The organism is Streptomyces sp. NPDC088812 (genome assembly GCF_044750285.1).
GTDB lineage: Bacteria > Actinomycetota > Actinomycetes > Streptomycetales > Streptomycetaceae > Streptomyces.
Genome location: NZ_JBIVJP010000032.1, coordinates 33257 through 90806, shown reverse-complemented (window position 1 = coordinate 90806; position 57550 = coordinate 33257). Strand labels below are relative to the sequence as shown.

The 57550-nt window shown below is 72.2% G+C and carries 49 protein-coding genes, 1 tRNA gene and 1 pseudogene (1 of these 51 only partly in view); 28 read left to right on the top strand and 23 right to left on the bottom strand.

The genetic code is table 11. The features are described from left to right. Positions 1-80, top strand: the 3' portion of a protein-coding gene (gene dnaK / locus ACIP67_RS39615; RefSeq protein WP_401698654.1) for a molecular chaperone DnaK. It extends 1813 nt beyond the left edge of the window; the window shows 80 of its 1893 coding nt (coding positions 1814-1893); its start codon lies beyond the left edge, outside the window; its stop codon occupies positions 78-80. On the opposite strand, the gene ACIP67_RS39610 is transcribed toward dnaK, so the two are convergent. From ACIP67_RS39610 to ACIP67_RS39580, 7 genes and pseudogenes are all read right to left on the bottom strand, one after another. Further along, positions 77-214 (bottom strand): respiratory nitrate reductase subunit gamma, encoded by a 138-nt coding sequence (locus tag ACIP67_RS39610; RefSeq protein ID WP_401698651.1) that lies wholly within the window; start codon positions 212-214, stop codon positions 77-79. The two genes, dnaK and ACIP67_RS39610, sit on opposite strands and share 4 nt — an antisense overlap. Beyond that, positions 211-705, bottom strand: a complete 495-nt coding sequence (narJ, locus tag ACIP67_RS39605) for a nitrate reductase molybdenum cofactor assembly chaperone (protein WP_401698648.1) — start codon at positions 703-705, stop codon at positions 211-213. Before narJ ends, ACIP67_RS39610 begins: the two co-directional genes overlap by 4 nt. After that, positions 705-899: a hypothetical protein gene (locus tag ACIP67_RS39600; protein WP_401698645.1), complete on the bottom strand. Its 195-nt coding sequence runs from the start codon at positions 897-899 to the stop codon at positions 705-707. The genes narJ and ACIP67_RS39600 overlap by 1 nt, the downstream gene beginning before the upstream one ends. Next, positions 845-1045 (bottom strand): annotated as a pseudogene (locus ACIP67_RS39595) (hypothetical protein); the annotation flags it as partial. The pseudogene ACIP67_RS39595 and the gene ACIP67_RS39600, both read right to left, overlap by 55 nt. Before the next feature lie 170 nt (positions 1046-1215). Further along, positions 1216-2034, bottom strand: a complete 819-nt coding sequence (locus ACIP67_RS39590; protein WP_401698642.1) for an SAM-dependent methyltransferase — start codon at positions 2032-2034, stop codon at positions 1216-1218. Between the two features lie 44 nt (positions 2035-2078). Further along, positions 2079-2942, bottom strand: coding sequence for a helix-turn-helix domain-containing protein (locus tag ACIP67_RS39585; protein ID WP_401698640.1), 864 nt, complete (start codon positions 2940-2942; stop codon positions 2079-2081). A gap of 111 nt (positions 2943-3053) precedes the next feature. Then, positions 3054-3917 carry a helix-turn-helix domain-containing protein gene (locus ACIP67_RS39580; RefSeq protein ID WP_401698638.1) on the bottom strand — a complete coding sequence of 288 codons (864 nt, stop codon included), beginning with the start codon at positions 3915-3917 and terminating at the stop codon, positions 3054-3056. A 177-nt stretch (positions 3918-4094) separates the two neighbouring features. On the opposite strand from ACIP67_RS39580, the gene ACIP67_RS39575 reads away from it, so the two are divergent. The 3 genes from ACIP67_RS39575 to ACIP67_RS39565 all read left to right on the top strand — a co-directional run bounded on the left by ACIP67_RS39575 (position 4095) and on the right by ACIP67_RS39565 (position 7261). Beyond that, on the top strand, positions 4095-4400 hold the full coding sequence (locus ACIP67_RS39575) for a 4a-hydroxytetrahydrobiopterin dehydratase (RefSeq protein ID WP_401698635.1): 306 nt from the start codon (positions 4095-4097) through the stop codon (positions 4398-4400). 42 nt (positions 4401-4442) lie between these two features. Further along, complete coding sequence (locus tag ACIP67_RS39570; RefSeq protein WP_401698633.1) at positions 4443-5204, top strand: methyltransferase domain-containing protein; 762 nt, start codon at positions 4443-4445, stop codon at positions 5202-5204. Between the two features lie 155 nt (positions 5205-5359). After that, positions 5360-7261 carry a rhamnogalacturonan lyase gene (locus ACIP67_RS39565; protein ID WP_401698630.1) on the top strand — a complete coding sequence of 634 codons (1902 nt, stop codon included), beginning with the start codon at positions 5360-5362 and terminating at the stop codon, positions 7259-7261. Positions 7262-7326: 65 nt separating this feature from the next. Here ACIP67_RS39565 and ACIP67_RS39560 read toward each other — a convergent pair whose 3' ends face one another. Continuing rightward, positions 7327-9996 carry a cellulose binding domain-containing protein gene (locus tag ACIP67_RS39560; protein WP_401698628.1) on the bottom strand — a complete coding sequence of 890 codons (2670 nt, stop codon included), beginning with the start codon at positions 9994-9996 and terminating at the stop codon, positions 7327-7329. 178 nt (positions 9997-10174) lie between these two features. Next, complete coding sequence (locus ACIP67_RS39555; protein ID WP_401698626.1) at positions 10175-13090, bottom strand: glycoside hydrolase family 48 protein; 2916 nt, start codon at positions 13088-13090, stop codon at positions 10175-10177. A gap of 264 nt (positions 13091-13354) precedes the next feature. Here ACIP67_RS39555 and ACIP67_RS39550 point away from each other — a divergent pair, with 264 nt between their 5' ends. From ACIP67_RS39550 to ACIP67_RS39540, 3 genes are all read left to right on the top strand, one after another. Then, entirely contained in the window at positions 13355-14875 is a 1521-nt protein-coding gene (locus tag ACIP67_RS39550; protein ID WP_401698623.1) for a cellulase family glycosylhydrolase, read from the top strand. 154 nt (positions 14876-15029) lie between these two features. Next, on the top strand, positions 15030-16754 hold the full coding sequence (locus ACIP67_RS39545; protein WP_401698621.1) for a glycoside hydrolase family 6 protein: 1725 nt from the start codon (positions 15030-15032) through the stop codon (positions 16752-16754). Between the two features lie 195 nt (positions 16755-16949). Next, positions 16950-17921, top strand: coding sequence for a class I SAM-dependent methyltransferase (locus ACIP67_RS39540; protein ID WP_401698619.1), 972 nt, complete (start codon positions 16950-16952; stop codon positions 17919-17921). 120 nt (positions 17922-18041) lie between these two features. Here the strand turns inward: ACIP67_RS39540 and ACIP67_RS39535 are convergent, their stop codons facing one another. The 3 genes from ACIP67_RS39535 to ACIP67_RS39525 all read right to left on the bottom strand — a co-directional run bounded on the left by ACIP67_RS39535 (position 18042) and on the right by ACIP67_RS39525 (position 22035). Next, positions 18042-18878: an aldo/keto reductase gene (locus ACIP67_RS39535; protein WP_401698616.1), complete on the bottom strand. Its 837-nt coding sequence runs from the start codon at positions 18876-18878 to the stop codon at positions 18042-18044. Between the two features lie 131 nt (positions 18879-19009). Next, positions 19010-20836, bottom strand: coding sequence for an AMP-dependent synthetase/ligase (locus tag ACIP67_RS39530; protein ID WP_401698613.1), 1827 nt, complete (start codon positions 20834-20836; stop codon positions 19010-19012). A 290-nt stretch (positions 20837-21126) separates the two neighbouring features. Then, positions 21127-22035, bottom strand: a complete 909-nt coding sequence (locus ACIP67_RS39525) for a LysR substrate-binding domain-containing protein (RefSeq protein WP_401698611.1) — start codon at positions 22033-22035, stop codon at positions 21127-21129. A gap of 144 nt (positions 22036-22179) precedes the next feature. On the opposite strand from ACIP67_RS39525, the gene ACIP67_RS39520 reads away from it, so the two are divergent. Both ACIP67_RS39520 and ACIP67_RS39515 read left to right on the top strand, forming a co-directional pair. Next, the gene (locus ACIP67_RS39520) at positions 22180-23235 is read left to right on the top strand and encodes a bile acid:sodium symporter family protein (protein ID WP_401698608.1); all 1056 of its coding nucleotides are present in this window, start codon (positions 22180-22182) and stop codon (positions 23233-23235) included. 226 nt (positions 23236-23461) lie between these two features. Then, on the top strand, positions 23462-23989 hold the full coding sequence (locus ACIP67_RS39515; protein WP_401698606.1) for an isochorismatase family protein: 528 nt from the start codon (positions 23462-23464) through the stop codon (positions 23987-23989). Between the two features lie 111 nt (positions 23990-24100). Here ACIP67_RS39515 and fdhD read toward each other — a convergent pair whose 3' ends face one another. From fdhD to ACIP67_RS39490, 5 genes are read right to left on the bottom strand one after another with little or no spacing between them, the layout of a single operon-like run. After that, the gene (gene fdhD / locus ACIP67_RS39510; RefSeq protein ID WP_401698603.1) at positions 24101-24949 is read right to left on the bottom strand and encodes a formate dehydrogenase accessory sulfurtransferase FdhD; all 849 of its coding nucleotides are present in this window, start codon (positions 24947-24949) and stop codon (positions 24101-24103) included. Between the two features lie 7 nt (positions 24950-24956). Beyond that, entirely contained in the window at positions 24957-25817 is an 861-nt protein-coding gene (locus ACIP67_RS39505) for a 2Fe-2S iron-sulfur cluster-binding protein (protein ID WP_401698600.1), read from the bottom strand. After that, positions 25814-27631, bottom strand: coding sequence for an NADH-ubiquinone oxidoreductase-F iron-sulfur binding region domain-containing protein (locus ACIP67_RS39500; protein ID WP_401698598.1), 1818 nt, complete (start codon positions 27629-27631; stop codon positions 25814-25816). Before ACIP67_RS39500 ends, ACIP67_RS39505 begins: the two co-directional genes overlap by 4 nt. 4 nt (positions 27632-27635) lie before the next feature. Then, a complete protein-coding gene (locus tag ACIP67_RS39495; RefSeq protein ID WP_401698596.1) occupies positions 27636-29561 on the bottom strand; it encodes a molybdopterin oxidoreductase family protein in 1926 nt (641 codons plus the stop codon). Then, entirely contained in the window at positions 29558-30529 is a 972-nt protein-coding gene (locus tag ACIP67_RS39490; protein WP_401698593.1) for a 2-dehydropantoate 2-reductase, read from the bottom strand. The genes ACIP67_RS39495 and ACIP67_RS39490 overlap by 4 nt, the downstream gene beginning before the upstream one ends. 226 nt (positions 30530-30755) lie before the next feature. On the opposite strand from ACIP67_RS39490, the gene ACIP67_RS39485 reads away from it, so the two are divergent. The 4 genes from ACIP67_RS39485 to ACIP67_RS39470 all read left to right on the top strand — a co-directional run bounded on the left by ACIP67_RS39485 (position 30756) and on the right by ACIP67_RS39470 (position 34223). After that, positions 30756-32102 carry an OFA family MFS transporter gene (locus ACIP67_RS39485; RefSeq protein ID WP_401698591.1) on the top strand — a complete coding sequence of 449 codons (1347 nt, stop codon included), beginning with the start codon at positions 30756-30758 and terminating at the stop codon, positions 32100-32102. Next, entirely contained in the window at positions 32062-32241 is a 180-nt protein-coding gene (locus tag ACIP67_RS39480; RefSeq protein WP_401698589.1) for a hypothetical protein, read from the top strand. Before ACIP67_RS39485 ends, ACIP67_RS39480 begins: the two co-directional genes overlap by 41 nt. A gap of 201 nt (positions 32242-32442) precedes the next feature. Further along, positions 32443-33390 (top strand): beta-ketoacyl-ACP synthase III, encoded by a 948-nt coding sequence (locus ACIP67_RS39475; RefSeq protein WP_401698587.1) that lies wholly within the window; start codon positions 32443-32445, stop codon positions 33388-33390. 155 nt (positions 33391-33545) lie between these two features. Beyond that, complete coding sequence (locus ACIP67_RS39470; RefSeq protein ID WP_401698585.1) at positions 33546-34223, top strand: GntR family transcriptional regulator; 678 nt, start codon at positions 33546-33548, stop codon at positions 34221-34223. A 179-nt stretch (positions 34224-34402) separates the two neighbouring features. Here ACIP67_RS39470 and ACIP67_RS39465 read toward each other — a convergent pair whose 3' ends face one another. The 4 genes from ACIP67_RS39465 to ACIP67_RS39450 all read right to left on the bottom strand — a co-directional run bounded on the left by ACIP67_RS39465 (position 34403) and on the right by ACIP67_RS39450 (position 40989). Then, positions 34403-35791, bottom strand: a complete 1389-nt coding sequence (locus ACIP67_RS39465; RefSeq protein WP_401698582.1) for an OFA family MFS transporter — start codon at positions 35789-35791, stop codon at positions 34403-34405. 124 nt (positions 35792-35915) lie between these two features. Further along, on the bottom strand, positions 35916-38060 hold the full coding sequence (locus tag ACIP67_RS39460) for an acetate--CoA ligase family protein (protein ID WP_401698580.1): 2145 nt from the start codon (positions 38058-38060) through the stop codon (positions 35916-35918). Between the two features lie 4 nt (positions 38061-38064). After that, positions 38065-39294 carry a formyl-CoA transferase gene (gene frc / locus ACIP67_RS39455; protein ID WP_401698577.1) on the bottom strand — a complete coding sequence of 410 codons (1230 nt, stop codon included), beginning with the start codon at positions 39292-39294 and terminating at the stop codon, positions 38065-38067. A gap of 12 nt (positions 39295-39306) precedes the next feature. After that, on the bottom strand, positions 39307-40989 hold the full coding sequence (locus tag ACIP67_RS39450) for a thiamine pyrophosphate-binding protein (protein WP_401698576.1): 1683 nt from the start codon (positions 40987-40989) through the stop codon (positions 39307-39309). Positions 40990-41136: 147 nt separating this feature from the next. Between ACIP67_RS39450 and ACIP67_RS39445 the strand changes: the two genes are divergently transcribed. From ACIP67_RS39445 to ACIP67_RS39390, 12 genes are all read left to right on the top strand, one after another. Then, positions 41137-41304 carry a hypothetical protein gene (locus ACIP67_RS39445; protein ID WP_401698573.1) on the top strand — a complete coding sequence of 56 codons (168 nt, stop codon included), beginning with the start codon at positions 41137-41139 and terminating at the stop codon, positions 41302-41304. Positions 41305-41343: 39 nt separating this feature from the next. After that, positions 41344-42474, top strand: coding sequence for an ADP-forming succinate--CoA ligase subunit beta (gene sucC, locus ACIP67_RS39440; RefSeq protein ID WP_401698571.1), 1131 nt, complete (start codon positions 41344-41346; stop codon positions 42472-42474). A 14-nt stretch (positions 42475-42488) separates the two neighbouring features. Further along, complete coding sequence (sucD, locus tag ACIP67_RS39435; RefSeq protein WP_401698568.1) at positions 42489-43385, top strand: succinate--CoA ligase subunit alpha; 897 nt, start codon at positions 42489-42491, stop codon at positions 43383-43385. Between the two features lie 105 nt (positions 43386-43490). Further along, positions 43491-45053 carry an aldehyde dehydrogenase family protein gene (locus ACIP67_RS39430; protein WP_401698566.1) on the top strand — a complete coding sequence of 521 codons (1563 nt, stop codon included), beginning with the start codon at positions 43491-43493 and terminating at the stop codon, positions 45051-45053. Positions 45054-45237: 184 nt separating this feature from the next. Further along, positions 45238-45322, top strand: a tRNA-Leu gene (locus ACIP67_RS39425). A gap of 439 nt (positions 45323-45761) precedes the next feature. Further along, positions 45762-46931, top strand: coding sequence for an ATP-binding protein (locus tag ACIP67_RS39420; RefSeq protein ID WP_401698563.1), 1170 nt, complete (start codon positions 45762-45764; stop codon positions 46929-46931). Beyond that, positions 46928-47329 (top strand): roadblock/LC7 domain-containing protein, encoded by a 402-nt coding sequence (locus tag ACIP67_RS39415; protein ID WP_401698560.1) that lies wholly within the window; start codon positions 46928-46930, stop codon positions 47327-47329. Before ACIP67_RS39420 ends, ACIP67_RS39415 begins: the two co-directional genes overlap by 4 nt. Further along, on the top strand, positions 47326-47703 hold the full coding sequence (locus ACIP67_RS39410; RefSeq protein WP_385069113.1) for a DUF742 domain-containing protein: 378 nt from the start codon (positions 47326-47328) through the stop codon (positions 47701-47703). Before ACIP67_RS39415 ends, ACIP67_RS39410 begins: the two co-directional genes overlap by 4 nt. Continuing rightward, the gene (locus tag ACIP67_RS39405) at positions 47678-48271 is read left to right on the top strand and encodes an ATP/GTP-binding protein (protein WP_389514546.1); all 594 of its coding nucleotides are present in this window, start codon (positions 47678-47680) and stop codon (positions 48269-48271) included. Before ACIP67_RS39410 ends, ACIP67_RS39405 begins: the two co-directional genes overlap by 26 nt. A gap of 9 nt (positions 48272-48280) precedes the next feature. Further along, entirely contained in the window at positions 48281-49627 is a 1347-nt protein-coding gene (locus ACIP67_RS39400; RefSeq protein WP_401698555.1) for a cytochrome P450, read from the top strand. Positions 49628-49730: 103 nt separating this feature from the next. Beyond that, complete coding sequence (locus tag ACIP67_RS39395) at positions 49731-49853, top strand: hypothetical protein (protein WP_401698552.1); 123 nt, start codon at positions 49731-49733, stop codon at positions 49851-49853. Further along, a complete protein-coding gene (locus ACIP67_RS39390) occupies positions 49850-51019 on the top strand; it encodes a tryptophan dimethylallyltransferase family protein (RefSeq protein ID WP_401698549.1) in 1170 nt (389 codons plus the stop codon). The genes ACIP67_RS39395 and ACIP67_RS39390 overlap by 4 nt, the downstream gene beginning before the upstream one ends. 456 nt (positions 51020-51475) lie before the next feature. Here the strand turns inward: ACIP67_RS39390 and ACIP67_RS39385 are convergent, their stop codons facing one another. Together ACIP67_RS39385 and ACIP67_RS39380 are read right to left on the bottom strand one after the other, a co-directional pair. Continuing rightward, positions 51476-52762 carry a flavin-containing monooxygenase gene (locus tag ACIP67_RS39385; RefSeq protein ID WP_401698546.1) on the bottom strand — a complete coding sequence of 429 codons (1287 nt, stop codon included), beginning with the start codon at positions 52760-52762 and terminating at the stop codon, positions 51476-51478. Between the two features lie 150 nt (positions 52763-52912). Continuing rightward, positions 52913-53905: a hypothetical protein gene (locus ACIP67_RS39380; RefSeq protein WP_401698543.1), complete on the bottom strand. Its 993-nt coding sequence runs from the start codon at positions 53903-53905 to the stop codon at positions 52913-52915. Positions 53906-53925: 20 nt separating this feature from the next. Between ACIP67_RS39380 and ACIP67_RS39375 the strand changes: the two genes are divergently transcribed. The 3 genes from ACIP67_RS39375 to fusA all read left to right on the top strand — a co-directional run bounded on the left by ACIP67_RS39375 (position 53926) and on the right by fusA (position 57455). Next, complete coding sequence (locus ACIP67_RS39375; RefSeq protein WP_401698541.1) at positions 53926-54147, top strand: hypothetical protein; 222 nt, start codon at positions 53926-53928, stop codon at positions 54145-54147. A 138-nt stretch (positions 54148-54285) separates the two neighbouring features. After that, entirely contained in the window at positions 54286-55026 is a 741-nt protein-coding gene (locus tag ACIP67_RS39370) for a DNA polymerase beta superfamily protein (protein WP_401698538.1), read from the top strand. Positions 55027-55370: 344 nt separating this feature from the next. Beyond that, entirely contained in the window at positions 55371-57455 is a 2085-nt protein-coding gene (fusA, locus tag ACIP67_RS39365) for an elongation factor G (protein ID WP_401698536.1), read from the top strand. The last annotated feature ends 95 nt before the right edge of the window (positions 57456-57550 follow it).

Sequence of the window (57550 nt, the reverse complement as noted above, 5' to 3'; positions counted from 1 at the left end):
ACGAGGACACCGTCGTGGACGCGGAGATCGTCGACGACGACAAGGACACCGGCCGGGACGCCCGCGGCCCGGCCGCCTAGCCGCGGCCGGAACAGGTACTGCACCGGCGCGCGCTCGTCCAGCCGAACCGGTCGTGGCGGTGCCGCCACACCAGCCCGGCGACCAGGAGCACGAACGCGACGCAGGGCAGGACGCCCCGGAGGAAGAAGGTCATCGGCGGGCTCCGGCGGGTGCGGGCGGCAGGGTGGCGCACACCGCGTCCAGCACGCACGCGTACGGCGTGCCGGCGGCGGTGAGCCGGGAGCGCAGCCCCTCCAGGGCGTCACGGTGTTCGACGAGCGGCCCGGTGTCGCCGGTGCGCGAGGTGAACTCCAGGACCGCGGGGAGGAAGTCGGGCAGTTCCTCACCGGTGAACTCCAGGCCGTGGGCACGGTAGAGGTCCTGGAACCGGACCAGTGACATCCCGCGCCGCCGGGTGCCGCCGGCGCTCCACCGGCTCAGGTACAGGCTGTGCCGGTTCTTGAAGTCGAAGACCTCCACGTAGTGCGCCTGGAGGTCCCGCTGCGGCGTCACGGCCGCGTGGTCGGTGAACCCCCGCAGCTGCGGGGCGGCCTCGCGCAGCAGCGGCAGCCGGGCCCGGAAGTCGTCGTCCGGGTAGGTCAGGCAGAGCGCCGCCGCCTGGTACAGCACCTCGAAACCGGGCATCAGACCTCCCTCTCGTCGTCCGCGGTCCGCCGTCTGCGCGGGATGCGGACGTTCTCCACCGGCACCAGCGGCAGCCTCCTGCGTCCGGAGTCCTGCCCGAACGGCCCGTCGCCGCCCATGCCGGGTCCGCCGTCGTGGTCGAACCGGTGCGGTTCACGCCGTGCGTGGAGTTCACGACCGTGGCGTGGCTCCACCGGTCCCGGTGGAACGCGTCCGCCTCCCGGCCGCCGGCCAGTCCGATGCCGTGCAGGTCGGGGGCGGTCGTGCCGGGCCGGAAGAACCGGCCGAGGCGCAGCGGGGCGGTTCCCGGCTCGGTGGGCGGTGTCCGTGTGTCGGTCACGTGCGCTCCCTTGCTCACCCCGTGTCTCGAACCTAGGGGCGGGCGCGGGAGCGCACCCGTTCACGGCGCCCGTACGGGGCACTCGGCAGGGGCGCGTCGAGGGTACGCGGTACCGGCGCCCGTACGGGTCACCCGGCACCGAAGTACCGGGGTCTCCCCGCACCGGCGGGTCAGGGCTTGCGGGCGACTCCCGCGTACACCGGCACGATGCCCTCGGCCTGGACGGCCACGTCCTCCGGCTCCGGCCGCCAGCCCGAGACCGGGATGACGCCCGGGCCCAGCAGCTCCAGGCCCTCGAAGAAGCGGGAGAACTCCGCCAGCGAGCGCGGGTGGAAGGGGGTGCCGCTCTGCCGGAAGCTGTCCGCCGCCTTCGCGATGGCCTCCGGGTTCAGATCGGGGGTGACCTGCGACAGGATCAGATGACTGCCCGGCGCGAGCGCCGCCACGTAGTTCCGGAGCAGCCCGTACACGTCGTCGCCGGCCGGGTCCTCGTCCAGGTAGTGGGTGAGGGCCACCAGCGACAGGGCGACCGGCCGGCCGAGGTCCAGGGTCTCGGCCGCCCGGCCCAGCAGGGTGTCCAGGTCGCGGACGTCGGCGTGCACGTACTGGGTGGACCCCTCGGGGGTACCGCGCAGCAGCGCCTCCGCGTGCCGCAGCACGATCGGGTCGTTGTCCGCGTACACCACCCTCGACTCCGGGGCCACGCCCTGCGCCACCTGGTGCAGGTTGGGCTCGGTGGGGATGCCGGTCCCGATGTCCAGGAACTGGCGCACCCCGGCCTCGGCGACGGTCCGCACGGCCCGGTGCATGAACCGGCGGTTGGCGCGCGCCCCGCGCACCACCGTGCCGTCCACGGCGAGGATCCGGCGGGCCAGCTCCTCGTCCACGGGGTAGTTGTCCTTGCCGCCCAGCCACCAGTCGTACACGCGCGCCGGATGCGGCCTGTTGGTGTCGACGCGGACGGGTGCTGCGGACTCGGATCCGGTCATGCGGGGTCTTCTCCTGGTGGTGGGGTCGGTGGTGACGGCCGTGCTCACACGCTCCCGCGGAGGTCCCGCAGGAGCGTGACGGTGCGCTGCGTCGACGAGGCGTGCGCCGTCATGTGGTCGAGGACCTCCAGGTGCAGGGAGACCTCCTTGCGCGAGTCGAGGTACAGGGCGCCGGACAGGTACTCGGTGACGACCATGTCCGGCAGCTCGGGCTCGGCGAAGCGGAAGAGCGAGAACGGCGCGGACGTCCCCGGGTGCGGGCCGTCGGCCAGCTCGGCGACCTGCAACGTGATCCGGTCGCGGTCGGCGAACTCCAGCAGCTTGTCGAACTGCTCGTACATCACGGAGGGGTCGACGCTCACCGGGCGGCGCAGCACGGTCTCGTCCATCACCACCCACAGGTGCGGTGGGTTCGGGCCGTCCAGCAGCCGCTGCCGGGCCATGCGCAGGGACACGTGCCGCTCGATCGCCTCCGGGCTCCGCCGCCCGACCGTGCCGGCCTCCAGCACGGCCCGCGCGTACGCCTCGGTCTGCAACAGGCCCGGCACGAAGTGCGGTTCGTACGAGCGGATCATCCGTGCCGCGCCCTCCAGGCTCACGTACAGGCTGAACCACTCCGGGAGCACGTCGTGGAAGCGCTGCCACCAGCCGGGCCGGTTCGCCTCCTCGGCGAGCGCGACGAACGTCGCGGTCTCCTCCTCGGACACCCCGTACGTCTCCAGCAGCACCTGCACGTACGGGATCTTCAACGCGACCTCGGCCGTCTCCATGCGCCGCACGGTCGCCTGAGCCACGCGCAGCGCGCGGGCCGCCTCGTCCCGGCCGATACCGGCCGCCTCGCGCAGCTCCTGAAGCCGTCTGCCGAGTACCACCTGGCCCACTGTGGGCGCGGGCCGTCGTTCACTCACGCCACGTTCTCCCCTACGTGTCGAGGCATGCGGGCCAGTGTGTCATGCCTCGGCGGCTTTTTGCGGTGCTCCGGCACCCGGTGCCGCGCACCCGGCGCGGCTGACGGCGGCTCAGCCGGACAGCGTGCGCAGGTACGCGACCGTCGCCGGGTCGGCCGGGAGGAACGTCTCGATGGCCAGTTCGGCGACGGTCACGTCCATGGGGGTGTTGAACGTGGAGATGGAGGAGACGAACGACAGCGTCCGCCCCCCGTGCTCGATCCGCAGCGGCAGCGCGACGCACGGCACCGGCTCGGCCGGTTCGCACGGGGCGACGGTCTCCGGCACCGGGTAGGCGGCGACCTCCTCGTACAGTTCCCGCAGCGGGGCGGAGCGGTGCAGGGCGATCTGGCGCTCCATCTGGGCCAGCAGGTGCCGCCGCCACTGAGGCAGGTTGCGGATGCGGGGCGCGAGGCCCCGCGGGTGGAGGGTCAGGCGCATCGCGTTCAGCGGCGGCGTGAGCAGGGACTCGGCGACGCCGTCCAGCAGCATGGTGATCCCGCGGTTGGCCGCCTGCACGGTGTACAGGGCGTCCACGACCAGCGCCGGGTACGGCTCGTAGCCCCGGAGCAGGCGCTCCAGGCCCGCGCGCAGTCCGTGCAGCGCCGGGTCGTCCAGCGGGGTCTCGCGGTAGCGCGGGGCGTAGCCCGCCGCCAGCAGCAGCGCGTTGCGCTCGCGCACCGGGACGTCGAGGTGCTCGGCGAGCCGCAGCACCATCTCCTCACTGGGCCGGGAGCGGCCGGTCTCGACGAAGCTGATGTGCCGGGCCGAGGAGTCCGCGCGCAGGGCCAGCTCCAGCTGGCTGAGCCGCCGCCGTTCCCGCCAGGCCCTCAGCAGCGGACCCGCGCCCCGGCCGGACGGGACGACGGGCGAGTCGGCGGAGGAGGCGGCGGGGGAGTCGGCGGGGGAGCCGGTGCCGGTCTCGACGGTCGTCATGCTGTCCGACCGTAGTCGAGGGGTGGTGTCCCGCACGAGGCCTACGGGCCGGGCCCGGCCGGGCGCCGACGGGCAGGCGTGGCCCGCCGGCCGTCCGGGAACGCTCTGACCAGGGCCGCCACGCCCCTCCTGTGGCAGGCTGGACAGGTACGCGACACCGATGAAGGGAGCCGGCGCATGGCCGTGGAACCGCTGTCGCAGAAGGAGATCGAGGACCGGCTGGCCGAGCTGCCCGGCTGGTCCTACGACGCCGGCCGCCTCACCCGCGCCTACCGGCTCGCCTCCCACTTCGCCGCCGCCGCCCTGGTCGTCCACGTGGCGCAGGTCCAGGACGAGCTCGACCACCACTCCGACCTCACCCTCGGCTACCGCACGGTGTCCGTCGCCGTGCACACGCACAGTGCGGGCGGCGCCGTCACCGAGCTCGACTTCGAGCTCGCCCGCCGGGTGGAGGACCTCGCCCCGGGCCACGGGGCCCACTGACCCGCGCGACGGACCGGACGGAGCGGAGACGGGGGAGCGGGCGTGCTGGACTACGAAGAGGAAGCCGGACGCTACGACGCCTCCCGCGGCGGCGAGCCCCGGGCGGCCGCCGCCGCGGAGGCCGTCCTCGGCCTGATCCCGGCCCCGGCCCGCAGTCTGCTCGACGTCGCCTGCGGCACGGGCATCGTCACCCGCAGGCTGGCGGCCGGACGCGACGGCCTGCGGGTGACCGGCGTCGACCTGGCGTCCGAGATGGTCCGCCAGGCCGCCGTACGCCTGCCCGGCGCCGTCGTCCGCTCCGACAGCCGTCGGCTGCCCTTCCGTACCGGCGCGTTCGACGCGGTCAGCAGCGTCTGGCTGCTGCATCTGCCGGAGGGCGACGCGGACGTGCGCCGGATCGTCGGCGAGTGCGCCCGGGTGCTGCGGCCCGGCGGTGTCTGGGTGACCACGGTCGACAAGGCCGCCGCGCACAACGTCGGCAGCGACATCGACGCCGTCCTCGCCTCCCGGCCGCCCCGGGCCGCCCGCGACGAGGCGTCCCGCGTCGAGGCCCACGCCGTCGCGTGCGGCCTGGTCCCGGCCGGGCGGGCCCGCTTCCCCGGCCGGGGGCAGGGCCGCTCGCCCCGCCGTACGGTCGCCGACCTGCGGCGCGGCTGGTTCGTCACACTGCCGCCCGGGGAGCCGCTGGCGGACCGGTTCGCCGAGCGGCTGGCCCGGCTGCCCGACCAGGACCGGCCCCGCCCGGACCCCGTGTTCACCCTCCGGGCGTTCCGGAAACCGGCCGCGCCGCCGGCCGAGGCCTGACCCCGGAGCCCGGCGGTCCCCCACGACCGCCGCCCACCGTGCGGCCCGGCACCGTCACCTCCCGGACGACAACCTGCCGCCCCCCGGCAACCCCGAGCCCCCCGGCGGCAACTGACGGGCGACAACCTGTCCGCCCCCCCCGGGAGGTACCCCCCGTGCAGCACCCGCACCCGCACCCGCCGCCGAGCCCGGTCCCGCACCGCAAACGGCGCCGCGGCGCGGTCCTCGCCGCCGCGGCCGCCGTGACCGCGCTGGTCGCAGCCGGTCTCACCACGCTCTCCACGGACACCGCCGAGGCGGCCACGGCCCGCCAGGTCGAGGCCCTCGACCGCGGCGTCGTGAGCGTGCACACCGACAGCGGCAACCTGGTCAGCTGGCGCTGGCTGGGCACCGACCCGAACGACATCTCCTTCAACGTCTACCGGGCCGGCACGAAGGTCAACTCCACCCCGATCACCGGCTCCACCAACTACTTCCACTCCGGCGCGCCCGCCCAGGCCGACTACACGGTCCGCGCGATCGTGGGCGGCGTGGAACAGGCCGACTCCGTGCACGCGGTGCAACTGCGCGCCGGCTACACGGACGTGCCCATCAGCGCCCCCTCCGGCGGCACCACCCCCGACGGCGTCGCCTACACCTACGAGGCCAACGACGCCTCCGTCGCCGACCTCGACGGCGACGGGGCACTGGACTTCGTCCTGAAGTGGCAGCCGACGAACGCCAAGGACAACTCGCAGTCCGGCTACACCGGCAGTACCGTCATCGACGGCATCAAGCTCGACGGCACCCGCCTGTGGCGCATCGATCTGGGCCGCAACATCCGCTCCGGCGCCCACTACACGCAGTTCCAGGCGTACGACTACGACGGCGACGGCAGGGCAGAGGTGGCCATGAAGACCGCCGACGGCACGCTCGACGGCACCGGCGCGGTCATCGGCAGCTCGTCCGTCGACTACCGCAACTCCAGCGGCTACGTCCTGTCCGGCCCCGAGTACCTGACCATGTTCGACGGCCAGACCGGCAAGGCCCTGGGCACGGTCGACTACGTCCCGGCCCGCGGCACGGTCTCGTCGTGGGGCGACTCCTACGGCAACCGCGTCGACCGCTTCCTCGCGGGCACGGCGTACCTGGACGGCGTCCGCCCGTCGCTGATCATGGCGCGCGGCTACTACACCCGCACGGTGATCGCGGCCTGGGACTGGCGGAACGGCGCCTTCACCCGCCGCTGGACCTTCGACACCACCTCCTCCACCAACACCGGCAAGGGCTACGACGGCCAGGGCTCGCACAGCCTGTCCGTCGGGGACGTCGACAACGACGGCAAGGACGAGATCGTCTACGGCGCGATGGCCGTCGACGACAACGGCAACGGCCTGTGGACCACGAAGACCGGCCACGGTGACGCCCAGCACCTGGGCGACCTGGACCCGTCGACGTCGGGCCTGGAGTACTTCAAGGTCTCGGAGTCGACCTCCCAGCCGGCCGAGCTGTACATCGACCCGGCGACCGGCGCGATCCGCTGGCAGCTGTCGGCGTGCTGCGACAACGGCCGGGGCGTGGCCGGCGACATCTACGCCGGCAACGACGGCGCCGAGGTCTGGTCGGCCTCCGACACGTACATCCGCGACGAGGCCGGCGCCACCAAGGGCCGCGAGCCGTCCTCCGTGAACTTCCTGTCCTGGTGGGACGGCGACACCGTGCGCGAACTCCTCGACGGCACGAACATCGACAAGTACGGCACCTCCTCCGACACCCGCCTGCTGACCGGCTCCGGCGTCCACTCCAACAACAGCACCAAGGCGACGCCGTCGCTGTCCGGCGACATCCTCGGCGACTGGCGCGAGGAGGTCGTCTGGCCGACGACCAACAACACGGCCCTGCGGATCTACTCGACCCCGATCGAGACCAGCACCAAGATCACGACCCTGCTGCACGACACGATGTACCGCACGGGCCTCGCCTGGCAGAACACCGCCTACAACCAGCCCCCGCACCCGAGCTTCTTCCTCGGCAACGGGATGGCCACGGCACCGCGGCCGACGGTCTACACCCCCTGACCGCACAGGGGCGCGTGCCGCATCCGGCACGCGCCCCCTCCGGCCGCTTCAGCTGCCGGCCCGGGTCAGCTCACCGTGCAGCTCTGCTCACCCAGCTTGAACGCCGCCGGTTCCGCGTTCGTCCCCGACCAGCTCCCGGTGAAGCCGAAGCCCACCGACGAGCCGGCCGCCACGTTCGCGTTCCAGCCGACGTTCGTCGCCGTCACCGCCGCACCCGACTGGGTGTGCGCGGCGTTCCAGATCTGCGAGACGGTCTGCCCGTTCGGGAACGTCCAGCCGAGGCTCCAGCCGGACCACGCGCTCGTCCCCGTGTTGGTGAGCTTCACGTCCGCCTGGAAACCGCCCGACCACTGGTTGACGATGCTGTACGTCACGGCGCAGGCGCCCGTCGGCGTCGGATCCGTACCGCCGCCGCCGTCCCCGCCGCCGTCCCCGCCCCCGGTGTCGGAGGTGTCGCCGTAGATGACGCCGCGGCCGTTGGTCGAGACGTAGACACGGCCGTAGACCCTCGGGTCGCCGGTGATCGTCGCGCCGGTCCAGCCCCACTGGTGGGCGTCGTCGTTGATCCTGGTCCAGGTGGCGCCCCGGTCCGTGGAGCGGAAGATGCCGCGCACGCCGGCGATCTTCGCGCTGGTGTAGAGGGTCTGGTAGGACGCCCCGGACGCGGCCTTGCCGAAGCCGATCGTGTCGGCCTCCTGCACGGTCGACAGCTTGGTGAACGTCGCGCCGCCGTCGGTGGAGTGCCACAGCCCGTACGCCCCGTCGCTCGCCCCGCCGGCCAGCCACACGTCGCCCTCCACCCCGGGCAGCGCCTTGAACCGCACGCTGCCACCGCTGGGCAGGCCCGTCGCCGAGGACACGGTGAAGGTCGCGCCGCCGTCCGTGCTGACGTAGAACTTCCCGGACGTGAAGCCGTAGAAGGTCATCGGGTCGACGCGGTCCGACTCCACGATCGCGCCGGCCGGGATGCCGCTCGACGCCGACCACGACGAGCCGAAACCGGTGGTGTACTGGACGCCCGTGCCCGCCGGGCTCCACACGAAGCGGCTGCCGTCCGCGGCCGCGGCCACGGTCCCGCCGCCGCTCACGCCCGAGGGGTCCGTGCCCGCGAACCAGTTGGCGCCGTTGTCCGTCGAGAACGCCACGTGCGGGCCCGAGTCGAGGTTGCCGACCCGCACCACCGTGTTCGGGTTGGACTCGGCATAGTCCAGGCTCGTGGTCGACGTGAAGTTCGGCGAGGTGAACATCATCGACGGGACCGTCGTCAGGTCCGTGTGCCGGAACCCGCCGACGTCACCGAGGGCGCTCAGCAGCGGCGCCCCGGACGGCGGGGAGGCGAGGTCGTTGACCGCGGTCTCCTCCAGCCCCTTCACCATCGGCTTGATCGTGAACTGGGCGCCGCTGTCCCAGTTCGTGAGGTTCTCCGTGCCGTAGACCGTCGCCCCCGTCCCGTACATCATCCGGTTCGAGTCGAACGGGTCGATCTCCAGCGACTCCGTCATCCACCCCAGCTTCGGTGTCTGCTCGGGCGGCGAGGGGTTCGCGCCCCAGGTCAGCCAGGGCGAGGAGGAGACGTCCATCGTGTAGCGGTTGGCGCGGTTGGGGTACGACGTGTAGTCCCAGGCCTTCGTCCAGGTGCCGCCGCTGTCCGTGGAGCGGAAGATCTGGGTGTCCGGCCACCAGGAGCTGTAGGCGGTGGCCATGACGGTCCCGGGGTTCTGCCGGTCGACCGTCAGCCCGCTGAAGCCGTAGTAGGTGTCGGCCTCCGCCACCGGGCTGATGTCCGTCCAGGTGCCGGTCGCCGTCGCGTACCGGAACAGCCGGCCCTTGCCGCCGTCGTAGGGGCCGCCCTTGTCGCTGTAGGCGAGGTAGAGGTAGCCGTTCTCCGCGTCGAGCACGCCCTTGTGCGCCAGGTAGCCGGTGGGCTGACCGGCCAGTCTGCTCCAGGTCGCGCCCCCGTCCGTCGACCGGTACACCGCGTTCTGGAGGTCGGCCACCCCGACGTAGATCGTCTGCGTGGCGGTGCCGGAGCTGCCGGTGGCCTCGTCGAAGGTGACCCAGACGATGCCCTGGTTGTCGGAGGCGTAGCCGCTGGTGTCGCTCGCGTCCTGGACGTAGTTGCCGACGTTGGGGAAGTTCGTCACCTGCGACCAGGTGACGCCCGAGTCGGTCGACCGCCACAGGCCCTTGCCGCTGGGCGCGCCCAGGTAGAGCACGCTGTTGCGGTTCGGGTCCACCGCGAGCCGCTCGCCCATGCCCCGGCCGGGCATGTTGCCGCCCAGCTTGAACGGCAGGTCCGTCTTCTGCCAGCTCGCGCCCCGGTCGGCGGAGCGCAGCACGGCCCCGTTGCCCGGGTCCCAGCTGTTGGTGTACGTGCCCACGGCGGCGTAGACGTTGTCGGGGTCGACGGAGTCGGAGGCCAGGCTCACCACGCCCGTGTGCCCCCAGTCCGCCCAGCCGACCGAGTCCAGCAGCGGCGTCCACGTCTGTGTCGACTCCGCCCAGCGGTAGGCGCCGCCGATGTCGGTGCGCGCGTAGGCGAGGTCCTTCTCGGTGCGGTTGAAGACGATCCCGGGGACGAAGCCGCCGCCGTCGATCCGGGCGTTCTTCCAGGTGTACGACTCTGCCGCCAGGGTGACGTCCGGGCCGGTGTCGGCGGCCAGTGCGGGCGGGGTGCCCGCGAGCAGGCCGGCGGCGAGCGCCAGGACGGCGGTCAGGATGCGGGTTCTTCGCACGGTGGGGTCCTTCCTCGTGAAGCCATGTGGAGCCATGGGGGGGAGGAGGTGCGGGAGGAGGTGCGGGAGGAGGTGCGAGGAGCGGGTGCGCCGAGCAGGTGCGGTGAGGAGCGACGACCGGGCGGCCCCCTGTGCGGTGGGGACCGCCCGGCGCGGTACGCGAAGCCTTAGCGGGGGCTTATTCGAGGAGCTCCGCGTACGAGCCCATGGCCAGGGCGATGTCCGCCTGGGCCCAGAACCGGTGGTACGTGAACACGGGCGCGGCTCCGCCCGCGAGATAGCTCTCGATCGTCGACCAGTTCGGGTCGTCCTCGTAGAAGGACCTGATCGAGTCGAAGGTCGAGGAGGAGTTCACCGCGTCGCCGTTCGGCATGGTGCCGGTCCAGCCGCTCGGGACGTACACGGCGTCGTCGAAGCGGTTGTAGTCGGCGCGGGTCTCCGGGACGGCGATGCCCAGGCTGTCCTGGTGGTTGTCCCACATGCCGTCGAGGAGGGCCTTGGCCGTCGTCGCGGCCTCGGTGTCACCGGAGCGGTCGGCGTAGTACGTCAGGGTCTTGGCGTACGCGGCGGCCACACCGACGTCGTTGGTGTAGTCGGCGACGGTGACGTGCAGCCCGCTGTTGGCTCCCGGGCTGGCGGCGTTCCAGGTGTCGGGCTGGCCCGACCACTGGAGCGTGGAGGGGATCAGATAGGTGCCGTCCGGGTTCACGGTGGTCTCGGACAGCGCCCAGTCGACCCACTTGTCGAGGACCGTCTTGGCGTCCGCGTCGCCCGTCTGCTGGTAGTACTCGGCGACCCGCTCCATCGACCACGCCTGGAAGCCGAACCACTGGTTGGACGGCGGGTCGTGGTAGACGGGCTGCTGGTCGTAGTACATGCCGTAGAACGTCGACGTGCCGGCCGGCGGGGTCGCGTAGCGGCCCGCCCAGCTGTTGGTCGCGCCGCCCGCGATGGCGCCCTCGGACGACTGGAGCCAGCGGTAGAACTCCAGCTGCCGGTCCAGCGACTGGGCCCAGTCAGCCTGGCCCGTCGCCGACTTGGGCTTGAGGTCGGCGTAGCTGCTGAGCGCGTAGGCGGCCAGCGGGTTCTGGTAGCCGCCGTGGGTGTGGCTGGAGCCGATCCGCCAGGCCCATCCGGCGCTGGTGTCGGTGGCACCGCCCCAGGCGTAGTACCAGGACAGCAGGTAGTGCGAGGCGTCCTTGCCGGTGCCCGCGGGGCAGGCGGAGGTGCCGACGCAGTTGCCGACCTTCTTGAAGTACTTGTCGTACATCGCGTAGCGCAGGTAGTCGCCCATCTTGGCCGCCTTGGCGACGGTGGCCGAGACCTGGCTGCCCTGGCCCTGCTGGTCGGCCCAGACGTCCGCCCAGTACGCGGCCTGCACGGCCCGGGCGTCGGCGTCCGGCGCGTTGGTGAACTTCCACTGCTTGGCGTAGGAGGCGTCACCGGTGAACAGGTCCAGGTACCCGTTCGTCCCGCCGTACGTGAAGTTGTCGCAGGTCGGCTGGGGCACCGTCTCCCACACCGACTCCTGCGCGCCGCGCTGGAAGGTGTTGATGTAGGAGGGACCGGTGTCGGAGGGACCGGCCTCGCACTTGCCGGGCGAGTTGCCGTAGCCGTAGACGTTGTCGACGTCCTGGAGCCAGTGCATGCCGTAGACGTCGTCCGTGCCGTACGCGGTCTCCAGCTCGGCGGCGATCGGGTCCGTGCCCACCGCCACCGTCCCGTCCAGCTGCGCCGGGTACTCCTGCGGCGTGTCCAGTTCCGGTGCGTAGGTCGCCGGCTTGGACGCGTTGTAGAAGGAGTTCGTCGGCTGGTCGGCGTGGGTGGGGATCATGTACTTCTCCATGATCTCCCAGGCGCCGTTGAACCGGGTCCAGTCGCCCGTGACCTTGCCGTACATGGCCTGGAGCCACAGCAGGTAGCTGTAGGCCTCCGACGTGGTCTCGTGACCGTGGTCCGGGGCCTCGACGATCAGCGTCTCCACCGAGTGGTAGGGGATGCCCTCGGGGGAGAAGTAGCCGTTCGCCGGGTCGGTGATCTTGCCGTAGAGCTCCAGGAAGCGGGCGTCGTACTCCTGCGACGCGGCGATCTGGGTGACGGTGACCGAGGCCTTCGCGTGTCCGGTGGCCGTCGACTCGAAGGTCGCCGAACCGGTGCCGGAGGCGTTGCCGGTGATGGTGACCGTCTGGGCGGTGCTCCAGTTCGACGGGGTGAAGGTGAGGCTCGCACCGCCGGTGACGGTCAGGCCCGTGTTGCCGCTCGTCCGGGCGGTCGTCACGGTCACGTTCGCCGACGGCTGCGTCGACAGCTTCACCGCGTACGACCCCGTCGCGCCCTGCTGGACGGCGAGCTGGGTGGCCGAGGCGACCACGGCCGGTCCCGAGGCGACCGTGATGCCGACCGGCGCGGAGGACGCGGACGCGCCCAGACTGTCGTACGCCTTCGCCAGCAGGGAATGACTGCCCACGGTCAAACCAGAGGCGGAGAGCGAGAACGGCGCGCTGGTGTCGGTGCCGAGCAGGGCCGTGTCGTCGTAGAACTCGACCTTGGTGACGGTCGCGCCGTCGGCGGCCGCGGCGGTGGCCGCGAGCGGCACCGCGTCGCCCTGGGTGTAGACGGCGCCGGCCGCCGGGCTGGTCAGCACGGTGACGGGGGGCTGATGGGCGCCGGTGCACACGGTGCCGTTGACGGAGAAGCTCGTGGGGGCGGCGTTGGTGCCGCTGTAGGTGAACTGCGCGCCCGCGGTGACCGCCGCGCCGGCGGCGACCGTCCCGTTGTACGAGGCGTTGTTCACGGTGATCTGCTGACCGGACTGCGACCAGGTGCCGTTCCAGCCGTTGGTCAGCTTCTGGTTGCCCGTGTAGGCGTACGTCAGGGTCCAGCCGCTGATCGGGTCCGTGCCCCGGTTGGTGAGGGTCAGTTCGGCGGTGAAGCCGGAACCCCAGTCGTTGGTCTTGTAGTCCACGCTGCACTGGAGCGCCGCCGCCTGGGCGGGGGTCGTGCCGGTGGTCAGCATGGCCACGGGAAGCGTGAGGGCCGCCACGACGGCGGTCCACAGGCGCCGCGCCGCGCGGCGTCTGCGTGAGGGATCCATGGTGCTGGTTCCTCCTTGCGGCTCGGAGAAGGGGGAGGAGCAACAAGCCTTGAACCAGTGGGAGCGCTCCCATAGTGGAGAGGGGGTGGAGTGCGGTCAAGGTGCTTGAAGAGTCGAAAAGATTCGACGGAAGGAAGTTGAGGGAAAGTCAGCGGGTCCCTTGTTCTTTGCCGACCCTTGGCGCTAGCTTCATTGACACCAGTGGGAGCGATTCCATCAGTCGGCGCGTCCGTCACGACGTGCCCGAGCTGCAAGGAGTCGCTCATGCGACACCCCCCGCGTTCAGTACTTTTAGCCGTCACCGGCACGGTCGCCCTGAGCCTGGGCGCCACCCTGCCGGTCGTGACGGCACAGGGAGCCACGCCCGCGTGCACGGTGGAGTACTCCGTCACCGGCCAGTGGGACGCCGGCTTCCAGGGGGCCGTGACCATCACGAACAACGCGGCCGCCGTGAGCGGTTGGAGCCTCGGCTTCGACTTCGCCAACGGCCAGACGCTCACGCAGGGCTGGAACGCCAAGTGGTCCCAGTCCGGCACGACCGTCACCGCGGTGAACGAGAGCTACAACGGCACGCTCGGCACCGGCGCGAGCGTCAGCGCCGGTTTCCTGGCCACCAGGTCGGGGACCAACGCCGTACCGACCGCGTTCCGCCTCAACGGCACCACCTGCAACGTCGACACCGACCCCACACCCACCTCCACCTCCACGACCACGTCCACCCCGACCCCGACTGCTCCCCCCACCCCGACCGATCCGCCGGACACCGGTGACGAGCCGCCCGTGCTGCGCGTCTCCGGGAACCAGCTCGTGGACGCCGACGGCACCCCCCGTCGTCTGCTCGGCGTCAACCGTTCCGGCGGCGAGTTCATGTGCGTGCAGGGCCGCGGCATCTTCGACGGCCCCGTCGACGACGCCGCCGTCCAGGCGATCGCCGACTGGAACGCCAACACCGTCCGCATTCCCCTGAACGAGGAGTGCTGGCTGGGCCTGTCCACCATCCAGACCGAGTACGGCGGGGCGCGCTACATCGCCGCCGTCGAGGACCTGGTGGCCCGCGTCGAGGCGCACGGCATGACACCGGTGCTCGAACTGCACTGGTCCTGGGGCCAGTACACGGGCAACTCGGCCGGCTGCTCCGACGTGCACGCCTCCTGCCAGAAGCCGATGCCGAACATGCAGTACACACCGGCGTTCTGGACCTCGGTGGCCGACACCTTCGAGGACGATCCGGCGGTGGTGTTCGACCTGTTCAACGAGCCCTACCCGGACCGCGCGACCGCCACGACCGCCGAGGCGTGGCAGTGCTGGCGGGACGGCGGCACCTGCTCCGGCATCGGGTACGAGGTCGCCGGCATGCAGGACCTCGTCGACGCCGTACGGTCCACCGGCGCCACGAACCTGATCCTCGCCGGAGGACTCGCCTACTCCAACGACCTCAGCCAGTGGCCGGCCCACCGGCCCACCGATCCGGCGGGCAACCTCGCCGCCGCCTGGCACGTGTACAACTTCAACTCCTGTGCCAGTGAGAGCTGCTGGAACTCCACGCTCGCCCCGGTCGCCGCCCAGGTTCCGCTGGTGGCGGGGGAGATCGGGGAGAACACCTGCTCACACGGTTTCGTCGACCAGGTCATGCAGTGGTTCGACGACCGCGACCTGTCGTACCTGGGCTGGACCTGGAACACCTGGGACTGCTCCTCGGGTCCGTCCCTGATCTCCGACTACGACGGGACGCCCACGGCGTACGGCATCGGGCTGCGCGACCATCTGCGCGCCCTGAACGGATGACACACCCGTACGGCACGCCGTCCGCACCGCACGCCATCCGCACCTCCGCACCGCACGCACACCCGCAGATCCGTACGTCCGCACTCCTGCACGCATCCGCACACCTGCATATCCGCACCGCACGAGATCCGCAACGAGAGGGAAACCCGCACTCATGAGCCGCAGCAGAACAGCGATACTCGCCGCGCTGGCGCTGGTCGCCGGTGCCTCCGGGACGGCACTCGCGGTCGTCCCCGGAGACGTCGGCATCGCCGCCGTCCCCTGCTCCGTCGCCTACCAGGTGCAGAACGACTGGGGCAGCGGATTCACCGCCAACGTCACCGTCACCAACAACTCCACCGCGAAGTCCAGCTGGTCGGTGAACTGGTCGTACGCCGGCAACCAGAAGATCACCAACGGCTGGAACGCCAAGATCACCCAGTCCGGGACGGCCGTCACCGCCGCCAACGAGAGCTACAACGGCGCCCTGGCGACCGGCGGGTCGGTCAGCTTCGGCTTCCAGGGCACCTACAGCGGCACCAACGCCGTCCCGACCACCTTCACCCTCGACGGCGTGACCTGCAACGTCGACGACGGCGGCACCGACCCCACCGATCCCACGGACCCGACCGACCCGACCGACCCCTCCGACCGGGTCGACAACCCCTACACCGGCGCCAAGGTGTACGTGAACCCCGAGTGGTCCGCGAAGGCCGCCGCCGAGACCGGCGGCAGCCGCATCTCCAACCAGCCCACGGGCGTGTGGCTCGACCGGATCGCCGCCATCGAGGGCGTGAACGGCGGCATGGGCCTGCGGGACCACCTCGACGCGGCCCTGGAGCAGCAGGGCTCCGACGAGGAGGTCGTCCAGCTGGTGATCTACGACCTGCCCGGCCGTGACTGCGCCGCCCTGGCCTCCAACGGCGAGCTGGGACCGACGGAGATCGACCGCTACAAGAGCGAGTTCATCGACCCGATCGCGGAGATCCTCGCCGACCCGGCGTACGCCTCGCTGCGGATCGTCACCACCATCGAGATCGACTCGCTGCCCAACCTCGTCACCAACACCGGCAGCCGGGCGACCGCGACCGCGGCCTGCGACACCATGCTGGCCAACGGCAACTACGTGAAGGGCGTCGGCTACGCGCTGAGCCAGCTCGGCGCGATCCCCAACGTCTACAACTACATCGACGCCGGTCACCACGGCTGGCTCGGCTGGGACGACAACTTCGCGCCGTCCGCCCAGCTCTTCTACCAGGCCGCCAACGCCGAGGGCGCCACCCCCGCCGACGTCCACGGCTTCATCACCAACACGGCGAACTACAGCGCCCTGAAGGAGAACAACTTCACCATCAACGACACCGTCAACGGCACGTCGGTGCGCCAGTCGAAGTGGGTCGACTGGAACCGCTACGTCGACGAGCTGTCGTACGCGCAGGCCTTCCGCAACCAACTGGTGACGGCCGGCTTCGACTCCGGCATCGGCATGCTGATCGACACCTCCCGCAACGGCTGGGGCGGCACCGCCCGGCCCGCCGGCCCGGGCGCCACGACCACCGTCGACACCTACGTCGACGGCGGCCGCTACGACCGCCGCATCCACATCGGCAACTGGTGCAACCAGTCCGGGGCCGGCCTCGGTGAACGGCCGCAGGCGGCACCGGCGACCGGGATCGACGCCTACGTCTGGATGAAGCCGCCGGGCGAGTCCGACGGCTCCAGCACGGCGATCGAGAACGACGAGGGCAAGGGCTTCGACCGCATGTGCGACCCGACGTACACGGGCAACGCCCGCAACGGCAACAACCTGTCGGGCTCCCTGGCGGGCGCCCCGCTCTCCGGCCACTGGTTCTCCGCGCAGTTCCAGCAGCTGATGCAGAACGCCTACCCGCCGCTGTAGCGGCCGGGTGACACCGGGGCGGAGCTCTCGCCGGAACCGTCGCTGACGGTCCGGTGGGGGCTCCGCCCGCTTCCCCTCCCGCCGCGCCCCGGTTTGCCGCCCGGCCTCTACTTTTTGCCGTCTCGGCAACAGAGGTGGCCTCCGCCCGGTGCGTCGGCGCACGCTGTCGGCACACCGGAGGAGAGGCTGACCACCATGGCGCACCAGCAGCACGGCCACCACGGCCACCACGGCCACCAGGGCGACGACGCCCACGGCCCGGACCACCCGGACCGGCCGCACGGCGGGCCCGGACACCACCACGGTCACGGCCAGGACACCGACATCGACTGGGCCGAGATGGCCGGGCACCTGGAAGCACAGGCCGAACTCTTCACGCCCCTGTACGAGCGGGCCCTGTCCTGGCTGGGCAAGGAGGTGACCGAGCCGGGACTGATCGTCGACGTGGGCAGCGGCCCCGGTGTCGTCTCCTGTCTGTTCGCCGAGACGTTCCCCGGCGCGCGGGTGCTGGCCGTCGACGGTTCGGCGCCGCTCCTGGAGCGGGCCCGGGCGCGGGCCGCCCGGCTCGGCCACGGGGACCGGTTCGACACCCTGGCCGGTGACCTCCCCGGCGTCCTCGCCGAGCTGGACTACCCGGCCGACCTGCTGTGGGCCGGGCGCAGCCTGCACCACCTCGGCGACCAGCGCGCCGCCCTCGCCGCGTTCGCCGAGCGGCTCGCGCCCGGCGGCACACTGGCGATCATGGAGGGCGGTCTGCCGTCCCGTTTCCTCCCCCGAGACCTGGGCATCGGCCGCCCCGGCCTGGAGGCGCGGCTCGACGCGCTGGAGGCGGAGTGGTTCGCCCGGATGCGGGCCGACCTGCCCGGATCCGTCGCGGAGACCGAGGACTGGGCGGCCCTGCTGGGCGCCGCGGGGCTGAAGCAGGCCCGCTCCCGCACCTTCCTGCTCGACCTGCCCGCCCCGGCCTCCGACCGGGCCCGCGCCTACATCGCCGCCTCCCTCGGCCGGCTGCGCGACGGCTTCGGCGAGGTGCTCGACGCCGACGACCGCGCCGTCCTGGACCGGCTGCTCGACCCGGCCGACCCCGCGGGCCTGCACCGCAGGCCGGACGTGTTCGTCCTGGCGGCCCACACCGTGCACACGGCGGTCAAGCCGGTCCAGGGGTGACGCGGCCGGTCCGGGGGGTGCGCGGGACGCACCCCCCGGACGGGAGGCCGAGGGTCCCCTCGGGCCGGAGTGGACTCGGGCCGGAGGGGACCCGTCGGGCCCTGGTGGAGCGGTGAACCGTCAGGCCGCGTTGAACTCGGCCGGGTCCGGGCCGATGCGCCGGTCCTCGTTCAGCGCGCTGATCGCCGCCAGGTCCTCGGTGTCCAGGCTGAAGTCGAAGACCTCGATGTTCTCCTTGATCCGGGACGGGGTCACGGACTTGGGGATCACGACGTTGCCGAGCTGGAGGTGCCAGCGCAGCACGACCTGGGCCGGGGTGCGGTCGTGCTTCTGCGCGATGGCGACGATCGCCGGGACCTCCAGCAGGCCCTTGCCCTGGCCGAGCGGCGACCAGGCCTCGGTGGCGATGCCCTGCTCCGCGTGGAACTCCCGCGCCGCGTGCTGCTGGAGGTGCGGGTGGAGCTCGATCTGGTTGACGGCCGGGATGACCGACGTCTCGCCGATCAGCCGCTCCAGGTGCTCGGGGAGGAAGTTGGAGACGCCGATGGCCCGGACGCGGCCGTCCGAGAGGAGCTTCTCGAACGCCTTGTAGGTGTCGACGTACGTCCCCCGGGCCGGCAGCGGCCAGTGGATCAGGTACAGGTCGACGTAGTCCAGGCCCAGCTTCGCCAGGGACGTGTCGAACGCGCGGAGCGTCGCGTCGTAGCCCTGGTCGCTGTTCCAGAGCTTGGTGGTGAGGAAGATGTCCTCGCGGGGCACGCCGGAGGAGGTGATCGCCTTGCCGGTGCCCTCTTCGTTGCCGTAGATCGCCGCTGTGTCGATGCTGCGGTACCCGGCCTCCAGGGCGGTGGTGACCGCCTGCTCCGCCTCGTCGTCCGGCACCTGCCAGACGCCGAACCCCAGCTGGGGCATCTCGACGCCGTTGTTGAGGGTGATCGGGGGGACCTTGCTGCTCACGAGCTCTCGATCCTTCGGTTGTCCGTCAAATGTTCCTCCCATCGTCAACGATCACGAGGCGGGATGCATTCCTGCCCCCCGAATTCGTCGCCGTGGCGCGTGGCGTCCCGCTTACCCGCGCCCGCGTGGCCTCATGTGCGGTACAGGGCGTCGACCTCGGCGGCGTAGGTGTGTTCGATGGCCCTGCGCTTCAGCTTCAGGGACGGGGTGAGCAGGCCGTGCTCCTCGGTGAAGGGCTGCGCGAGGATGCGGAAGGTACGGATCGACTCCGCCTGGGAGACCTGGGTGTTGGCGGCGACCACGGCGCGGCGCACCTCCGTCTCCAGGTCGCGGTCGCGCACCAGCTCGGCGGGCTTCATCCGCGGTTTGCGGTGCATGTGGAGCCAGTGCTCGACGGCCTCCTGGTCGAGGGTGACCAGGGCGGCGACGAACGGCCGGTCGTTGCCGACGACGATGCACTGGTTGACCAGCGGATGGTCGCGGACGCGTTCCTCCAGCAGCCCCGGCGAGACGCTCTTGCCGCCGGAGGTGACGAGGATCTCCTTCTTGCGGCCGGTGATGGTGAGGTAGCCGTCCTCGTCGAGGGCACCGAGGTCGCCGGTGGCCAGCCAGCCGTCGTGCAGGGCCTCGTCGGTGGCCTTGGGGTTGTTGAGGTAGCCCTGGAAGACGTTGTCGCCGCGCAGCCAGATCTCCCCGTCGTCCGCGATGTGCACGGTCGTGCCGGGGATGGCCCGGCCGACGGTGCCGTAGCGGGTGCGGCCGGGCGGGTTCGCGGTCGCGGCCGCCGTGGACTCGGTCAGGCCGTAGCCCTCGTAGATCTGCACGCCCGCGCCGGCGAAGAACAGCCCCATCCGGCGGTCCATGGCCGAGCCGCCCGACATGGCGTGCCGGACCCGGCCGCCCATCGCCGCGCGCACCTTGGAGTAGACGACCTTGTCGAAGAACTGGTGCTGCATCCGCAGCCCCGCCGACGGTCCGGGCCCGGTGCCCCAGGCCTTCGCCTCCACGGCCTCCGCGTAGTCCACCGCCACGTCCACGGCCTTCCCGAACGGGCCCGCTCTGCCCTCCCGCTCGGCCTTGCGGCGGGCCGCGTTGAACACCTTCTCGAAGATGTACGGCACGGCCAGGAAGAACGTCGGCCGGAACGCGGCCAGGTCGGGCAGCAGGGCGGCCGCGTGCAGCTGGGGCTGGTGGCCGAAGCGGACCTTGCCGCGGATGGCGGCGATCTGCACCATCCGCCCGAAGACGTGCGCGAGCGGCAGGAACAGCAGGGTCGCCGCCTCGTCGCCCTTCCTGGAGTGGAACACCGGCTCCCAGCGCTCGATGACGGTGTCCGCCTCGAACATGAAGTTGCCGTGCGAGACGACACAGCCCTTGGGCCGGCCGGTCGTGCCGGAGGTGTAGATGACGGTGGCGACCGAGTCGGGGGTGACCGCCTCCCGGTGCCGGTGCACCACGTCGTCCTCGATGGCGGCGCCCGCGTCGTACAGCTCCTGCACGCAGCCGGAGTCCAGCTGCCACAGGCGCCGCAGGCCGGGCAGCCGGTCGATGACGGTGGCGATGGTCATCGCGTGGTCCTCGTGCTCGACGACCGCGGCCGTGACCTCCGCGTCGTGCAGCATCCAGAAGCACTGTTCGGCCGAGGAGGTCGGGTAGACGGGAACGACCTGGGCGCCGACGGTCCACAGCGCGAAGTCGAAGAGGGTCCACTCGTAGCGGGTACGGGACATGATCGCGACGCGGTCGCCGAACCGGATGCCCTGGGAGAGCAGGCCCTTGGCGAGGGCGAGGACCTCGTCGCGGAACTCCGCCGCGGTCACGTCGCGCCACTCGCCCCGTTCGTCCTTGCGGCCGAGCGCGATGTGCCGGGGGTCGTCCTGGGCGTGCCGGAAGACCACGTCGGCCAGTCCGCCCACCGGCGGTGCCGACGCCGTCGCAGGAGTGGTGAACTCGCGCAAATCCCGCACCCCGCTTCCCATGGCCGCACAGCGCCGTGAAAGCTACCCCACGCCCGGTCGGGGCGGGAGGGGGGCGGACGGCGAGCGCTGCTCTCGTCCGCGCTGGTCAGTGCAGGAAAATGGGCTCACATACGGAAGGGTCGGACAGAAAACTGACCGTTGAGTAAGGTTCGGGGCCGTAATCTCCACCGAATCTGCCCGACCCGGTCACCGGGCCCGACACCCCTCCCGGAAGGGCCCGCGCCGAGCGCGTCCCCTCTTCCCGAACAGCGCAGGAACACCCGATTCCGTTACGGCGGCCCGGACCGGCCCGGTGGGGCGGCGCGCGGGCCCGGACCCCGCCGGTGCAGCCGGTCGCCGCCCGCCAGGACCGCCGCCGCCAGGGCGTCCGCCGCGCCCTGCGCGGACGTCCGGCGTCGGCCGTGCACCAGGACGAAGTCCACCCGGCCGAGCTCCGGCAGCCCCGACCGGTCGGGAACCCGGACCAGACCGGGCGGGATCAGCCCCCGCGTGTGCGCCATCACCCCGAGGCCCGCCCGCGCCGCCGCGACCAGACCGTTGAGGCTGCCGCTCGTGCACGCGATCCGCCACGCCCGCCCCTGCCGCTCCAGCGCCTCCAGCGCGCGGGCCCGGGTGATGCCCGGCGGCGGGTACACGATGAGCGGCACCGGGCGGTCGGCGTCCAGCCGCAGCCGCTCCGCGCCGATCCACACCAGCTCGTCGGTCCGGACCAGCTCCCCGCGCGGGTCCTCGGGCAGCCGCTTGGCCAGCACCAGGTCCAGCTTCCCGGCCGCCAGCTGTTCGTGCAGCGTGCCGGACAGCTCCACCGTCAGCTCCAGGTCGACCTCGGGGTGGTCGTACCGGAAGCCCTCGAGGATCTCCGGCAGCCGCGTCAGCACGAAGTCCTCGGAGGCGCCGAACCGCAGCCGGCCGCGCAGCCGCGTGCCGGTGAAGAACGCCGTGGCCTGCTCGTGCACCTCCAGGATCCGGCGCGCGAAGCCGAGCATCGCCTCGCCGTCCTCCGTCAGCTCCACCGAGTGCGTGTCCCGGGTGAACAGCGTCCGGCCCGTCGCGGCCTCCAGGCGCCGCACGTGCTGACTGACCGTGGACTGGCGCAGCCCGAGCCGCCGCGCGGCCTGCGTGAAGCTCAGGGTCTGCGCGACCGCCAGGAAGGTGCGCAGGTGGGAGGGGTCGTACACGCCGACCACCGTACCCGCTCATCGTGACACGCGATAACAGTCAGAGCGGTATGACGGATTCCCGATCACGAGGGAGAGGAGCACGATGGAGGGGGGCCCTCCGGGCCGCCGCACCGATGACAGCGACCGAGCAAGTGGAGCACCGTGAAACGCCTGAGATGGCCGAGCTGGATGCCGATCGACCCGTACATCCTGCTGCTGCTCGGGACGGTGGGTCTCGCCGCGCTCCTGCCCGCCCGCGGCACCGGCGCCGACGTGGCCTCCGGCGCCTCCACGGCCGCCATCGCCTTCCTCTTCTTCCTCTACGGCGCCCGTCTGTCCACCCGGGAGGCGCTGGACGGGCTGAAGCACTGGCGGCTGCACGTCACCGTCCTCGCCTGCACCTTCGTGGTCTTCCCGCTGCTCGGGCTGGCCGCCCGCGGCCTCGTCCCGGTGTTCCTCACCGAGCCGCTCTACCAGGGACTGCTCTTCCTCACCCTCGTCCCCTCGACCATCCAGTCGTCCATCGCCTTCACCTCCATCGCCCGCGGCAACGTGCCCGCCGCGATCTGCGCGGGCTCCTTCTCCTCCCTCGTCGGCATCGTCGTCACCCCGCTGCTCGCGGCCGCGCTGCTCGGCAGCACCGCCGGCGGCTTCGCCGCGGACTCGCTCGCCGAGATCGTGCTGCAACTCCTCGTCCCGTTCGTCTCCGGACAGCTCCTGCGGCGCTGGATCGGCCCCTTCGTCGCCCGGCACAAGAAGGTCCTCGGCTACGTCGACCGCGGCTCGATCCTCCTCGTCGTCTACACCGCGTTCAGCGAGGGCGTGGTCCAGGGCATCTGGCACCAGGTCCGCCCCGTCCGGCTCGCCGGACTGCTGGTCGTCGAGACCGTCCTGCTCGCCGTCATGCTGGCGTTGACCTGGTACGGGTCCAAGGCGCTGCGCTTCGGCCGGGAGGACCGCATCGCGATCCAGTTCGCCGGCTCCAAGAAGTCCCTCGCCTCCGGGCTGCCCATGGCGAGCGTCCTGTTCGGCGCGCACGCCTCCCTGGCGGTGCTGCCGCTGATGCTCTTCCACCAGATGCAGCTCATGGTCTGCGCGGTGATCGCCAAACGCCGCTCGCACGACCCGGCCCCGGACCCGAACCCGGAGTCCGGCTCCGCCCCGCCCGCGGGCACCGCGCCCCGCCCCGCGGTCGACGCGGGCCCCCGTCGCGGCTGAACGGAGCCTCGGCGGCCGCCGGGCCCGGCCCGTACGGTCACCCCACCCCGGCGACCGTGGGCAGCCGACGGGAGCACACCGACCAGGGGCGCGGGGAACTGCGCGACCAGCCCCCACCGACCCGCACCCGCGACACGACCGACAAGCCCCCCAGGCGGGGCGCCGTTCACGGACCCGTCGGGCGCGATTTCCCGTACGGACGGCTGACGGCGGATAACGTTCCGTCATGACCGCACCCCTCGCGCTCGACCCCACGCGCACCGCGCTCGTCCTCGTCGATCTGATGGACCGGATCGTCGCGCTGCCCCTGGAGCCCCGCAAGGGCACCGACGTGCTGGACGCCGCCGGGGAACTGGCGGACGCGTTCCGGGCGGCCGGCGCCCTCGTCGTCCTCGTCCGCGTCGAGCGCCCCGGCGTCGCCGACCAGCCGCCCGGCAGCGACCTGGTGCACGGGCTGCTGCGCGACGGCGACGTGGAGGTCGTCAAACGGAGCGTCGGAGGCTTCCAGGGCACGGGCCTGGACGACCGGCTGCGCCGGCACGGCGTCAAGACCCTGGTGTTCGGCGGCATCGCCACCAACCTCGGTGTCGAGTCCACCGCCCGCGCCGCCGCCGACCTCGGCTACGGCCTGGTCTTCGTAGAGGACGCGATGGCCGCGCTCACCGGTGCCGAGCACGAGGCGTCGGTACGGCTGGACTTCCCCCGGCTGGGCACGGTCGTGCGGGCCGCCGAGGTGCGGTTCACGGCCCGCTGAGGGCGCCGCCGACCGGGACCCGGCGGGGGCCGGGGCCGAGACGGGGCCCCTGCGGCGCAGGGGGCGCTCCCCGCCGGCCGGGGCCCCGCCGCCGTGCCGCGGGCAGCCGCCTCAGCCCCGTGCGGCCGCGGTCCGCAGGGCGATGCGGTCCTCACCCGCGTACACGTTCATGGAACTGCCCCGCAGGAAGCCCACCAGCGTCAGCCCGGTCTCCGCGGCCAGGTCCACCGCCAGCGAGGAGGGCGCCGAGACCGCCGCCAGCACCGGGATGCCCGCCATCACCGCCTTCTGCGCCAGTTCGAAGGAGGCCCGCCCCGACACCAGCAGGATCGTCCGGGACAGCGGCAGCCCGCCGTCGCGCAGGGCGCGCCCGACCAGCTTGTCGACCGCGTTGTGCCGGCCGACGTCCTCCCGGACGTCCAGCACCTCGCCGTCCTCGGAGAACAGGGCCGCCGCGTGCAGCCCCCCGGTCCGGTCGAAGACCCGCTGGGCGGCGCGCAGCCGGTCGGGGAGCTCCGCCAGCAGCTCCGGCGTGACCCGGACCGGGGGAGTGTCGGCGATGGGCCAGCGCGCCGTCGTCCGGACCGCGTCCAGGCTCGCCTTGCCGCACAGGCCGCAGGAGGACGTGGTGTAGACGTTCCGTTCGAGGGTGATGTCGGGGAGCGTGACGCCGGGAGCGGTCCGCACGTCGACGACGTTGTAGGTGTTCGACCCGTCCGCCGTCGCCCCGGCGCAGTAGACGATGTTCAGGAGGTCGTCCGCGCAGGCCAGGACGCCCTCGCTGACCAGGAATCCGGCGGCGAGGGCGAAGTCGTCACCGGGGGTGCGCATGGTGATGGCGAGCGGTTTGCCGTTCAGCCGGATCTCCAGCGGCTCCTCGGCGACGAGCGTGTCCGGCCGGCTGGAGACCGCCCCGTCGCGGATGCGCAGCACCTTGCGTCGTTCGGTGACTCGTCCCATGTCGTGATCAGCCCCGGTTCTGTACGTGCTGGTAGCCGAAGCGGCCCTTGATGCAGAGATTGCCGTGGGTCACCGGGTTGTCGTGCGGTGAGGTGACCTTCACGATCTCATTGTCCTGCACATGGAGCGTGAGGTTGCAGCCCACTCCGCAGTAGGCGCACACGGTGGTCGTCCTGGTCTGTGCTGATTCGTCCCATGTGCCCGCCGCCCGTCGGTCGAACTCCGACTTGAACGACAGCGCCCCCGTCGGGCAGACCTCGACGCAGTTCCCGCAGTAGACACACGCCGAGTCGGTCAGCGGCGCGTCGTGCTCGACGGCGATCCGGGCGTCGAAGCCGCGCCCCGCGACGGAGATCGCGAAGGTGTTCTGCCACTGGTCACCGCAGGCGTCGACGCACTTGTAGCAGAGGATGCACTTGTCGTAGTCGCGGACGTAGAGGTCGTTGTCGATGCGGGGCTCCTCGTTCAGCCGGGCCGCGTCCGGACCGAACCGGTCCGGCTTCGCCTCGTACTCCTTCACCCATTCCGCAACCATTGGTGTCGTGGACAGATCGACCGACGAGGCGAGGAGTTCGAGGACGATCCTGCGGCTGTGCCGCACGCGTTCGGTGCCGGTGCGGACCTCCATGCCGGGCTCCGCCCTGCGGGAGCACGCCGGCACCAGCGTGCGCGCGCCCGCCACCTCCACGACGCAGACGCGGCAGGCGTTCTTCGGCGTGAGCGTGTCCCCGTGGCAGAGGGTCGGCACGTCCTTCCCGGCCGCCCGGCACGCGTCGAGGATCGTCGCGCCCTCGGGCGCGCGCACCGGCTCGCCGTCGAGGGTGAACTCCAGCAGCCGGCGCGGGATCCCCAGTGGTGTCACGGTCATTCGTACGCCCCCAAGCGGTCGATGGCGGATTCCACGGCGTTCCACGCGGTCTGGCCCAGACCGCAGATCGAGGCGTCCCGCATCGCCCGGCCCACCTCCCGCAGCAGGGCGATGTCGTCGGCGGCGGCCGCGCCCGTGCGCTCCACGATCCGGTGCAGCGCCTCCTCCTGGCGGACGGTCCCCACCCGGCACGGCACGCACTGCCCGCACGACTCGTCCCGGAAGAACTCCGCGATGCGCAGCAGCAGCCGGGGGAGCGGGACGGTGTCGTCGAAGGCCATCACCACCCCCGAGCCGAGCGTCGTGCCCGCCTCCCGCGTGCCCTCGAACGTGAGCGGGATGTTCGTCTCGTCGGGCCGTACGAAGCCGCCGGCCGCCCCGCCGAGCAGCACCGCCCGCAGCCCGTCGCGGACTTCGGCCCGCGCCAGCAGCTCGCCCAGCGTCGCGCCGAACGGCAGCTCGTACACGCCCGGCCGCCGCACGCTGCCCGACACGCAGAACAGCTTGGGGCCGGTGGACCCTCCCGTGCCGACCGCCGCGTACGCCGGCGCGCCCATGGTCAGCACCGGCAGGACGTTGACCAGCGTCTCCACGTTGTTGGCCACCGTCGGCTTGCCGAACAGGCCCTTCTCCACCGGGAACGGCGGCTTGGAGCGCGGCTCGCCCCGGTGGCCCTCGAGGGAGTTGAACAGGGCCGTCTCCTCGCCGCAGACGTAGGCGCCCGCGCCGCGGCGGATCTCGATGTCGAAGGCGTAGCCCTGGCCGAGGACGTCGTCGCCGAGCAGTCCCCGCTCCCGCGCCCGGTCGACGGCGTGCCCCATGCGCGCGATCGCCCGCGGGTACTCGCCGCGCACGTACAGGTAGCCCCGGTGCGCGCCGACCGCGTACCCGGCGATCGTCATCGCCTCGACGAGCGCGTACGGATCGCCCTCCATCAGCACCCGGTCCTTGAAGGTGCCCGGCTCGGACTCGTCGGCGTTGCACACCACGTAGTGCGGGTGGTCCGGCTGGGACGCGGTGGCCTGCCACTTGCGGCCGGTGGGGAAGGCGGCGCCCCCGCGTCCCACCAGCCCCGAGTCGGTGACCTCCCGGATGACGCCGGCGGGACCGAGCGCGAAGGCGCGGCGCAGCGCCGCGTACCCGCCGTGGGCGCGGTAGTCGTCGAGGGAGGCGGGGTCCACCACGCCGACGCGGCGCAGCAGCACCAGCCCCTCCTCACCGGCCTGCGGGACCGCCGCCCGCGCGGGCGGCTCCTCGGGCGCGGAGTCCGGCGCGGTCGCGGCGAGCACGGCCTCCCGCACGGTCGCCGGTGCCGACACCGCCGTACGCGCCGGGTCGCCCGCCCGGATCGCGAGGGCGGCCGGGGCGCGTTCGCACAGGCCGAGGCAGGGGCTGCGCTCGACGTGGACGCCCGGACCGGCGGCGGCCTCCACCCCGGTGCACAGATCCTGCGCGCCGGCGGCCGTGCAGGCGAGGTCCGTGCACACGTGCAGGACCGTCGCGGGGCGGGGCCGGACGGAGAACATGGCGTAGAAGGTGGCGACGCCGTACGCCTGCGCGGGCGGCACGGTCAGGCGGCGGCAGAGGTAGGCGAGGGCGCCCTCGCTGATCCAGCCGACCCGGTCGTTGATCGCGTGCAGCCCCGGCAGCAGCAGGTCGCGGCGGTCACGGGCCTCCCGCCCGCCGCGCGCCCACCGCAGGTCCGCGTCGGAGCGGTCCGCGCCCTCCCACGACGAGTCGGGAGGGCCCAGCAGGGCGTCGACGGCCGCCCGTTCGTCGTCGGTCGGCTTGCTGTCGCCGAAGTGCAGGTCCACCGCGTCACCTCACACCGTTCGGGGCCGGGAGCTTCTCGATCCGGATCGCCGACGCCTTGAACTCCGCCGTCCCCGCGATCGGGCAGTTCGCCTCGATCGTCAGCCGGTTGGTGTCCACCTCGTCCGGGAAGTGCATGGTCATGAAGGCCAGCCCGGGCCGCAGCGCGGTGTCGACCCACACCGGCGCCACCACGGATCCGCGCCGGGACGTCACCCGCACCCGTTCGCCGACCGCGACGCCGAAGCGCTCCGCGTCCTCCGGGCACAGCTCGACGGACTCGCCGCGCCGCAGCGGGGAGGCGTAACCCCCGCTCTGTACCCCGGTGTTGTAGGAGTCCAGCCGCCTGCCGGTGGTGAGCCGGACCGGGTACTCCTCGTCCGTCAGGTCGACCGGCGGATCGTGCTGGACGAGCCCGAACGGCGCGCGCCTGCCCCGCCGTCCGGGATCGGTCTCCCACAACCGCCCGTGCAGATAGGTCGGTTCGAGCCGCTCGGTGCTCGGGCACGGCCACTGGATGCCCTGGTGCTCCTCCAGCCGCTCGTACGTCATGCCGTAGTGGTCCGGCGACACCGACCGCAGCTCGTTCCAGACGGTCTCGGCGTCGGCGTACTTCCAGTCGTGGCCGAGCCGGGCCGCCAGGTCGCAGAGGATGTCGATGTCCTCGCGCGCCTCGCCGGGGGGCGTCACGGCGCGGCGCACGCGCTGCACCCGCCGCTCGCTGTTGGTGGTCGTGCCCTCGGTCTCCGCCCAGCCCGCGGTGGCGGGCAGCACGACGTCCGCCAGCTCGGCCGTCCTGGTGAGGAAGATGTCCTGCACGACGAGGAAGTCGAGGGCGTTCAGCCGCCGTACGGCCTGCTCGCTGTCGGCCTCCGACTGCGCCGGGTTCTCGCCGATGCAGTAGACGGCCTTCAGCGAGCCCTCCTCCATCGCCTCGAACATCTCCGTCAGGTTCATTCCGTAGTGCGGCTCGATGACGGTGTCCCAGGCCGTCTCGAACCTCAGCCGGGCGTCGGGGTCGAGGATGTCCTGGAAGCCGGGCAGGCGGTTGGGGATGGCGCCCATGTCGCCGCCGCCCTGCACGTTGTTCTGGCCGCGCAGCGGCTGGAGTCCCGAGCCGAGGCGCCCCACGTGCCCGGTGAGCAGGGAGAGGTTGATCAGCGCGCGGACGTTGTCGGTGCCGTTGTGGTGCTCGGTGATGCCGAGGGTCCAGCACAGCTGGGCCCGCTCGGCCCGGGCGTAGGCGTGCGCCAGCTCCCGGATCGCGGCGGCCGGGACGCCCGTCACCTTCGAGGCGAGCGACAGGGTCCACGGCTCGACCAGCGCCCGGTACTCCTCGAAGCCGCTGGTCGCCCGCTCGATGAACGTCCGGTTCGCCAGACCGGCGTGGATGATCTCGCGGCCGATCGCGTGGGCCATCGGGATGTCGGTGCCGACGTCGAGCCCGAGCCAGCTCTCCGCCCACTCGGCGGTGGACGTCCGCCGCGGGTCGACCGCGTACATCCGGGCGCCGCCCCGGATGCCCCTCAGCACGTGCTGGAAGAAGATCGGGTGCGCGAACCGGGCGTTGGAGCCCCACATCACGATGACGTCCGTGTGCTCGATCTCCTCGTACGACGACGTCCCCCCGCCGGAGCCGAACGCGGCCGACAGACCGGCGACGCTCGGCGCGTGACACGTCCGGTTGCAGGAGTCGACGTTGTGGGTGCCCATGACGACCCGGGCGAACTTCTGCGCCACGTAGTTCATCTCGTTGGTGGCGCGGGCGCAGGAGAACATGCCGAACGCGCCGCGCGCGGCGGCCAGGCCGCGCGCCGTGCGGTCCAGCGCCTCCTCCCAGCTCGCCTGCCGGAAGGGCGCGTCGCGGGAGTCGCGCACCAGGGGGTGGGTGAGCCGGGTGTAGGTCTTCGGTGTCCGGTCGCGTTTCCTCATGCGGCGCTCCTCAGCGCGAGCAGGTCCGAGATGGCGTGCACGGTGCGCAGGGTGGGCACCTCCACGCCGGTGATCCCCGCCAACTCGACGACCGCCGCGAGGAGGACGTCCAGTTCGAGCGGTTTGCCGCGCTCCAGGTCCTGGAGCGTGGAGGTGCGGTGGTCGCCGACGCGCTCCGCGCCCGCGAGCCGGCGCTCGATGGAGACGCCCACCTCGCAGCCGAGGGCCTCGGCGACGGTGAGCGTCTCGCGCATCATCGTCTCGATGACCCGGCGGGTGCCGCCGTGCAGGCACATCTGCCGCATGGTCGCGCGGGCGAGCGCGCTGATCGGGTTGAAGGAGATGTTGCCGAGCAGTTTGAGCCAGATGTCGTTGCGCAGGTCGGGCTCCACCGGGCACTTCAGCCCGCCCGCCGTCATGGCCCCGCTGAACTCCAGACAGCGCGTCGAGACGCTGCGGTCGGGCTCGCCGACCGAGAACCGGGTGCCCTCCAAGTGCCGTACGACGCCGGGAGCTTCGAGTTCGGTGGCCGCGTAGACCACGCAGCCGACGGCCCGTTCGGGCGCGAGCACCGCGCTGACCGCTCCGCCGGGGTCCACGCTCTCGACGCGGTGGCCGTCGTGGGGGCCGCCGTGCCGGTGGAAGTACCACCAGGGGATGCCGTTCTGGGCGGCGACCACCGCGGTGGTGCCGTGCAGCAGGGGCTCGATCAGCGGCCCGCACGCCGCGTACGAGTGGGCCTTGAGGCCCAGGAGGACGAAGTCGGCCGGGCCGATCTCGGTGGGGTCGTCGGTGGCGTGGGCGCGGGCGGTGAAGTCGCCCCGCTCGCTGAGCACCCGCACCCCGTGCCGCCTCATGGCCGCGAGATGCGGTCCACGGGCGACGAGGTGCACGTCGGCGCCGGCGCGATGGAGCGCGGCACCGACGTAGGCGCCGATCGCACCGGCGCCGAGGACTGCGACTTTCATGACGGTGGAGCTCCGTTCGGTCGAGGGTACCGAGGAACTGCCGAACGCTGTCGACTGAATATTGTCTACAGTATGGTGGTGGGGGCGGCAAGGGTCGGCGCAGCACCTGGGGAAAGCTTGGAAACCGGCCGGTCCGACCGTTCGGCGCACCCCGGGTACCGCTCACCGCACCCGTTCGACGCGCCGCCTTCTCAACGGCCGGAATCCTTCCTACCGTTCCGGACTCATGAGTCCCCCCGTCGCACCGCCCGGCTGGAGCCGCTGGCTCGTCCCCCCGGCCGCGCTCTCGGTCCACCTCTCCATCGGGCAGGCCTACGCCTGGTCCGTCTTCAAGCCACCGCTGGAGTCCGCGCTCGGCCTCACCGGCACCCAGAGCGCGCTGCCCTTCCAGCTCGCCATCGTCATGCTCGGCCTGTCCGCCGCGTTCGGCGGCACCCTCGTCGAACGCAACGGCCCGCGCTGGGCGATGACCGTCGCCCTGGTCTGCTTCTCGTCCGGCTTCCTGATCTCCGCGCTCGGCGCCGCCACCGAGCAGTACTGGCTGATCGTCCTCGGCTACGGCTTCGTCGGCGGCATCGGCCTGGGCATCGGCTACATCTCGCCCGTCTCCACCCTGATCAAGTGGTTCCCGGACCGGCCCGGCATGGCCACCGGCATCGCCATCATGGGCTTCGGCGGCGGCGCGCTCATCGCCTCGCCCTGGTCGGCGCAGATGCTGGAGTCGTTCGGCGCCGACCCTTCCGGGATCGCGCTCGCCTTCCTCGTCCACGGGCTGGCGTACGCGGTCTTCATGACCCTGGGCGTGCTGCTGGTGCGCGTCCCGCGGGCCGCCGAGCCGGCCGCCGGCGCCGGGACGGGCGCCCCGCGAGGCGTGCAGGTCTCGGCCCGCAGCGCCGTGCGCACCCCCCAGTTCTGGTGCCTGTGGGTCGTGCTCTGCATGAACGTGACCGCCGGCATCGGCATCCTGGAGAAGGCCGCCCCGATGATCACGGACTTCTTCGCCGACACCTCCACCCCCGTCTCCGTGACGGCCGCGGCCGGCTTCGTCGCCCTGCTGTCGGCGGCCAACATGGCGGGCCGCATCGGCTGGTCGTCCAGCTCCGACCTGATCGGACGCAAGAACGTCTACCGCGTGTACCTGGGCGTCGGCGCCCTGATGTACGCCCTGATCGCCCTGTTCGGGGACTCCTCCAAGCCCCTGTTCGTCCTGTGCGCGCTGGTGATCCTCTCCTTCTACGGCGGCGGCTTCGCCACGATCCCCGCCTACCTCAAGGACCTGTTCGGCACCTACCAGGTCGGCGCGATCCACGGGCGGCTGCTCACCGCCTGGTCCACGGCGGGCGTCCTCGGCCCGCTGATCGTGAACTGGATCGCCGACCGGCAGGAGGAGGCCGGCCGGCACGGCGCGTCCCTCTACACCCTGTCCCTGTTCATCATGATCGGGCTGCTCGCCGTCGGCTTCGTCGCCAACGAACTCGTCCGGCCCGTCCACGCCCGCCACCACCACGTCCCCGCCCCGAGAGAGGCAGCCGATGCCGCCCCAGCCCAGCCCCAGCAGCCCGAGTCCGCCTGACCTCCCCGAATCCGGACCCCGCCCGGGCGCAGGGACCCACCTGCCCCTCGTCGTCTTCGTGTGGCTGTGGGTGGGGGCGCCCCTCGCCTACGGCCTCTACGAGCTCGTACGCAAGGCGACGCAGCTGTTCACCGGGTAGGCGGGTGCTCACCGGGTAGGCGGGCGCCGGGTGGCGGCCGACCGTCGCCCGTTCGGGGGATGGACTGATCGGGTGTCCTACGGTTAGAGGGAAGCCGACAACCCGGACGCCCGTTTCCTGTCGCTTCACGCGCCCTCGTACCCGTGAGTCACTGATCAGACTGGTGCATCCCGCTACCCGAGGCACCGAGGGGATCACCCAATGACTGGCTCGCGCATCGCCGCCGTCGGCCACTACCAGCCCGCGAGGATCCTCACCAACGAGGACCTGGCGGGCCTGGTCGACACCAGTGACGAGTGGATCAGGAGCCGGGTGGGCATCCGCACGCGCCACATCGCCGGCCCCGACGAGCCCGTGGACGAGCTCGCCGCGCACGCCGCCGCCAAGGCGCTCGCCACCGCCGGGCTCACGCCCGCCGACATCGACCTGGTGCTGGTCGCGACCTCCACCGCCGTCGACCGCTCGCCCAACATGGCCGCCCGGGTCGCCGCCCGCCTGGGCGTGCCGAGCCCGGCCGCCATGGACGTCAACGTCGTGTGCGCCGGGTTCACCCATGCGCTGGCCACCGCCGACCACACCGTACGGGCGGGTGCCGCGAGCCGGGCGCTGGTCATCGGCGCCGACAAGATGTCCGAGGTCACCGACTGGACCGACCGCACCACCTGCGTCCTCGTCGGCGACGGGGCCGGCGCCGCCGTGGTCGAGGCCTGTCCGGCCGGCGCCGAGCCCGGCATCGCCCCCGTGCTGTGGGGATCGGTGCCCGAGATGGGACACGCGGTGCGCATCGAGGGGCAGCCCGCCCGGTTCGCCCAGGAGGGGCAGAGCGTCTACCGCTGGGCCACCACCCGGCTGCCCCCGCTCGCCCGCGAGGCGTGCGAGCGCGCCGGACTCACCCCGGCGGACCTCGCCGCCGTGGTCCTGCACCAGGCGAACCTGCGCATCATCGAACCCCTCGCCGCGAAGATCGGCGCCGTGAACGCCGTCGTCGCCCGGGACGTCACCGACTCCGGCAACACCTCCGCCGCCAGCATCCCCCTCGCCTTCTCCAAGCTGGTCGAGCAGGGCGCGATCTCCACCGGCGACCCCGTGCTGCTCTTCGGCTTCGGCGGGAACCTGTCCTACGCCGGGCAGGTCGTGCGCTGCCCGTGAGAGCGGGGGCCGCACCCGGGGGGCGCGCGGCCCGGTGTGACGAGGGCGACCGTTCCCGGCCCTGGCTACAGTGAGCCGTAGACTGTAGACGAAAGACAATCGATACTGGCTTTCCGGCTGCCGGCCCCGGCGCTGCCCAGGAGGGGGACCGACCGATGTTGTCGACAGGACTGCCGCAGGGTGCGGTGCCCAGGCTCGAACGCCCCGGCCCGCTGCGCGAGCGCGTCTACGAAGCCCTGCTCGAACTCATCACCACCCGCGCGCTGCAACCCGGCCAGCACCTCGTCGAGAGCGAACTCGCCGGCCACCTCGGCGTCTCCCGCCAGCCCGTGCGCGAGGCCCTGCAACGGCTGAACACCGAGGGGTGGGTCGATCTGCGGCCGGCCCAGGGCGCGTTCGTGCACGTGCCCACCGAGGACGAGGCCGACCAGCTCCTCACCGTGCGCACCCTGCTGGAGGCCGAGGCGGCCCGGCTCGCCGCCGCGCACGCCGACCGGGCCGGCGTCGAAGCCCTGAACGAGCTGCTCGCGCAGGGCATGGGGGCCGTCGCCGCCGACGACGTGGACGCGGCCGTCGCCCTCAACGCCCGTTTCCACGCCAAGGTGATGGAGCTCGCGGGCAACACGGTCCTCGCCGAACTGGCGGCGCAGGTCGACCGGCGGGTCCGCTGGTACTACACGCCCGTCGCCCGGCAGCGCGGGCAGCAGTCCTGGGAGGAGCACCGCGACCTCATCGCAGCCATCGCGGACGGCGACGAGCAGCGCGCCACCCGGCTCATGCGCGAGCACACGGAGCACACACGCCGCTCGTACCACGCACGCCAGGAGGCGTAGCCCGGCGGCGGCCCGTCCGTGCCGACGCCCTCGAGGCGGCCCTCCCCGTGCCGGCGAAAGCCGGGGGAGGGCCGCCTCGAGGGGAACGGCCGTGCCGGCCTCAGCCGGACCGGTGGTGGGGACGGTGCGCGGCGACGGGGTCCGCCGGTGGTCCGCTCGCGACGGGACCGTACGTCATGTCACGCGGTCTCCTCGCCGAGCGGCTGCGGGTTGGCAACGACCTTGCGGGCCTGCGGCCGGCCCGGGGCCTTCAGGAAGAGCGCCAGCACCGCGGAGGCCAGACCGATGGAGCCGGCGATCACGAACGCGCCCTCGTAGTCCCACGCGCCGACCACGACCGCGCCCATGCCGGAGCCCACGAGACCCGAGATGAGCTTCGAGCTGTAGACCATCCCGTAGTTGGAGGCGTTGTTGTTCTCCCCGAAGTAGTCCGCCGTCATGGCGGCGAACAGCGGGAAGATCGCGCCGCCCCCGAAGCCGGACACCATGGAGCAGAACAGGAAGAACGGCATGCTGCCCATCTGCCCGGAGACCAGCACCCCGAACTGGGCGCTGCCGAGCACCAGACAGACGATGATCAGCGTGTTGCGGCGGCCGAACCGGTCGGAGATCCAGCCGATCACCCCGCGCCCGGTGCCGTTGACGATCGCCTTCAGGGACATCGCCGTGGCCACGATCCCGCCGGCGAAGCCCATGTCCTTGCCGAACGGCACCTGGAAGGCGATGCCGAAGATGTTGATGCCGGCCGTGCACAGCAGACAGAACCACATCATCCACAGGACGGGGGTACGGGAAGCCTCCTTCGGTGTGTACTGCTTGACCGCGGGCGGGTTCTTCTCCAGCGCCCGGCGGATCTTGGGGTCGTCGGTCATCCGGAGCGGGTCGACGTGCGCGGGCCACCAGTTCTTCGGCGGGTCCTTGAAGAACCAGCCGGCGACGGCGACGACCGAGCAGCAGATCAGACCGACCGTCACCAGGACGCCCCGGTAGTTGCCCAGGTCCATGTACGAGGTGAACAGGAACACGAAGGGCACCGAGCCGTAGGCGAAGCCGCCGTTGACCATGCCGGTCTTGCCGCCCTTGCGTTCCGGGTACCACTTGCCGACCATGTTCACGCAGGTCGCATAGACGAGGCCGGCGCCGATGCCGCTGCACATGCCGAAGCCCAGGTAGGCGACGATCACGTGCGGCGCGAACGCCAGCGACAGATAGCCGCAGACCGTGCCCAGCGCGCCCAGCATCATCGCGTACCGCGCGGGGAGCCTGCCGCTCTCCCGCAGTTGCCCGGCGGGGAAGGCGACGGCCGCCTGGAAGAAGACCCAGACGCCCATCAGCCAGAAGATGTGCCCGCTGTTCCACAGGTGGGCCTCGTGCAGGGTGTCCTCGGCCGAGGTGAACGCGTACTCCGAGGAACTGATGCCCAGCATGCCCATCCACGGGAAGAGCACCATGGTCCAGCGCGGCCGTCCCATGATGTCCCGGTCGGTCTCGCCGATCCGGTACACCCGGCCGTTGCGGTCCGCCACCTCCCGGTAGGGAAGTGACGTCGAGAAGTCGGTGGTTGTCATGTGTGTCGCACCCCTTGCGTCGAAAGATCTGGCCAGCGCCCCCTGTCCCATGCCTTTCGTGTGCGCACTGGGTCCCGGGACCGGCCGACGCGCACCGTCGGCCGGCCCCGCACCGAAGATCACGTCATGAACCGCCCCCCAACAACCCGGCCGCGCGCGCCCACCGGTACTTGGCGCCCAGCACGGCCACCGGCCTCTCGGTCGTGTACGGGTACGCGACGACACCCCGCTCGTACAGGTACCGGCAGGCCTCCTCGACCTCCACGTCCCCCGCGAGCGACGCCACCACGGGCTTGACGACGCCGCGCTCGCGGAACTCGGCCACCACGCGCGCGGTGAGCTCCGCGAAGACCATCGGCGGGGTGACGATGGTGTGCCAGTAGCCGAGGACGAGCGCGTGGACGCGCGGGTCCTCAAGGCCCAGCCGGATCGTCGCCTCGTACGTCGACGGCGGCTCGCCCCCCGTGATGTCGACCGGGTTGCCCGCCGCCCCGAACGGCGGGATGAACGCCCGGAACGACGCGTCCAGGTCCGGCGGGATCTCCATCAGGGTGAGGCCGTTGTCGGTCACCGCGTCGGACAGCAGCACCCCGCTGCCGCCCGCGCCCGTGATGATCACGACGTTGTCCCCCCGGGGGGTGGGCAGCACCGGCAACGCGCGCGCGTACTCCAGCATGTCGTTCAGGCCGGGCGCCCGGATGACACCGGCCTGCCGCAGGATGTCGTCGTACACGGCGTCGTCGCCCGCGAGGGCCCCGGTGTGCGACCCGGCGGCCTTCGCCCCCGCCGCCGTGCGCCCCGCCTTCAGGACGACGACCGGTTTCTTCGGCACGGTCGCCCGCGCGGCCGCCACGAAGGCGCGCCCGTCCTTGAGGTCCTCCAGGTGCATGGCGATGCACTCGGTGCGCGGGTCCTCGCCGAACCAGGTCAGCAGGTCGTCCTCGTCCAGGTCCGCCTTGTTGCCGAGGCCCACGATCGCCGACACGCCCGTCTTCGTGGCCCGCGCGAACCCCAGGACGGCCATCCCGATCCCGCCGGACTGCGAGGTCAGCGCCACCCCGCCCTTGACGTCGTACGGCGTGCAGAACGTGGCGCACAGGTCCTGCCAGGTCGAGTAGTAGCCGTAGATGTTCGGCCCCAGCAGCCGGACGCCGTGCCGTTCGGCGATCGCCACGATCTCCGCCTGGAGCTCGTGCTCGCCGGTCTCCGCGAACCCGGAGGGGATCAGCACGGCGTTCGGGATCCCCTTGCGTCCCACCTCCTCCAGGGCCGAGGCCACGAACCGGGCGGGGATCGCGAAGACCGCCACATCCACCTCACCGGGAACGTCGGTGACACTCTTGTACGCCTTGCGGCCGAGGATGTCATCGGCCCGCGGGTTCACCGGGTGGATGTCCCCGGCGAAACCGCCGTCGACGAGGTTGCGCATCACCGAATTGCCGATCTTGCCCTGCTCGTGGGAGGCGCCGATCACGGCGACCGACGAGGGCTGCATCAGCCGGCGCATCGAGGTGAGGATCTCCTCGCGCGTGTACGTCCGCCGCGGCTTCGGCACGGACTCGGCGAGGATGACCCGGATGTCGGCGGCGACCGCCCCCTCGGGCGTCGCGATCACCGGGTTCAGGTCCACCTCCGCGATCTCCGGGAAGTCCGCGACGAGGTGCGACGCCCGCCGGATCTGCTCGGCGACCGCCCACCGGTCCACGGCCGGCCCGCCGCGCACCCCGCGCAGGATCTCCGCCGCCCGGATCGAGTCCAGCATCGACAGCGCCTCGTCGGCGTCCACGGGCGCGAGCCGGAACGTGACGTCCTTGAGGACCTCCACCAGCACCCCGCCGAGCCCGAAGGCCACGACCTTCCCGAACGTCGGGTCCGTCACCGCGCCGACGATGACCTCCAGCCCCTCGGGCAGCAGCTCCTGCACCTGGACGCCGTCGATCCGGGCGTCCGCGTCGTACGCCCGCGCGTTCTCCACGATTCGGTGGAACGCCGCCCGTACGTCCGCGGCCCCCTCCACCCCGACGATCACTCCGCCCGCGTCGGTCTTGTGCAGGATGTCCGGCGAGACGATCTTCATCACCACGGGTCCGCCGAAGCGCGCCGCGCACGCCACGGCCTCCTCGACGTCCCGCGCCAGCTCCTCGCCCGGTACGGCGATCCCGTACGCGTCCGCGACCACCTTGCCCTCGGGCGCGGTCAGCGCGGTCCGCCCCTCGGCGCGCACCGCGTCGAGCAGCGCGCGCACCCGCAGCACCCGGTCCTCGGCCATCACGTCAGATCACCCCGTTCGACTTGAGCAGGCGCAGTTCCTCGTCCCCGAGGCCCAGTTCGCCGACGTAGACCTCTTCGTTGTGCTCGCCCAGCAGCGGTGAACCGCTCACCTCGACGGGGGAGTCGGAGAGCTTGAGCGGGCTGCCGACGGTCACGAACTCGCCCCGCTCGGGGTGGGGGACGCGCACCACCATCTCGTTGGCGGCCAGTGACGCGTCCTCGATGATCTCCTTGGTGGACAGGATCGGCCCGCACGGGATGTTGTGGGCGTTGAGCCGCTCCAGCACCTCCCACTTGGGCAGCGTCGAGGACCACTCCTCGATCAGCTGGAACATCTTGTTCAGCCGGGGCAGCCGGGCCTGAGGCGTCGCCCACTCGGGGTCGTCGGCCAGCTCGGGCCGGCCGATGAGCTCGCTGAGCGGCCGCCAGCCGACGGGCTGCACGATGACGTACACGTAGTCGTTCGGGCCACCCGGCGCGCACTTGACCGCCCAGCCGGGCTGGCCGCCGCCCGAGGCGTTCCCGGACCGGGGGACCTCGTCGCCGAAGTCGTCGTTGGGGTACTCGGCGAGCGGGCCGTGGGCCAGGCGCTGCTGGTCGCGCAGCTTCACCCGGCAGAGGTTGAGCACGGCGTGCTGCATGGCCACGTTGACCCGCTGACCGCGCCCGGTGCTCTCGCGCTGGAACAGCGCCGCGAGGATGCCCGCCACGGCGTGGACACCCGTGCCCGAGTCACCGATCTGCGCCCCCGTCGCCAGCGGCGGCCCGTCCTCGAAGCCGGTGGTCGCCATCGATCCGCCCATGGCCTGCGCGACCACCTCGTACGCCTTGAAGTCGGTGTACGGGCCCTCGCCGAACCCCTTGATGGAGGCGTAGACGATCCGCGGGTTGATCTCCCGGATGCGGTCCCAGGTGAAGCCCATCCGGTCGACCGCGCCCGGACCGAAGTTCTCCACCATGACGTCGGAACGCCGGATCAGCTCGGTGAGGATCTCCTTGCCGCGCTCGGTCTTGGTGTTGAGGGTGATGCTCCGCTTGTTGCAGTTGAGCATCGTGAAGTAGAGGGAGTCGACGCCCGGGAGGTCGCGCAACTGCTTGCGCGTGATGTCACCGGAGGGCGCCTCCAGCTTGACGACGTCCGCGCCGAGCCAGGCGAGCAGCTGCGTCGCCGACGGCCCGGACTGGACGTGCGTCATGTCCAGGACGCGGATGCCTTCGAGGGCCTTGGTCATGACCGGCGCTCCTCACTTGTACATGGTCTGGTTCATGGTTCCGGGGGCGTACGCGTCGGGGTCGACCCAGACGTTGATCAGCGAGGGCTTCCCGGACTCGCGGGCGCGCCGCAGCGCGGGGCCGATGTCGGCCGGGTCGCGGACCTCCTCGCCGTGGCCGCCCAGCATCCGCGCGAACTGGTCGTAGGGGACGTCGCCGAGGGTGTTGCCGACCCGCTCGCGCTCCTTGCCGTACTTGGCGGCCTGGCCGTAACGGATCTGGTTCATCGAGGAGTTGTTGCCGACGATGCCGACGAACGGCAGGTCGTAGCGGACGAGGGTCTCGAAGTCCCAGCCGGTCAGGGAGAAGGCGCCGTCGCCGAAGAGGGCGACGACCTCCTTGTCGGGCCGCGCCTGCTTCGCGGCGAGTACGAAGGGGACGCCGACGCCGAGGGTGCCCAGCGGGCCCGGGTCCATCCAGTTGCCCGGCGACTTGGGCTGCACGACCTGCCCGGAGAAGGTGACGATGTCGCCGCCGTCGCCGATGTACACCGAGTCCTCGGTGAGGAAGTCGTTGATTTCGCTCACCAGGCGGTACGGGTGGATGGGGGAGGCGTCCGACCTCAGCTGCGGCAGCCGCTTGTCGAGCGCGGTCTGCTCGGCCGCGCGCAGCTCGTCGAGCCACTCCTTGCGCTTCGACGCGCCCCCGTTGATCCGCCCCGAGGCCGCCTCGGTCACCGACTTCAGCACCAGCCCGGCGTCACCGACGATGCCGAGGTCGATGTCGCGGTTCTTGCCGACGGTGCGGTAGTCGAGGTCGATCTGGACGACGGTCGCGTCCGGGGAGAGCCGCTTGCCGTAGCCCATGCGGAAGTCGAAGGGCGTGCCGACGATCACGATGACGTCGGCGTTCGAGAAGGCGTACCGGCGGGAGAGCTGGAAGTGGTGCGGGTCGCCCGGCGGGAGGGTGCCGCGGCCGGCGCCGTTCATGTACGCGGGGATGTTGAGGGTGCGGACCAGCTCGATCGCGGCCTCGGTGCCGCGGGTCGTCCACACCTGGCTGCCCAGCAGGATCGCCGGCTTCTCGGCGTGCACCAGGAGGTCGGCGAGCTTCTCGACCGCCTCGGGGTCGCCGGCCGAGCGGGTGGAGGCGCGGTAGGCGCCCGGCCGCGGCACGCGTGCCTTCGCCGCGGGCACCTTGGCGTCGAGCACGTCGCGCGGGATCTCCAGGAAGGACGGGCCGGGCGCGCCGTGGTAGCACTCGCGGAACGCCATGGACACCATGTCGGCGGCGCGCGCCGTGTCCGGCACGGTCGCCGCGAACTTGGTGATGGGCGCCATCATGTCGACGTGCGGCAGGTCCTGGAGCGACCCCATCTTGTGCTGGGTGAGCGCCCCCTGACCGCCGATCAGCAGCATGGGGGACTCCGCGCGGAAGGCGTTGGCGACGCCGGTGACGGCGTCGGTGGTGCCGGGGCCGGCGGTGACGACCGCGCAGCCCGGCCTGCCGGTGATGCGTGCGTAGCCGTCGGCGGCGTGGGCGGCGACCTGCTCGTGGCGGACGTCGACGACTTCTATGCCCTCGTCGACGCAGCCGTCGTAGATGTCGATGATGTGGCCGCCGCAGAGGGTGTAGATGCGGTCGACCCCCTCGGCCTTGAGCGCCTTGGCAACGAGATGACCACCGGAGATCACGTCCTGGGTGTCGTCGGGCATGACGAAGTCCCGTCCCTTCGTAGGGGTTGGAGGGCTCACGCGGTACATTGCATACAGTCGACGAATACTGTATGAATCTCGTTATCCCGCATCCGGTGGGTGGTGTCCAGGGGGTGCGCGGCACTTTAGGTCGGCTTGACTCCGGCTTTGACATCGGCTTCGGCGGCTCCTCGACACGGGCTTCGGCATCGCTCTGACATCGGCTGGGGCTTCGGCTTGGGCATCGGCTTGGGCATCGGCTTCGGCATCGGCATGAGCTTCGGCTTCGGCTTCGGCTTCGGCATCGGCATCGGCTCGGCTCGGCTCGGCTTTTAGGTATCGGTATCGGCTTTGACTTCGCGGACGGGAGTCGGGATGGACCTGTACGAACACCAGGCAAGGGACCTCTTCGAGCAGTACGGCATCGTGGTGCCGGCGGCCGAGGTGACCGACTCGTCCCGCCGGGCGCGCGAGATCGCCCGCCGGCTCGGCGGCCGCGTCGTCGTCAAGGCGCAGGTCAAGACCGGGGGGCGGGGCAAGGCGGGCGGGGTCAAGCTCGCCGCCGACCCGGCCGCCGCCGAACTCACCGCCCGTCAGATCCTCGGCATGGACATCAAGGGGCACACGGTCGGCACGGTGATGTTGGCCCGGCCCGTCGACATCGACGGCGAGTTCTACGTCTCCTACGTCCTGGACCGCGCGGCCGGCCGCTTCCTCGCCATCGCCTCCGCCGAGGGCGGCACGGAGATCGAGGAGGTCGCCGCGACCCGGCCCGAGGCCGTCGCCCGGGTGCCGATCGACCAGGCGGAGGGCGTGACCTCGGCGAAGGGGGCCGAGATCGCCGCCGCGGGGGGCCTGCCGCCGCGGAGCGTCGACGTCCTGGTCCGGCTCTGGCAGGTCCTGGTGCGCGAGGACGCCCTCCTCGTCGAGGTCAACCCGCTCGTGCGCACCCCGCAGGGGCAGCTCGTCGCCCTGGACGGCAAGGTCACCCTCGACGACAACGCGGCCTTCCGGCACGCCCACCGGGGCGGCGACAGCACCGGGCCCACCGATCCGCTGGAGGCCGCGGCCGCCGCCAAGGGGCTCCACTACGTCAGGCTCGACGGCGAGGTCGGCGTCATCGGCAACGGCGCCGGCCTGGTGATGTCGACCCTCGACGTGGTCGCCGGCTGCGGCGCCCGCCCCGCGAACTTCCTCGACATCGGCGGCGGGGCGTCCGCCCGGATCATGGCCGACGGACTCTCGGTCGTCCTGTCGGACCCGGCCGTGAAGTCCGTCCTCGTCAACGTCTTCGGCGGCATCACCGCCTGCGACACGGTCGCCGAGGGCATCGTGCGCGCCCTGGACACCGTACGGCTGACCCGGCCGCTCGTCGTGCGGCTCGACGGCAACAACGCGGCCCGGGGGCGGGCGATCCTCGACGCCCACCGGCACCCGCTCGTCGAGCAGGCCACCACCATGGACGGCGCCGCCCGCCGTGCCGCCCACCTCGCCACCGCAGCCTGAGGAGACCGCACACCATGGCCATCTACCTCACCAAGGAGAGCAAGGTCCTCGTCCAGGGCATGACCGGCGGCGAGGGCACGAAGCACACCCGGCGGATGCTCGCGGCCGGCACCGACGTGGTCGGCGGGGTCAACCCGCGCAAGGCCGGCCGCACCGTCGGCTTCGACGAGCGGACGGTCCCCGTCTTCGGATCGGTCGCCGAGGGCATCGAGGCGACCGGCGCGGACGTGAGCGTCGTCTTCGTCCCGCCCGCCTTCGTCAGGCCGGCCGTCACCGAGGCCGCCGACGCCGGGATCGGGCTCGCCGTCGTCATCACCGAGGGCGTCCCGGTCCACGACTCCGTCGCCTTCACGGCGTACGCCACGGCGCGCGGCACCCGGGTCATCGGCCCCAACTGCCCCGGCCTGATCAGCCCCGGCCAGTCCGGCGCGGGCATCATCCCGGCCGACATCGCCAAGCCCGGGCGGATCGGCCTGGTCTCCAAGTCCGGCACGCTCACCTACCAGCTCATGTACGAACTGCGGGACGTCGGTTTCTCCACATGCGTCGGCATCGGCGGCGACCCGGTCGTCGGCACCAGTCACATCGACTGCCTGGCCGCCTTCCAGGACGACCCCGACACCGAGCTGATCGTGCTCATCGGCGAGATCGGCGGCGACGCCGAGGAACGGGCCGCCGCGTACGTCCGCGACCACGTCACCAAGCCGGTCGTCGGCTACATCGCGGGCTTCACCGCGCCCGAGGGCAGGACGATGGGCCACGCCGGCGCGATCGTCTCCGGGTCCTCGGGGACGGCGCGGGCGAAGAAGGAGGCGCTGGAGGCGGTCGGCGTGCGCGTGGGCGGCACACCGACGGAGACCGCCCGACTCGTGCTCGCCGCACTGGCGGCGGGGACGTCCCCGCACGCGTGACGCGCGGCGGCGCCCATCGCCGTCCTCCACTGGCCGGCCGGCCGGCCTTCTCGGTCGGCCGGCTCCCTCGTCCTCTCGACCGTGCACCGAGAGCGGAGCATCCCCATGGCCCCCACCACCTCCACCACCACCTCCACCCCCACCCTCAAATCCGGCACGTCCTGGGCCGACGCCTGGCGTCGCTGTCTCGCCGCGGCCCCCGAGGCCTTCCGCGACGACCGGGTCCTCAACCTCTGGAACGGCACCTGGCAGGCGGACGGCCGGGCACTGCCCGCCACCAGCCCGGTCGACGGACGCCCCGTGGCCGGCCCGCCCCGCCTGGACGCGGCCACCGCCCACCGGGCGGTCCGGGCCTCCCTGGACCAGCACCGCGCCTGGCGGCACCTCCCCCTCGCGGAACGCCGCGCCCGCATCGCGGCCACCCTGGACGCCCTCGCCGCCCACCGCGAACTCCTCGCACTCCTGCTCGTCTGGGAGATCGGCAAGCCCTGGCGGCTCGCGCAGGCCGACGTCGACCGGGCCGTCGACGGGGTGCGCTGGTACCTCGACGGCATCGAGGAGATGCTCGCCGGGCGGGCCCCGCTGGACGGGCCGGTGTCCAACATCGCCAGCTGGAACTACCCGATGAGCGTGCTCGTGCACGCGGTACTGGTCCAGGCGCTGGCGGGCAACGCGGCCATCGCCAAGACCCCGACCGACGGCGGTGTCGCCTGCCTGACCCTGGCCTGTGCCCTCGCCGCCCGCGAGGGCGTCCCCGTCAGCCTGGTCAGCGGCGGCGGGAGCGAGCTGTCGGTGGCGCTGGTGCGGGCGCCCGAGATCGGCTGCGTGTCCTTCGTCGGCGGCCGCGACACCGGCGCCGCGGTGGCCACGGCCGTGGCCGACCTCGGCAAGCGCCACATCCTCGAACAGGAGGGACTCAACACCTGGGGCGTCTGGAACGTCTCGGACTTCGACGCCCTCGCCGCGGTCGTCCCCAAGCTCTTCGACTACGGCAAGCAGCGCTGCACGGCGTACCCGCGCTTCGTCGTCCAGCGTGAGCTGTTCGACTCCTTCCTCGCGGCGTACCTCCCGGCGGTGCGCACACTGACGGTCGGACACCCACTGGCGGTCGAGCGGCCGGACTCCCCCTTCCCGCGGCTGGACTTCGGTCCGCTCATCAACGCGGCCAAGGCGAAGGAACTGCGCGACCAGGTCGCCGAGGCCGTCGACCGCGGTGCCGTCCCGCTGTACCGCGGGAAACCCGACGGGGCCCGCTTCCTGCCCGGCCAGGACACCTCGGCCTACGTCCAGCCCGTCACGCTCCTCGATCCGCCGCCGTCCTCCCCGCTGCACCACGCGGAACCCTTCGGCCCCGTCGACACCATCGTCCTGGTCGACACCGAGGCGGAACTGCTGGCCGCCATGAACGCGTCCAACGGCGCCCTCGTCGCCACCCTCTCCACCGACGACCGCGCCACCTACGACCGGCTGGCCCCGCAGATCCGCGCCTTCAAGGTCGGCCACGGCACCCCCCGCTCCCGCGGCGACCGCGACGAACTCTTCGGCGGCCTCGGCGCGTCCTGGCGCGGTGCCTTCGTCGGCGGCGAGCTGCTGGTGCGGGCGGTCACCCGGGGGCCGGCGGGGGAGAGGCTGCCGGGCAACTTCCCGGAGTACCGGTCGATGCCCTGACCGCCCGGACACCCGCCCCCGGCAGCCCGCCCCCGGACACCCGCCCCCGGGAGCGGGGCGCCGGGAGCGAGGTGTCCGGGGGCGGGCTGCCGGGGCGGCGGATACGCAGGTGAAAGGCACTCCCAAAGCTTGGTATTGTTGTCCATGTCGCCGCGGGGAACACCCGAACGGCGGTAGACACCTGGTCCGGGTGGCGGAATGGCAGACGCGCTAGCTTGAGGTGCTAGTGCCCTTTATCGGGCGTGGGGGTTCAAGTCCCCCCTCGGACACTTGTCACTCACCGTGTCGAGCGGATTCCGCTCGGTGAGCGAGATGCCGACTGATGGGCGCGACCCGTATCCGGGATTACCGGATACGGGTTCTGTCGTTTCATTCCACCGTATTTCCGTCGGAGAAGAGTCCGTACGTCTCGGTTACTCCCGGATGTCGCGGAAGCGCGTTTATCGGTTGCTCCGCCGACGACCGTCGTGACACCTGTCGACACGTTCACTGACAGGCCGTCAATGTTCATCTTCACCATCAATGTTGGCGATCGGTGGCGTCATCGTGTGGTGATACGATCACCGCGCTTGTAGAGCGGGCGGATGGGTGCAGGACATCCCCGACTACGGGGACGGTCCGGGCGGTGACCCCGATGCGGGCGTCCGCCGGTCCACCCGCATTGACGGGAATTCAGCAACTGGCCGTCAGTCGCCTGAAGAGAGTCTTATGACTGATTACATACAGAACCCGGTACTCTGGGCTCTCCTCGTCGCCGTATTCGTCGCAGTCGCCCTCATTGTTCGTCAGCGCAGGGCGACGCGGACGTTAAGGCAGGAGTTCGCAGATCTCCGGAATCGGCACACCGAGCTGGAGAACGGGTACGCGAAATCCGTCGAGGCAGCGCAGGAAAGAGCCGAAGAGGCAACGAAGACAGTCCTGAAATCCGCTATGCGGACGCTTCAGGGTCTTGCCGCGGAGCAGCAGTTGATCGTCTCCCGGCTCCAGAACAAATACGGCGAGTCGGTCATTCTCCAAGACCTTCTGGAGATCGACCACACGAACTCCCAGTTCGGTCGCCGTGCCCAGTCCATCGCCGTGCTCTGCGACGGCTGGCTGGGCCGCCAGCGCGATGTGGCCTCCGTCTACGACGTGGTCCGCAGCGCACAGGGCAGAATCCGCCATTACCGGCGGGTGGAGATTCTTTCGCAGGTGGACTTCGGCATCACGAGCCGCGCCGTCGAACCGGTGGCCCTGGCCCTCGCCGAACTCCTCGACAACGCCACCAGCTATTCCAGCCCGGACACCGTCGTCGAGATCAACATCCGCACCGTGCCCAAGGGCATCTGCATCGTCGTCGACGACGCCGGTGTCGGAATGAACGACGAGGAGCGGGCCCGCGCCGAGAAACTCCTCTCCAGTGAACGCGTCTCCGGCGTCTCCGGACTCGGCAACCCGCCGCAGTTCGGTTTCGCGGTGATCGGCGTGCTGGCCGAACGCTTCGGCTTCGAGGTGTCCGTGGACTCCTCCTCGCCCTACGGCGGTGTGCGGTCGGTGCTCCTGCTCCCGCACGACCTGCTCACCAACGCGCCCGAGCAGAAGGAACCCGCCGCCCCGGTCGTCACCCACGCCGCCCCGGTCCACGGCGGCCCCGAGCCCGCGCCGGCGGCGACCACCACCTCCGACGGCCTGCCCAGGCGGCGCCGCAAGCGGCCGATGGCCATCGTGCCCGGCAGCGCGTCGAACACCCCCGCCCCCGCCCGCACCGGCGCGGAGACGGCGGCGATCATGGGCGCCTTCCAGCGGGGCACCCGGTCGGGCCGGGCCACGCATGCGGACCCCGCGGAACAGTCGAGCAGCACACGTGGTGCAAGCAGCGAAGGGCATGAGATCTCGTGAACGACGATCTGTCATGGATGCTGGACAGCGCCCTGGAGATTCCCGGGGCCCTGCACGCCGTCCTGATCTCCGCGGACGGCCTGCTGATGGCCCGCACGCAGGACTTCGAGAAGGACGACGCGGACCGCGTGGCCGCCGCGATGAGCGGTGTGCAGTCCCTCAGCCGCTCCCTCGCCTTCTTCTGCGAGGACGCGAGTCAGCGGTGGCGGCAGACGGTCGTCGAGTTCGACGGGGGCTGGGTCTTCCTGATCTCCGCCGGTGACGGCGCCTACCTCGGCGTCTCCGCCGCGCCCGACGTCGACATGCAGGACATCACCTTCCGGATGCAGCAGCTCGTCGGCCAGCTCGGCAAGGCGCTGATGACCCCGCCGCGCGAGAACCTCGGCGTACGGTCATGACCGGCTACGACGAACTGGAGCCGCAGACACCGGAGTTAGTGCGACCGTACGTCATCACCAAGGGCCGCGGACTCCCCGACGAGCAGCAGCTCTCCCTCATCACGCTGGTCACGGCGTCCGCCGACACCCAGCAGCGGCCCACCCGGCTGTCCCCGGAGGAGCAGAGCCTGCTCGACCTGTGCTCGGCCGGCTACCTGTCGGTCGCCGAGATCGCGGGGCACACCCAGCTGCCCCTCGGTGTGGTGAAGATCCTTCTCGCCGCCCTCACCGAGGGCGGTTACCTCATCACCCGCCCGCCCGTACAGCGGGCCCCCCTCGCCGACCGGGAGATCCTGGAGGAGGTGCTGAATGGTCTCAGGGCCAAGTTTGGATGAGCAGGACTACGTCCGCGGCGGTGCGACGCAGACCGCGGTGAAGATCCTCGTCGTCGGTCACTTCGCCGTGGGCAAGACCACGTTCATCGGGGCGATCTCCGAGATCCAGCCGCTGTCCACCGAGGAGACGATGACCCGCGCCGCGGAGTCCGTCGACGACCTCAAGGGCGTCCAGGGCAAGACCACCACCACGGTCGCCATGGACTTCGGCCGCCTCACCATCAGCGACCGCGTCGTGCTGTACCTGTTCGGCACCCCCGGCCAGCAGCGCTTCGTGCAGATGTGGGAGGACATGGCCCGCGGCGCGCTCGGCGCCCTGGTCCTCGTCGACCCCGAGCGGCTCGCGGACTCCTTCGCCGTGATCGACCTGATCGAGCAGTACGGGCTCGACTACGCCATCGCCGTCAACCACTTCGACGGCACCCCCCTGCGGGACGAGAGGGCCCTGCGCGAGGCACTCGACCTGCTCGACGACACCCCCGTCGTCACCTGCGACGCGCGGGACGAGCAGTCGTCGGCCGCAGCGCTCATCACCCTCGTCCGCCACTTGCAGGACCGTGCCCACTAGGAGCTAGACATGGAACGACCCACGGCTCCCGTGCCCCCGCCCGGGTGCCCGGCGCACCACACCGGCGGCCGCGTGCCGCTCTACGGCCCGGAGTTCGCGGCCGACCCGCAGGCCTACTACGGCTACCTGCGCCACTACGGGCCGACCGCGCCCGTCGAGCTCTCCCCCGGAGTCGAGGCCACCCTCGTCACCGACTACGCCACCGCGCTGCAACTCCTCCAGGACTCGGCCTCGTTCCGCAAGGACGCCCGCCGCTGGCGGGACTTCAACGAGGGCCGGGTGCCCGCCGACAGCCCGATCGCGCCCGTCCTCGCCTACCGGCCCAACTGCATGTTCAGCGACGGCGCCGAGCACCTGCGCCTGCGGCAGGCGGTCACCGACAGCATGGCCCGCGTCGACTCGCGCAAACTGAGCCAGAGCACCGAGCAGGTCTCCGACTACCTCATCGCCCAGTTCGGCGCGCGCGGCTCGGCCGACCTCCTCGGCGACTACGCCAAGCAGCTGCCGCTGTTCGTGTTCAACGAACTCTTCGGCTGCCCCGCCGACATCGGCGACCGCGTCGTCTACGGCATCACCGGCATGTTCGACGGCGTCAACGCCGAGCGCGCGGTCGAGGTGCTGTACGGGGCGGTCGGCGAACTGGTGGCGCTCAAGCGGGCCAAGCCCGGCGACGACGTCACCAGCTGGCTGATGCAGCACGACGCGGCGCTGACCGACGAGGAGATGGTGCACCAGCTGGCCCTGCTGCTGGTGGCCGGCAACGAACCGCTGCGCAACCTCATCGGCAACACCCTGCACCGGCTCCTCACCCACGACGCGTACGCCAACCAGGGCGGTCTGATCGACGAGGCGATCGACGACACGCTGTGGGAGAACCCGCCCATGCAGAACCTCGCCCCGCACTACCCGGCGTCCGACATGGACTTCGCCGGCCAGAAGCTCCACGCGGGCGACCTGGTGCTGGTCAGCTTCGCGGCCGCCAACACCGGTCCGGCGCTCACGGCCGCGCGCAAGGCGGGCAGCAACCGCGCCCACCTCGCGTGGAGCGCCGGCCCGCACGCGTGCCCCTCCAAGGACCCGGCACGGCAGATCACGGTGACCGCCATCGAGAACCTGCTCAACAAGCTGCCCGACGTCGAACTCGCGGTGCCCGAGGACAGCCTGACCTGGCGACCCGGTCCCTTCAACCGGGGTCTCGTCGCGCTGCCCGCCCGCTTCACGCCCGTACAGACCGTGCGCCGGCCCGCCGCCCCGGCCCCCGCCGAGACGGCCGCGCGACCCGAGAACGACCGGCAGGCGGGCCGCAAGCCCGAACGCGGTATGTGGAGCCAGTTCCTCAACTGGCTGACGAGGTGATCATCACAACACCAGCCAATTCCGTACACCTGTATGAGTGTTCAGCCTCAGGGGTAGTGAGCCATGCGGTAACCCGTGTTGCTCACGAGCCTAAGGAGGTGCCGTGGACCTCATGTCCACCGACGCCGTCTTCATACAACACCCCACCGTGGTGACCCTCCCGATACCCGCCCTCGCCGGCGGGTATCTTCTTGCCCGCTCCGCCCCGCGGCGGGAGGGCCGGTGACCGCCCGCCGGACCGGCTCTCCGGACGGCCTCGGCACCGACACGGTGGGCGGCCTCACGGCGCGCCAGCTGCTCAGGCTCTGCGACGTCGCGGGACTGGACGGCGCGGACGCCGACCTCTACGCGCGTACCCTGACCGACATGCTGGGCGCCGTGGCCGCGCGGCCGCTGGACCTGCCGCCCGTGACGCCGACGTTCCTGTCCGATGACCACACCCCCGTCGAGTTCTCGCTCGCCTTCGTCCCCGGCGCGGCGCCGACCCTGCGGGTCCTGCTGGAGCCGGGGTGCGGTGCCGGCGGCCTGGCGCGGAGCGGGCGCGCCGGACTGCGGGCCGTCCGGGAGGCGGCGGGGCGCTGGGGCGTCCCGACGGACCGGCTGGACGAGCTGGAGGACCTCTTCTTCCCGGCCGAGCCCGAGGGTCCGCTGGCACTGTGGTGCGCGCTGGAACTGCTGCCCGGTGGCGTCCCCCGGGTCAAGGTGTACCTGAACCCGGCGGCCTCCGGGCAGCGGCGTGCCGCCGACACCGTGCGGGAGGCACTGCGCCGGCTCGGGCACCGGCAGGCGTTCGACGCGCTGCCGCCGAGCGACCGCCACCTGTTCTTCGCGCTGGACCTGGGCGACTGGGAGGAGCCCAGGGTGAAGGTCTACCTGGCGCACCAGGACCTCACGGCGGCGCAGGCCGGGGCGCTGTCCCGGACCGGCGACGATCTCGGCGCCGCGCAGACCGAGGCGTTCTTCCGCGTCGCGGCCGGCCAGGACGCCGCCCGAGGTGCCGGCCACGACGCCGGGGCCGGTGCCGCGGACGGCCCGGGGCCGGTCCGCCGGCCCGTCCAGTCCTGCCACGCCTTCACCGAGACCGCGACCGGCCTGCCCAGCGGCTTCACCCTCTACGTCCCGGTCCGCGACCACGTCCGGCACGACGGCGAGGCCCTGGCCCGCGCCGTGGCCCTGCTCGACCGCCAGGGACTGGACTCCGCCCCCCTCGAGCGCGCCCTGGCCGCGGTGACCTCGCGGCGGCCGGAGGACGGCGCCGGGCTCATCGCCTACCTGGCGCTCGCCCACCAGCGGGGCCGACCGCCCCGCGTGACCACGTACATCTCCTCGGAGGCGTACCAGGTGCGTCCCCCCGCGGGCCTGCTGCCCGCCGTGGCCGCGAACGCCGGATAGGGGCGCGGGCCCAGGACAGCCCGGGGAGCCGTACGCCGCCGTCGCCGGACTGCTCCCCCCGCTCCACACCGGCGCCGGACCGGGGCTGACGCCCGCGGCGCGCCCCACCGGCCCCGGGCCGCTCACGCGAAGGCACGGCGGGGCGGCGACCGGCCGGCCGGGGGCGGGACGGCTCCGGCACGCGCACGACGGCCCCGCGTACACGACCGGCCCGCGTGCACGACCCCCCGCGCGCGACGGCCCCGTGTCCGTGCGACGGCCCGGGGCGTGTACGACCGCCCCGTGTCCGTACGGCGGCCCGGGGCGTGCACGACCGGCGTGTGTCCTCGCGATTGCCCCGCGTCCGTACGACGGCCCCGCCTCCACCCGACGGCCCCGCCTCCACCCGACAGCCCCGCGTCCGCACGACCGCCTGAGCCGGCGTCGGCGCCGGCGTCGGTGTCGGCCGCGCAAGGCTCAGGCCGCGTCGAGCTCCTGGAGGTAGGGCGCCACGTTCACCTGGATCGACGCGCTCTCCGCCTGCCCGTACTGGCCCGCGATGCCGCCCAGGTACGCGGCTATCTCCTTGCGCATGACCTCGGGCTCCGGCAGGACCGCCGTACCCGTGACGATCCGGGTGATCCAGCGGGCCTGTGCCTCGACGAGGCGGGTGATGGAGCCGTGCGGGCGGACCAGGCCGACGAAGTACAGGCCGGGGTGGTCCGCCGCGACGACGCGCTTGTACAGCTCGACCGAGCCCCGCGGCCCGATCGGGCAGCCGGGGGGCAGGAACGGGAAGGACATGTGGTAGCCGGTGCAGTACACGATCGTGTCCGCGGGCACGGAGGTGCCGTCGGTGAAGGCCACCCGGCCGCCGTCGACGAAGTCGATCGCGGGCTTGGGCGTGACCCCGCCGTGGCGTATTCGGCTGAGGATCTCGTCCGAGATGGTCACGGCCGAGGAGAAGACCCGGTGGTCCGGTTCGGGCAGGCCGTAGTCCGAGAGCCTGCCCCGGGCGACGAGCAGGGACTGCTCGATCAGACGGCGCTGCTCCTCCAGGGACATGCTCGTCCACCACGGCGCCTCGGCGACCTCGTCGAGCGGCATGCCGAAGAGCTGCTTGGGCAGGACGTGCAGCCCTCGCCGTACGGACAGGTAGGTCCGCGCGGCGTACCGGGAGACGTCCACGGCGATGTCCACGGCGGAGGCGCCGAGCCCGACGACGACGACGTTCCGCCCGGCGTGGTCGCTGCCGTCCCGGTAGTCGATGGCGTGCAGGGCCGTCCCGGTGAACGTCTCGGAACCGGCCGGCGGCGCCGGGAGGGAGGGCTCCGTGTTGTGTCCCGAGGCCACGATCACGTGGGCGAAGCCGCGCGAGGAGCGCCGGCCGCCGGCGTCCACGCTGACGACCGTCCAGGAACCGTCGGGCTCCCGCCGCACGGACTCGACGGCCGTCCCCAGCTCGATGTGGTCGAGGACCCCGGCCCACTCCGCGAACTCGCGGAGGTAGGCCGCCATCTGGCTGTGCCGGGGGTACACCGGGTACGAGGCCGGCATCGGGTGGCCGGCGTAACCGGTGAGCCCCTTGGTGGTGTTGAGGTGGAGGGAGAGGTATCCCGGGCCGCGCTCACCGGCTCCCGGCCGGCGCCAGATGCCGCCGACGTCCGGTGCCTGCTCCAGGCAGACGAAGTCGATGCCCGCGGTCTTGAGGGCGTGCGCCGTGGCCAAACCCGACAGGCCCGCACCGATGAGACACACACTCACGGGTTCCCCCACAGGAAGGACATCATCTTTACCGGACACGCGCAGTGCCTGCCCAACCGGAACTCCGTCCAACCAGCGACAAAGATCACAGACGGCGGGTGCGCGCGCTCGCGGGGCCGTGAGCCGGTGAGCCGATGCGTGGGGGAAGGCTCAGTTCATTCCGCTCGGGGTGGCCTTCGGGGACCGCCCGGCCAGTACGTCCTCCAGCCGCGAAGTTCCCTGCCCCACGGCCGCCTTGGTGCTGTCGTGGTCGGCGCCGTCGAGTCCGCCGTTGGTCACCGTGATCGCGTCCGTGCCGACGCGTACGGCGGCGACGTCCAGGGTGAGCGTCACCGGATCGCCGCCCGTGGTGCCCTTCACCGTCACCGTCACGCCCTGCCGGGCGTCGCCCGAGTCGGGCAGCGAGGCCTCGACGACCTGCACGGTCCTCTCGCCGCTGTCGCCGCCGGTCACGGTGAACTGGTCGCAGGTGTCGGGCAGCGACGCCATCCAGTCCCAGGAGTCGTCCAGATCGGACTTCTCGTAGGCGGCGACCTGGTAGAGCAGCCGGGACTCGCCCTGCTCGAACCCGGTGAGCGCCGACGCCCCGGACGGCTCGCCCAGCAGGTTGTCGTCGTAGAGCGCGTCGAGGAGGCGCTGGCAGTCCGCCGACTGCGTCTTGCCCGTGAGGAAGTCGGCCGTGTCCACCTGCCCGATGAGCAGCGAGTCCCGCCAGCTCGCCGCGTCGTCCACCTGGTTCCAGTCGTCCTCCAGGTCCGCCTCGGTGATCAGCGCGGTCTTCGCGCCGGCCTCGGTCAGGCTCGGGGACGCCGCCGGGGTGCGGGTGGGGGAGAGGGTGGGCGCGGTGGGCTGACGTTCGGCGACGGGCCGTTCGGCGACGGGCCGTTCGGCGACGGTCGTGGCGGCGTCCGCCGAGACCGTCGCGGAGTCGCTCCCCCCGGCGCAGGCCGCGGTGGCCAGCAGCGTCCCGGTGGCCACCGCGGCGGCCAGGACACGGGCGGGGCGTGCCGCACGGGCGGCCCTACGGGCGGCGGCCGTACGCGCCGTACGCGAGGTGCGCGCCCTGTACGTCGTACGAGCCGTGGCCGTCGCGGGGTGCCGGTGGGACTGGGCGTGGGACTGGGACGGGCGGGCGGTGGTCACGAGTGCCTCCTGAGGACGCGATGGACGGGACGGACGGGACGGACGGGACGGACGGGACGGACGGGACGGACGGGACGGACGTGACGGACGTGACGGACGTGACGGACGTGACGGACGTGACGGACGTGACGGACGGGACGGGTCCCCGGGGCGTGCGTTCGTGCCCTGGGCTGCTGTCCCCCTGCTCCTCCACCGCACCACCGGCCCGCTCCCGCGACCAGTACAAGCAGCCGGACGGGTGACGCGGGGAACGGGACCGGAGAAGGGTCCCGAAGGCGCCCGGGAGGCCGAAAATGCGAGGTGACCGGTCCGGCGGCCGGGGCATCATGACGGTTCCGCCGCCGCCCGCCCGCGGCGGCCGACCACCACCGGGGGCTCCTGTGACCGTCCAGAACATCCTGCTGTCCGGGATCGTCGGCTCGACCGCCTACGGGCTCGCCCACGAGCACTCCGACATCGACCGCCTCGGCCTGTTCGCGGCTCCCACCGAGGCGCTGCACGGTCTGCACCCGCCGAAGGAGTCCCACGTCAGCACGGCGCCGGACCGCACCCTGCACGAGGCCGCGAAGTGGTGCCGGCTCGCCCTCGGCGGCAACCCCACCGTGATGGAACTCGTCTGGCTCCCCGACGACCTGTACGAGGTGCGCACCCCGCTCGGCGAGGAACTCCTCGACATCCGCACCACGTTCCTGAGCGCCGGCCGGGTCCGCGACGCCTATCTCGGCTACGCAACCCAGCAGTTCCGGAAGCTGCGCAGCCGCGGCGACGGCACCTTCTCCGCCGACGTGCGCGGGCGCACCGCCAAACACGCCCGTCACCTCAAGCGGCTGTGCGACCAGGGCTACCAGCTGTACGCGACGGGGAGCCTGACCGTCCGGCTGGACGACCCGGAGAGCTACCACCGCTTCGGCGAGGAGGTGGCCGCGGACTCCGAGGCCGCGCTGCCGCTGCTGCGCCGCGTCGAGGAGGCGTTCGCGCGGACCCGCAGTGTGCTGCCGGAGCGGCCCGACGAGACGGCCGCCGACGCGTGGCTGCGGCGGGTGCGACGGCACTTCTACGGCACGTACGGCACGGAGGAAAAAACCCGTGCCGTTCCCCGTCCGGCCTCCCTACACTCATGACACGACCTGCGCCGCCCACGACACGGGGGGCAGCGCGGCACCGCGACAACGACGAGGGGAGCCCGCCGTGCGTGACCACACCGCTGCCGCCGCTTCCCGTTCCGGCTACGAGGTGATCCTCGTGTCCTCGTCCGTCCGGTGTCCGCTGCGCGGCCGGCACCGGATGATCTGACGAGACGTCAGTAGCCGGCTCTTTCTCGACCTCGCTGATCCGGTACCGCGGCGGGCGTCCCACGGCCTCGACCCGTCGTCGAGCGCGGGACGCCGCCACTGCGGCGCCGACTGCCGCTCGCCTCCATCGCGCTGCCCGCTCACGAGAACGACCCCCCGAAAGGCCAAGGGCCGTGCGCAACGACCTCCACACCCCCGACCGTCACCTCGCCGCCGTGCGCAACCTGGGCATCCTCGCCCACGTCGACGCCGGCAAGACCACCGTCACCGAGCGGATCCTGTACGCCACCGGGACCACGCACAAGCGCGGTGAGGTCCACGACGGCACCACCGTCACCGACTTCGACCCCCAGGAGCGCGACCGTGGCATCACCATCTTCGCCGCGGCCGTCAGCTGCGCCTGGAACGGCCACCGCGTCAACCTGATCGACACCCCCGGCCACGTCGACTTCGCCGACGAGGTGGAGCGCGCGCTGCGGGTGCTCGACGGGGCGGTCGCCGTGTTCGACGCCGTGGCGGGCGTGGAACCGCAGAGCGAGTCCGTGTGGCGGCAGGCCGACCGGCACGGCGTGCCGAGGATCGCGTTCGTCAACAAGATGGACCGGGCGGGCGCCGACCTCGACACGGCCGTGGCGTCGATCCGGGACCGGCTCCACCCGGTTCCGCTGGTCGTCCAGCTGCCGATCGGCGCGGAGGACACCTTCACCGGCGTCGTCGACCTGGTCCGCATGAGGACGCTGACCTGGGACGACGGTGCCGAGACCGCCGTGGACGGGCCAGTCGTGGGGGAGTTGCGGGAGGAGGCGCTGCGCCGGCGCCGGCTGCTGGAGGAGGCCGTGGCGGAACGTCACCCGGCGGCGCTGGAGGAGTTCTGCGACCGCGAGACGCTGTCCGCCGAGACCCTCACCACCGCCCTGCGCGACCTGACGCTCAGCGGTGACGGTGTGGTCGTGCTGTGCGGCTCCGCCTACCGCAACCGGGGCATCGAGCCACTCCTCGACGCGGTGGTGGAGTGTCTGCCGTCGCCCCTGGACGTCCCGGCCGTACGCGGCACGCGGGCGGTGCCCGGTACCGGGGCGGCGCCCGACGAGGAGGGCGAGCGGCGTCCCGCCGACCCGGCCGCCCCGTTCGCCGCCCTCGCGTTCAAGGTCAACGCCACCGCCACCGGCCGGCTCACCTACCTGCGGGTGTACTCCGGAACCGTCGAGAAGGGAGACACCGTGTGGGACGCGACCGCGCGCCGCACGGAGCGGATCGGCCGCATCCTGCGGGTACGGGCCGACCGGCACGCCCCGCTGGACCGCGCGGTCGCCGGGGACATCGTCGCCGTCGTGGGCCTGAAGTCGGCCCGCGCCGGTTCGACCCTGTGCGCGCCCGACGCCCCGATCGTGCTCGAACCGCCCGGTGTCGCCGAGCCGGTCGTGTCCGTCGCGGTCGAGCCGCGCCGGGCCGCCGACGCCGAACGGCTGGTGACCGCACTCGCCCGGCTGGCCGAGGAGGACCCGTCGCTGACCGTCCGGACCGACCCCGAGACCGGCCAGACGCTGCTGTCCGGCATGGGCGAACTGCACCTGGAGGTCGCGGTGGAGAAGATCCGCCGCACCCTCGCCCTGGAGGTCAACGTCGGCCGCCCCCGCGTCACCTACCGCGAGACGGTGGCGCGCGGAGTGTCCGGACTGGTCTTCCGGCACGTCAAACAGGACGGCGGGGCCGGTCAGTTCGCCCACGTCGTCCTGGACGTGGAGCCGTCGGAGGAGGACGGGTTCGCGTTCCGGTCCGCCGTGGTCGGCGGACGGGTGCCGCAGGAATACGTACAGGCCGTCGAGGCCGGCTGCCGGGACGCCCTCGCCGAGGGTCCCCTCGGCGGGCACGCGGTCACCGGACTGCGCGTCACCCTGACCGACGGGGCGACCCATGTGAAGGACTCCTCGGAGACGGCCTTCCGCACGGCGGGCCGGCTGGGACTGCGGGAGGCCCTGCGGGCCTGCGCGATGGCCCTTCTGGAACCGGTCGCCGAGGTCACGGTGACCGTGCCCGAGGACGCCGTCGGCACGGTCCTCGGCGACCTCGCGGCCTGCCGCGGACGGGTCACCGGCTCGGCGGTGCGCGGCGGCGCGGCGGTGGTGACCGCCACCGTGCCGCTGGCCGAACTGTTCGGCTACGCGACCCGCCTGCGCAGCCGCACCCAGGGCCGGGGCACCTTCACGGCCCGGCCGACGGGGTACGCGCCGGCACCGGCGGCGGTCGGGACGCCGTAGACGGTCGCGAGGCCGTGGACGGTCGCGAGGCCGTGGACGGTCGCGAGGCCGTGGACGGTCGCGAGGCCGTGGACGGTCGCGAGGCCGTGGACGGT

What these genes read in the sequence shown, in the direction of transcription:
- ACIP67_RS39610 (WP_401698651.1), bottom strand. Translation starts at nt 214, where the DNA reads ATGACCTTCTTCCTCCGGGGCGTCCTGCCCTGCGTCGCGTTCGTGCTC.
- narJ (WP_401698648.1), bottom strand. Translation starts at nt 705, where the DNA reads ATGCCCGGTTTCGAGGTGCTGTACCAGGCGGCGGCGCTCTGCCTGACC.
- ACIP67_RS39590 (WP_401698642.1), bottom strand. Translation starts at nt 2,034, where the DNA reads ATGACCGGATCCGAGTCCGCAGCACCCGTCCGCGTCGACACCAACAGG.
- ACIP67_RS39580 (WP_401698638.1), bottom strand. Translation starts at nt 3,917, where the DNA reads ATGACGACCGTCGAGACCGGCACCGGCTCCCCCGCCGACTCCCCCGCC.
- ACIP67_RS39575 (WP_401698635.1), top strand. Translation starts at nt 4,095, where the DNA reads ATGGCCGTGGAACCGCTGTCGCAGAAGGAGATCGAGGACCGGCTGGCC.
- ACIP67_RS39555 (WP_401698626.1), bottom strand. Translation starts at nt 13,090, where the DNA reads ATGGATCCCTCACGCAGACGCCGCGCGGCGCGGCGCCTGTGGACCGCC.
- ACIP67_RS39550 (WP_401698623.1), top strand. Translation starts at nt 13,355, where the DNA reads ATGCGACACCCCCCGCGTTCAGTACTTTTAGCCGTCACCGGCACGGTC.
- ACIP67_RS39545 (WP_401698621.1), top strand. Translation starts at nt 15,030, where the DNA reads ATGAGCCGCAGCAGAACAGCGATACTCGCCGCGCTGGCGCTGGTCGCC.
- ACIP67_RS39540 (WP_401698619.1), top strand. Translation starts at nt 16,950, where the DNA reads ATGGCGCACCAGCAGCACGGCCACCACGGCCACCACGGCCACCAGGGC.
- ACIP67_RS39515 (WP_401698606.1), top strand. Translation starts at nt 23,462, where the DNA reads ATGACCGCACCCCTCGCGCTCGACCCCACGCGCACCGCGCTCGTCCTC.
- fdhD (WP_401698603.1), bottom strand. Translation starts at nt 24,949, where the DNA reads ATGGGACGAGTCACCGAACGACGCAAGGTGCTGCGCATCCGCGACGGG.
- ACIP67_RS39505 (WP_401698600.1), bottom strand. Translation starts at nt 25,817, where the DNA reads ATGACCGTGACACCACTGGGGATCCCGCGCCGGCTGCTGGAGTTCACC.
- ACIP67_RS39495 (WP_401698596.1), bottom strand. Translation starts at nt 29,561, where the DNA reads ATGAGGAAACGCGACCGGACACCGAAGACCTACACCCGGCTCACCCAC.
- ACIP67_RS39490 (WP_401698593.1), bottom strand. Translation starts at nt 30,529, where the DNA reads ATGAAAGTCGCAGTCCTCGGCGCCGGTGCGATCGGCGCCTACGTCGGT.
- ACIP67_RS39485 (WP_401698591.1), top strand. Translation starts at nt 30,756, where the DNA reads ATGAGTCCCCCCGTCGCACCGCCCGGCTGGAGCCGCTGGCTCGTCCCC.
- ACIP67_RS39480 (WP_401698589.1), top strand. Translation starts at nt 32,062, where the DNA reads ATGCCGCCCCAGCCCAGCCCCAGCAGCCCGAGTCCGCCTGACCTCCCC.
- ACIP67_RS39475 (WP_401698587.1), top strand. Translation starts at nt 32,443, where the DNA reads ATGACTGGCTCGCGCATCGCCGCCGTCGGCCACTACCAGCCCGCGAGG.
- ACIP67_RS39470 (WP_401698585.1), top strand. Translation starts at nt 33,546, where the DNA reads ATGTTGTCGACAGGACTGCCGCAGGGTGCGGTGCCCAGGCTCGAACGC.
- ACIP67_RS39465 (WP_401698582.1), bottom strand. Translation starts at nt 35,791, where the DNA reads ATGACAACCACCGACTTCTCGACGTCACTTCCCTACCGGGAGGTGGCG.
- ACIP67_RS39460 (WP_401698580.1), bottom strand. Translation starts at nt 38,060, where the DNA reads ATGGCCGAGGACCGGGTGCTGCGGGTGCGCGCGCTGCTCGACGCGGTG.
- frc (WP_401698577.1), bottom strand. Translation starts at nt 39,294, where the DNA reads ATGACCAAGGCCCTCGAAGGCATCCGCGTCCTGGACATGACGCACGTC.
- ACIP67_RS39450 (WP_401698576.1), bottom strand. Translation starts at nt 40,989, where the DNA reads ATGCCCGACGACACCCAGGACGTGATCTCCGGTGGTCATCTCGTTGCC.
- sucC (WP_401698571.1), top strand. Translation starts at nt 41,344, where the DNA reads ATGGACCTGTACGAACACCAGGCAAGGGACCTCTTCGAGCAGTACGGC.
- sucD (WP_401698568.1), top strand. Translation starts at nt 42,489, where the DNA reads ATGGCCATCTACCTCACCAAGGAGAGCAAGGTCCTCGTCCAGGGCATG.
- ACIP67_RS39430 (WP_401698566.1), top strand. Translation starts at nt 43,491, where the DNA reads ATGGCCCCCACCACCTCCACCACCACCTCCACCCCCACCCTCAAATCC.
- ACIP67_RS39420 (WP_401698563.1), top strand. Translation starts at nt 45,762, where the DNA reads ATGACTGATTACATACAGAACCCGGTACTCTGGGCTCTCCTCGTCGCC.
- ACIP67_RS39410 (WP_385069113.1), top strand. Translation starts at nt 47,326, where the DNA reads ATGACCGGCTACGACGAACTGGAGCCGCAGACACCGGAGTTAGTGCGA.
- ACIP67_RS39405 (WP_389514546.1), top strand. Translation starts at nt 47,678, where the DNA reads ATGGTCTCAGGGCCAAGTTTGGATGAGCAGGACTACGTCCGCGGCGGT.
- ACIP67_RS39400 (WP_401698555.1), top strand. Translation starts at nt 48,281, where the DNA reads ATGGAACGACCCACGGCTCCCGTGCCCCCGCCCGGGTGCCCGGCGCAC.
- ACIP67_RS39375 (WP_401698541.1), top strand. Translation starts at nt 53,926, where the DNA reads ATGGACGGGACGGACGGGACGGACGGGACGGACGGGACGGACGGGACG.